At 73.1% G+C, this 57,671-nt stretch carries 43 protein-coding genes and 1 other RNA gene (1 of these 44 running past the window's edge); 27 read left to right on the top strand and 17 right to left on the bottom strand.

The features are described 5' to 3' along the window. The 5 genes from mtrB to ACWDNY_RS15610 all read left to right on the top strand — a co-directional run. On the top strand, positions 1-230 hold the final stretch of the coding sequence (mtrB, locus tag ACWDNY_RS15630; RefSeq protein WP_451646285.1) for an MtrAB system histidine kinase MtrB. It extends 1,867 nt beyond the left edge of the window; only the last 230 of its 2,097 coding nucleotides appear in the window; its start codon lies beyond the left edge, outside the window; its stop codon occupies positions 228-230. Beyond that, a complete protein-coding gene (locus tag ACWDNY_RS15625; RefSeq protein ID WP_451646284.1) occupies positions 220-2,085 on the top strand; it encodes an LpqB family beta-propeller domain-containing protein in 1,866 nt (621 codons plus the stop codon). The genes mtrB and ACWDNY_RS15625 overlap by 11 nt, the downstream gene beginning before the upstream one ends. 214 nt (positions 2,086-2,299) lie before the next feature. After that, positions 2,300-3,154, top strand: coding sequence for a ComF family protein (locus ACWDNY_RS15620; RefSeq protein WP_451646283.1), 855 nt, complete (start codon positions 2,300-2,302; stop codon positions 3,152-3,154). Positions 3,155-3,472: 318 nt separating this feature from the next. Then, positions 3,473-4,168, top strand: coding sequence for a ribosome hibernation-promoting factor, HPF/YfiA family (gene hpf, locus ACWDNY_RS15615; protein ID WP_451646292.1), 696 nt, complete (start codon positions 3,473-3,475; stop codon positions 4,166-4,168). A 207-nt stretch (positions 4,169-4,375) separates the two neighbouring features. Next, positions 4,376-5,122 carry a response regulator transcription factor gene (locus ACWDNY_RS15610; protein ID WP_361511427.1) on the top strand — a complete coding sequence of 249 codons (747 nt, stop codon included), beginning with the start codon at positions 4,376-4,378 and terminating at the stop codon, positions 5,120-5,122. Positions 5,123-5,246: 124 nt separating this feature from the next. Here ACWDNY_RS15610 and ACWDNY_RS15605 read toward each other — a convergent pair whose 3' ends face one another. Then, positions 5,247-6,422 (bottom strand): winged helix-turn-helix domain-containing protein, encoded by a 1,176-nt coding sequence (locus ACWDNY_RS15605; RefSeq protein ID WP_451646282.1) that lies wholly within the window; start codon positions 6,420-6,422, stop codon positions 5,247-5,249. Positions 6,423-6,574: 152 nt separating this feature from the next. Beyond that, positions 6,575-7,144 (bottom strand): GNAT family N-acetyltransferase, encoded by a 570-nt coding sequence (locus ACWDNY_RS15600; protein ID WP_451646281.1) that lies wholly within the window; start codon positions 7,142-7,144, stop codon positions 6,575-6,577. Between the two features lie 270 nt (positions 7,145-7,414). On the opposite strand from ACWDNY_RS15600, the gene secA reads away from it, so the two are divergent. Then, the gene (secA, locus tag ACWDNY_RS15595; protein WP_451646280.1) at positions 7,415-10,231 is read left to right on the top strand and encodes a preprotein translocase subunit SecA; all 2,817 of its coding nucleotides are present in this window, start codon (positions 7,415-7,417) and stop codon (positions 10,229-10,231) included. 512 nt (positions 10,232-10,743) lie between these two features. Here the strand turns inward: secA and ACWDNY_RS15590 are convergent. Then, positions 10,744-11,430, bottom strand: coding sequence for an Rv3235 family protein (locus ACWDNY_RS15590; RefSeq protein ID WP_451646279.1), 687 nt, complete (start codon positions 11,428-11,430; stop codon positions 10,744-10,746). Between the two features lie 330 nt (positions 11,431-11,760). Here ACWDNY_RS15590 and ACWDNY_RS15585 point away from each other — a divergent pair, with 330 nt between their 5' ends. The 4 genes from ACWDNY_RS15585 (at position 11,761) to ACWDNY_RS15570 (ending at position 20,537) form a co-directional block, all read left to right on the top strand. Continuing rightward, positions 11,761-12,276 (top strand): DUF6912 family protein, encoded by a 516-nt coding sequence (locus ACWDNY_RS15585; RefSeq protein WP_451646278.1) that lies wholly within the window; start codon positions 11,761-11,763, stop codon positions 12,274-12,276. A 91-nt stretch (positions 12,277-12,367) separates the two neighbouring features. After that, positions 12,368-13,036, top strand: a complete 669-nt coding sequence (locus tag ACWDNY_RS15580; RefSeq protein WP_451646277.1) for an HAD family hydrolase — start codon at positions 12,368-12,370, stop codon at positions 13,034-13,036. A 689-nt stretch (positions 13,037-13,725) separates the two neighbouring features. Continuing rightward, positions 13,726-18,660: an NAD-glutamate dehydrogenase gene (locus tag ACWDNY_RS15575; RefSeq protein WP_451646276.1), complete on the top strand. Its 4,935-nt coding sequence runs from the start codon at positions 13,726-13,728 to the stop codon at positions 18,658-18,660. A gap of 362 nt (positions 18,661-19,022) precedes the next feature. Beyond that, positions 19,023-20,537 carry a hypothetical protein gene (locus ACWDNY_RS15570; protein WP_451646275.1) on the top strand — a complete coding sequence of 505 codons (1,515 nt, stop codon included), beginning with the start codon at positions 19,023-19,025 and terminating at the stop codon, positions 20,535-20,537. A 130-nt stretch (positions 20,538-20,667) separates the two neighbouring features. Here ACWDNY_RS15570 and ACWDNY_RS15565 read toward each other — a convergent pair whose 3' ends face one another. Continuing rightward, positions 20,668-21,486: an ABC transporter ATP-binding protein gene (locus ACWDNY_RS15565; protein WP_451646274.1), complete on the bottom strand. Its 819-nt coding sequence runs from the start codon at positions 21,484-21,486 to the stop codon at positions 20,668-20,670. Beyond that, positions 21,479-22,390, bottom strand: a complete 912-nt coding sequence (locus ACWDNY_RS15560) for an ABC transporter permease (RefSeq protein ID WP_451646273.1) — start codon at positions 22,388-22,390, stop codon at positions 21,479-21,481. Before ACWDNY_RS15560 ends, ACWDNY_RS15565 begins: the two co-directional genes overlap by 8 nt. A gap of 182 nt (positions 22,391-22,572) precedes the next feature. Here ACWDNY_RS15560 and ACWDNY_RS15555 point away from each other — a divergent pair, with 182 nt between their 5' ends. After that, complete coding sequence (locus tag ACWDNY_RS15555) at positions 22,573-23,199, top strand: TetR/AcrR family transcriptional regulator (RefSeq protein WP_451646272.1); 627 nt, start codon at positions 22,573-22,575, stop codon at positions 23,197-23,199. A 195-nt stretch (positions 23,200-23,394) separates the two neighbouring features. Here the strand turns inward: ACWDNY_RS15555 and galE are convergent, their stop codons facing one another. The 3 genes from galE to ACWDNY_RS15540 all read right to left on the bottom strand — a co-directional run bounded on the left by galE (position 23,395) and on the right by ACWDNY_RS15540 (position 26,798). Further along, positions 23,395-24,375 (bottom strand): UDP-glucose 4-epimerase GalE, encoded by a 981-nt coding sequence (gene galE, locus ACWDNY_RS15550; protein WP_451646271.1) that lies wholly within the window; start codon positions 24,373-24,375, stop codon positions 23,395-23,397. Positions 24,376-24,483: 108 nt separating this feature from the next. Next, positions 24,484-26,082: a glycosyltransferase family 2 protein gene (locus ACWDNY_RS15545; RefSeq protein WP_451646291.1), complete on the bottom strand. Its 1,599-nt coding sequence runs from the start codon at positions 26,080-26,082 to the stop codon at positions 24,484-24,486. 200 nt (positions 26,083-26,282) lie between these two features. Beyond that, positions 26,283-26,798: a MarR family winged helix-turn-helix transcriptional regulator gene (locus tag ACWDNY_RS15540; RefSeq protein ID WP_451646270.1), complete on the bottom strand. Its 516-nt coding sequence runs from the start codon at positions 26,796-26,798 to the stop codon at positions 26,283-26,285. Positions 26,799-26,936: 138 nt separating this feature from the next. Here ACWDNY_RS15540 and ACWDNY_RS15535 point away from each other — a divergent pair, with 138 nt between their 5' ends. Continuing rightward, positions 26,937-27,350: an organic hydroperoxide resistance protein gene (locus tag ACWDNY_RS15535; protein ID WP_451646269.1), complete on the top strand. Its 414-nt coding sequence runs from the start codon at positions 26,937-26,939 to the stop codon at positions 27,348-27,350. A 293-nt stretch (positions 27,351-27,643) separates the two neighbouring features. Here the strand turns inward: ACWDNY_RS15535 and ACWDNY_RS15530 are convergent, their stop codons facing one another. The 6 genes from ACWDNY_RS15530 to ACWDNY_RS15505 all read right to left on the bottom strand — a co-directional run bounded on the left by ACWDNY_RS15530 (position 27,644) and on the right by ACWDNY_RS15505 (position 40,948). Beyond that, on the bottom strand, positions 27,644-29,992 hold the full coding sequence (locus tag ACWDNY_RS15530; protein WP_451646268.1) for a bifunctional glycosyltransferase/CDP-glycerol:glycerophosphate glycerophosphotransferase: 2,349 nt from the start codon (positions 29,990-29,992) through the stop codon (positions 27,644-27,646). A 7-nt stretch (positions 29,993-29,999) separates the two neighbouring features. Beyond that, positions 30,000-32,276 carry a bifunctional glycosyltransferase/CDP-glycerol:glycerophosphate glycerophosphotransferase gene (locus ACWDNY_RS15525; RefSeq protein ID WP_451646267.1) on the bottom strand — a complete coding sequence of 759 codons (2,277 nt, stop codon included), beginning with the start codon at positions 32,274-32,276 and terminating at the stop codon, positions 30,000-30,002. Between the two features lie 699 nt (positions 32,277-32,975). Next, positions 32,976-33,884, bottom strand: a complete 909-nt coding sequence (locus ACWDNY_RS15520) for a carbohydrate ABC transporter permease (protein ID WP_451646266.1) — start codon at positions 33,882-33,884, stop codon at positions 32,976-32,978. After that, positions 33,881-35,233: a carbohydrate ABC transporter permease gene (locus tag ACWDNY_RS15515; RefSeq protein ID WP_451646265.1), complete on the bottom strand. Its 1,353-nt coding sequence runs from the start codon at positions 35,231-35,233 to the stop codon at positions 33,881-33,883. Before ACWDNY_RS15515 ends, ACWDNY_RS15520 begins: the two co-directional genes overlap by 4 nt. A gap of 42 nt (positions 35,234-35,275) precedes the next feature. Beyond that, on the bottom strand, positions 35,276-36,658 hold the full coding sequence (locus ACWDNY_RS15510) for an ABC transporter substrate-binding protein (RefSeq protein WP_451646264.1): 1,383 nt from the start codon (positions 36,656-36,658) through the stop codon (positions 35,276-35,278). A 147-nt stretch (positions 36,659-36,805) separates the two neighbouring features. Continuing rightward, entirely contained in the window at positions 36,806-40,948 is a 4,143-nt protein-coding gene (locus tag ACWDNY_RS15505) for an FtsK/SpoIIIE domain-containing protein (protein ID WP_451646263.1), read from the bottom strand. A gap of 523 nt (positions 40,949-41,471) precedes the next feature. Here ACWDNY_RS15505 and ACWDNY_RS15500 point away from each other — a divergent pair. From ACWDNY_RS15500 to ACWDNY_RS15485, 4 genes are all read left to right on the top strand, one after another. Beyond that, positions 41,472-43,193: a serine/threonine-protein kinase gene (locus tag ACWDNY_RS15500; protein WP_451646262.1), complete on the top strand. Its 1,722-nt coding sequence runs from the start codon at positions 41,472-41,474 to the stop codon at positions 43,191-43,193. A gap of 364 nt (positions 43,194-43,557) precedes the next feature. After that, entirely contained in the window at positions 43,558-44,787 is a 1,230-nt protein-coding gene (locus tag ACWDNY_RS15495; RefSeq protein WP_451646261.1) for a serine/threonine-protein kinase, read from the top strand. A 353-nt stretch (positions 44,788-45,140) separates the two neighbouring features. After that, positions 45,141-46,256, top strand: a complete 1,116-nt coding sequence (gene prfB / locus ACWDNY_RS15490) for a peptide chain release factor 2 (RefSeq protein ID WP_451646260.1) — start codon at positions 45,141-45,143, stop codon at positions 46,254-46,256. Positions 46,257-46,546: 290 nt separating this feature from the next. Continuing rightward, on the top strand, positions 46,547-47,179 hold the full coding sequence (locus ACWDNY_RS15485) for a hypothetical protein (RefSeq protein WP_451646259.1): 633 nt from the start codon (positions 46,547-46,549) through the stop codon (positions 47,177-47,179). Between the two features lie 107 nt (positions 47,180-47,286). Here the strand turns inward: ACWDNY_RS15485 and ACWDNY_RS15480 are convergent, their stop codons facing one another. Then, positions 47,287-47,478, bottom strand: a complete 192-nt coding sequence (locus ACWDNY_RS15480) for a hypothetical protein (protein ID WP_451646258.1) — start codon at positions 47,476-47,478, stop codon at positions 47,287-47,289. A gap of 240 nt (positions 47,479-47,718) precedes the next feature. On the opposite strand from ACWDNY_RS15480, the gene ftsE reads away from it, so the two are divergent. From ftsE to ACWDNY_RS15440, 8 genes are all read left to right on the top strand, one after another. Further along, positions 47,719-48,408, top strand: a complete 690-nt coding sequence (ftsE, locus tag ACWDNY_RS15475; RefSeq protein ID WP_451646257.1) for a cell division ATP-binding protein FtsE — start codon at positions 47,719-47,721, stop codon at positions 48,406-48,408. A gap of 32 nt (positions 48,409-48,440) precedes the next feature. After that, positions 48,441-49,358: a permease-like cell division protein FtsX gene (gene ftsX, locus ACWDNY_RS15470; RefSeq protein ID WP_451646256.1), complete on the top strand. Its 918-nt coding sequence runs from the start codon at positions 48,441-48,443 to the stop codon at positions 49,356-49,358. Between the two features lie 68 nt (positions 49,359-49,426). After that, entirely contained in the window at positions 49,427-50,593 is a 1,167-nt protein-coding gene (locus ACWDNY_RS15465) for a S41 family peptidase (RefSeq protein WP_451646255.1), read from the top strand. Between the two features lie 206 nt (positions 50,594-50,799). Continuing rightward, positions 50,800-51,132, top strand: coding sequence for a putative quinol monooxygenase (locus ACWDNY_RS15460; RefSeq protein WP_451646254.1), 333 nt, complete (start codon positions 50,800-50,802; stop codon positions 51,130-51,132). Between the two features lie 76 nt (positions 51,133-51,208). Then, entirely contained in the window at positions 51,209-51,688 is a 480-nt protein-coding gene (gene smpB, locus ACWDNY_RS15455) for an SsrA-binding protein SmpB (RefSeq protein ID WP_451646253.1), read from the top strand. Positions 51,689-51,919: 231 nt separating this feature from the next. Then, positions 51,920-52,314, top strand: a transfer-messenger RNA (tmRNA) gene (gene ssrA / locus ACWDNY_RS15450). A gap of 220 nt (positions 52,315-52,534) precedes the next feature. Then, positions 52,535-52,843 carry a hypothetical protein gene (locus ACWDNY_RS15445; protein WP_451646252.1) on the top strand — a complete coding sequence of 103 codons (309 nt, stop codon included), beginning with the start codon at positions 52,535-52,537 and terminating at the stop codon, positions 52,841-52,843. Between the two features lie 166 nt (positions 52,844-53,009). Further along, positions 53,010-53,993 (top strand): extracellular catalytic domain type 1 short-chain-length polyhydroxyalkanoate depolymerase, encoded by a 984-nt coding sequence (locus ACWDNY_RS15440; protein WP_451646251.1) that lies wholly within the window; start codon positions 53,010-53,012, stop codon positions 53,991-53,993. A 22-nt stretch (positions 53,994-54,015) separates the two neighbouring features. Here ACWDNY_RS15440 and ACWDNY_RS15435 read toward each other — a convergent pair whose 3' ends face one another. Then, positions 54,016-54,465, bottom strand: a complete 450-nt coding sequence (locus ACWDNY_RS15435; RefSeq protein WP_451646250.1) for an ATP-binding protein — start codon at positions 54,463-54,465, stop codon at positions 54,016-54,018. 139 nt (positions 54,466-54,604) lie between these two features. Here ACWDNY_RS15435 and ACWDNY_RS15430 point away from each other — a divergent pair, with 139 nt between their 5' ends. Together ACWDNY_RS15430 and ACWDNY_RS15425 are read left to right on the top strand one after the other, a co-directional pair. Beyond that, complete coding sequence (locus ACWDNY_RS15430) at positions 54,605-55,423, top strand: helix-turn-helix domain-containing protein (RefSeq protein ID WP_451646249.1); 819 nt, start codon at positions 54,605-54,607, stop codon at positions 55,421-55,423. After that, positions 55,420-55,668 carry a DUF397 domain-containing protein gene (locus tag ACWDNY_RS15425; RefSeq protein WP_451646248.1) on the top strand — a complete coding sequence of 83 codons (249 nt, stop codon included), beginning with the start codon at positions 55,420-55,422 and terminating at the stop codon, positions 55,666-55,668. Before ACWDNY_RS15430 ends, ACWDNY_RS15425 begins: the two co-directional genes overlap by 4 nt. Positions 55,669-55,946: 278 nt before the next feature. Here the strand turns inward: ACWDNY_RS15425 and ACWDNY_RS15420 are convergent, their stop codons facing one another. After that, on the bottom strand, positions 55,947-56,345 hold the full coding sequence (locus ACWDNY_RS15420; protein WP_451646247.1) for a VOC family protein: 399 nt from the start codon (positions 56,343-56,345) through the stop codon (positions 55,947-55,949). Between the two features lie 348 nt (positions 56,346-56,693). Here ACWDNY_RS15420 and ACWDNY_RS15415 point away from each other — a divergent pair, with 348 nt between their 5' ends. After that, entirely contained in the window at positions 56,694-57,353 is a 660-nt protein-coding gene (locus tag ACWDNY_RS15415; RefSeq protein ID WP_451646246.1) for a TetR/AcrR family transcriptional regulator, read from the top strand. The last annotated feature ends 318 nt before the right edge of the window (positions 57,354-57,671 follow it).

Genomic DNA, 57,671 nt, shown 5'->3' with positions numbered 1-57,671 from the left:
TGGCGCCGCGGCCCGCCACGGCGGCGGTGACCCCGGTGGCCGACCCGACGGCGCTGCCCGGCAACGGCGCGCGCGTGGTCCCCCGGCCCGCCTCGGGCAGGCGGCAGCAGGACGGCGCGCTCGCCGCGCGGCCGGCGGACGCGGGAGACGGCAGCGCGGACCGTACGGACCCGGGGGGAGCCGGGGCACGGGAGGCGACGGAACAAGGGGAGGCATTTCGTGGGCGCTGACCGCGAGGGGGGCGCGCGGCGGCGACCGGTTCGCGTGCTGGCGTACGCCGTCTGCGGGACCGTCCTGCTGTCGGGATGCGCCTCGATGCCCGACAGCGGGGACCTGCGGGACGTGGAGTCCACGCCGCGCCAGGACACCGAGGTGCGCGTGTTCGCCATCCCGCCCCGGGAGGACGCCCCGCCGGCGGAGATCGTGCAGGGCTTCCTCGAGGCGCTGACCAGCGACGATCCCACCTATGCGACGGCGCGCCAGTACCTGACCGCCCCGGCCGCGCGCAAGTGGCGGCCGGAGCTGTCGACGACCGTCCTCGCCAACGGCCCGGCCATCCAGGTCGAACGCACGGGCGGCCGCGACACCACCGACGACTTCACGTTCGCGCTGACCGGCAGCAGGGTCGCCACGGTGGACGCCCAGCAGGCGTACGCGCCGGGCGACGGACGCTACAGCCAGCCGGTGCACCTGTCGCGGGACCCCAAGAGCGGGCAGTGGCGCATCGACGGGCTGCCCCAGGGCGTCGTGATGGGCGAGTCGGACTTTGAACGCAACTACATGTCGGTCGACAAGTACTACTTCGCCTCGAACGCCTCGAACGCCTCGAACGCCTCGGACGCCGCGGCCCCGGCGGCGACGCGGCCGGCGGCCGTCGCCGACCCCGTCTTCGTGCGCCGGCGCGTCGACGCGATGACGCAGGTGGTCCGCTCCCTGCTGAACGGGCCGACGAACTGGCTCGCGCCCGCGGTGAGGACCAGCTTCCCGCCTGGTGCGCAGCTGCGGAAGGACGTCGTCTCGCTGACGCCCGACGACCAGAACAAGCTGACCGTGCCGCTGAACGAGAAGGCGAGCCGGGTCGGGTCCGGGACGTGCTCCGAGATGGCGACGCAGCTGCTGTTCACGCTGCGGAACCTGACGCCCACCGTGGACAGCGTCACGCTGCGGGGCGCCGACGGGTCGTCCCTGTGCTCGCTGGCCGAACGGCGGGCGGAGGCGGTGGCCTCGCGCGGCTCGGTGAAGCGGTCCGAGTACCTCTACTTCGTCGACGACAAGCAGCGGCTCGTACGGATCGCCGGCGGCAGCGCGGGGACCAGCGCCGATCCGGTGCCGGGCGTGCTGGGCGAAGGCGGTCGGCAGCTCCGGTCGGCGGCGGTGTCGTGGGACGAGCACACCGCGGCGGGGGTCAGCGGCGACGGGAGATCGTTGTACGTCGCGTCCCTGGTGCCGGGCGGTTCGCTGGGCACGCCCGTGCTCGTCAGCCGGGGCGGCACGGAGGACGACCGGCTGACGGCGCCGAGCTGGGACGCCGGCGGTGACCTGTGGGTGGCCGACCGGAACCCGGCCGCGGCGCGGCTGCTGGTGCTCCAGAAGGGCGCGGGCCGGCCGGTCCCGGTGAGCATCCCCGGGCTCGACGGGCGCGTCGACGCGGTGCGGGTGGCCGCGGACGGGGTGCGGATCGCACTCGTAGTGGAGAAGGACGGCAGGCGGTCGCTGCTGATCGGCCGGATCGGGCGGAAGTCCGCCGGGACCGGGCAGCCGCCCGTCGTGTCGGTGCTCGAGCTGCGTGGCGCCGCGCCGGAGCTGGAGGACGTCACCGCCATGTCCTGGGCCGGCGACAGCCGGCTGGTGGTGGCCGGGCGTGAGCAGGAGGGCGTGCAGACGATGCGGTACGTCCAGGTCGACGGCTCCACGCCGGAGGGTCCGGCGCCCGCCGCGCTCACGGGGGTGAAGTCGATCGCCGCGTCGGAGGACGACCGGCTGCCGCTGGTGGCGTACTCGGAGGACGGGATCGTCCGGCTGCCGTCCGGCGCGCAGTGGCAGAAGGTCGTCAAGTACGGGTCGGCTCCGGTCTATCCGGGGTGAGTCGCGCGGGCCCCTCCGGGGAGGAGGGGGCGCGTCGGGTTCGTCCCTCCCGCCGGGGGCGCCGGCGGGTGCGCACCGCGGGCGCTGATCGATGTCCGTCCCGAACGTCCGTTCACTCGTGTGAGGGAGCGCTGTCGGCACGTGGGCACGGTCGTCCACAGGGACTTGTCCACAGGGGTGGCCGGGGCGGTGCGCCGTCGGCACAGTGGACGGCATGCGTGGGTGGTGGCGGGACCTGACCGACCTGGTGCTGCCGGGTGAGTGCGGAGGCTGCGGCAGGCCGCGGACGGTGCTGTGCGAGGAGTGCCGTGCGTCCCTGGGCGGGGCTGTACCGCGCCGGGTGCGGCCGGTGCCGGAGCCGCGGGGACTGCCGGCCGTGCACGCCGCCGCGCCGTACGCCGACGAGGTGAGGGCGGTGCTCCTCGGCCACAAGGAGCGCGGGGCGCTGGCCCTCGCCGGTCCGCTCGGCTCGGCCCTGGCCGGCGCGGTGCGGGCGGGGCTGGCGGAGGCCGCCGCCCGGACGGACCCGGTCGCCGGTCGGACGCACCGGAGACCGCTCCCGGCCGGCCCGGTGCTGCTGGTCCCGGTGCCGTCCGCGCGGCGGACGGTGCGGGCGCGGGGCCATGACCCGGCGCGGCGGATCGCGCTCGCGGCGGCGGGTGCGCTGCGGCGTTCCGGTACGCCGGCCCGGGTGCCGGCGGTGCTGCGGCAGCGGCGCGCGGTGGCCGACCAGGCGGGTCTCGACCCCGGGCGACGACTGGCCAATCTGGCCGGTGCGCTCCACGTCGCCGCCGGGGCTGCTCCACTCCTGCGCGACGGGCCGGTGGTGCTCGTCGACGACCTGGTGACGACGGGCGCCTCCCTGGCCGAAGCGGCCCGTGCCGTGAGAACGGCCGTGTACACGGCGGGGACCTGGGAAGGCCTAAGGGAACGGAAAGCCGGATCACGGTCCGAGGAGGCGAACTCGGTGTATCGCGCACCGGATATGGCGGGACAGTCTGACGCCGTCGAGCCGGTCTGCGCGGCCGTGGTGGCGGCCTCGCCGGAATCCTGGAATAGCCGGAACTGACCGCGAACTCGCGTCGTTTCCGGTAGTGAGAAGAAGGTCAATTCACTTGAACGGAGGTACGCCGCAGTAGAGGGTGACGCCGTCCGTCCGGGCGAGATATGTTCGGTGGTGAGGGAAAGGCGCAGGCCATCCCCGTCATTTCCGAATCGCGCGCTGCGGTTTTCTCGTAATCACCCGCAGCGGCGGGGTGGAGATCTCGCCCACGGGGGAGGAGGAGGTGGACGTCACCGAGTCCGAGGTTCCGGGGCTCACCGGAACCGGGTGCAAAAGGGAGACGCTCCGCCCTGGATGCGGAGCGATCCGGGAACGGAGTTCTGCGTGGACATCGTCGTCAAGGGCCGCAAGACCGAGGTGCCCGAGCGGTTCCGCAAGCACGTGGCCGAGAAGCTGAAGCTGGACAAGATCCAGAAGCTCGATGGCAAGGTGATCAGCCTCGACGTCGAGGTGTCCAGGGAGCCCAACCGTCGACAGGCCGACCACTGTGACCGAGTGGAGATCACGCTCCGCTCCCGCGGCCCGGTGATCCGGGCGGAGGCAGCCGCCAGCGACCCGTACGCGGCACTCGACCTGGCGGCGGAGAAGCTGGAAGCCCGGCTGCGCAAGCAGCACGACAAGCGTTTCTCCCGGCGCGGCGCACGCCGGATCCCGGCCGCCGAGGTCCCCGCCCACGTCCCGGACGCGGCCACGCTCAACGGGAGCGGTGTTCCCGTCGGGGCGGAATCGGAAGAGGGCCAGGTGCCCACCAAGCGGGTCGGCTCGCTGGAGGTGCAGGGGGACGGCCCCATCGTCGTCCGCGAGAAGACACACGCCGCTTCTCCCATGAGCCTGGACCAGGCCCTGTACGAGATGGAGCTGGTCGGGCACGACTTCTATCTGTTCGTCGACGCCGAGACCAAGGAACCGAGCGTCGTCTACCGACGGCACGCCTACGACTACGGCGTGATCCACCTGGGGACGGACACGATGGTCACTCAGGCACTCCCTCCGGACACGGGCGGCACGCTGGGCGGCTGACCCACCCGGCCCGTAGCTGACCAGGTGCCCCTGGGCGCGCGCGTGCGCCCCCGGGGGCACCGGTGTGCGACCCCTCGGCCCGCCGCTTGGGCACCGCACGGTCGGCAGAGCATGGAATCATGGCCGCAACGGCTCAACCGATGGGCCGTTGCCTTGGGTTGGCGATGGCACCGGACCACCAGGCCACAGCCTTCAGGGGGAGGAACGATGGCGCACAGCTTCGGACCGATGCGGGACGAGGACGCCGGCGACGGCGTCGTCGGCATGGGCCCGGACGCGGGCACTCCACGCAAGGAGCCGATCAGAGTCCTTGTCGTGGACGACCATGCGCTCTTCCGCCGCGGACTGGAGATCGTGCTCGCCGCCGAGGAGGACATCCAGGTCGTCGGCGAGGCGGGCGACGGCGCGGAGGCCGTCGACAAGGCCGCCGACCTGCTGCCGGACATCGTGCTGATGGATGTGCGGATGCCGAAGCGGGGCGGGATCGAGGCCTGTACGTCGATCAAGGAAGTCGCCCCCAGCGCAAAGATCATCATGCTGACGATCAGCGACGAGGAGGCCGACCTCTACGACGCCATCAAGGCGGGCGCCACGGGCTACCTCCTCAAGGAGATCTCCACGGACGAGGTGGCCACCGCCATTCGGGCGGTGGCCGACGGCCAGTCGCAGATCAGCCCTTCCATGGCGTCGAAGCTGCTCACCGAGTTCAAGTCGATGATCCAGCGCACCGACGAGCGCCGTCTCGTCCCCGCGCCTCGGCTGACGGACCGTGAGCTGGAGGTGCTCAAGCTCGTCGCCACCGGAATGAACAACCGGGATATCGCCAAGGAGCTGTTCATCTCGGAGAACACCGTGAAGAACCACGTCCGCAACATCCTGGAGAAGCTTCAGCTGCACTCCAGGATGGAGGCGGTGGTCTACGCGATGCGAGAGAAGATCCTCGAGATCCGCTAGCGAATGCCCGGGCCCGACCCGGGCGCGGGCGCCGGTCCCGGGGTCGGGGCGGCCCGGTGACCGCGAGAGTGGGAGATCGTGGGAGCGGGAGACCGTGAGGCCGGGCGGTTCGCGGGTCCGGCGGTCAGGCCAGGGCGCGGGCCAGCTCCCGGACGAGGGGCTCGCGCAGTTCCGGCGCGTCCACGCGTTCGACGCGTACGTCCGTGCAGTCCACCCAGCCCGCCGCCTCCACCAGCGCCTGCGCGACGCCCGGCACGGCCCTCGCACCGTCCAGCGTGACCTGCCGGGCCACCAGCGTGCGGCCCTCGCGCGCGGGATCCACCCGGCCGACGAGGCGGCCGCCGGCGAGCACCGGCATCGCGAAGTAGCCGTGCACCCGTTTCGGCTTGGGCACGTACGCCTCCAGGCGGTGGGTGAACCCGAAGATCCGCTCCGTGCGCGCCCGCTCCCACACCAGCGAGTCGAAGGGCGACAGCAGCGTCGTGCGGTGGCGGCCACGCGGGGGCGACGCCAGCGCCGCCGGGTCCGCCCAGGCCGGCTTGGACCAGCCTTCCACCGTCACCGGGACCAGGCCCGAGTCCGCGATCACCGCGTCGACCTGCTCCCCCTTCAGGCGGTGGTAGTCGGCGATGTCCGCGCGGGTGCCGACCCCCAGGGACTGCCCCGCGAGGCGGACCAGACGGCGCAGGCACTCGGTGTCGTCCAGCTCGTCGTGCAGCAGCGGCTCGGGCACGGCGCGCTCGGCGAGGTCGTACACCCGCTTCCAGCCGCGCCGTTCGACGCAGACGACCTCCCCGTACATCAGTGCGCGTTCGACGGCGACCTTGGAGCCCGACCAGTCCCACCACTCGCTGGTCCTCTTGGCGCCGCCCAGCTCCGTGGCCGTGAGCGGGCCCTCGGAGCGCAGCTGCTTGATCACCTGCTCGTAGGCGCCGTCGGGGAGCTCGTGGTGCCACTGCGGGCGGCTGCGGTAGGCGCGGCGGCGGAAGGCGAAGTGCGGCCACTCCTCGATGGGCAGGATGCACGCCGCGTGGGACCAGTACTCGAAGGCGTGCGCCTGCGTCCAGTACGCCTTCTCCACCGCCGTACGGCCGACCGCGCCCAGCCGGGCGTAGGGGACGAGCTCGTGGGAGCGGGCGAGGACCGAGATCGTGTCGAGCTGGATCGCGCCGAGGTGGCGCAGGACACCGCGGACGCCGGACCTGCGGTCGGGGGCGCCGAGGAGGCCCTGGGCCCGCAGCGCGATGCGGCGGGCCTCGTCCGCGGTGAGGTCGAGGGCGGGGCGCGGGGCGGTTGTCATGAGGCGCACGATAGGGGGCGGGACTGACAGTGGGGAGTGGCCTGCGGATCCTGGAACGGGACCGGGACAGCCGCTCGCCGGAGGACGTGTCCCGGACCGGGCGGGTGCGGCGCGGGCGCCGCACCGCACGGGTCGCGCGGCGCGGGCGGCTCTCAGCCCGGAGCCGGCAGGTACGGCGCCGCCGAGGGCAGGCCGAGGTCGCACGGCAGCAGCGAGCCGACCCAGCAGTCCCGCCGGACGCCCTTGTTGTTGAGCGCGGAACGCAGGGTGCCCTCCATCGTGAAACCCGCGCGTTCGGCCACCGCCCGGGAGGCGTGGTTGCCCACCTCGGCGCGCCATTCGATGCGGTCCAGCGGCACCTCGGTGAAGGCCCAGCGCGCGGCGGCGAGGACCGCCTCGGTGACGTGTCCGCGGCCACGGTGCTCCCTGGCGGCCCAGAATCCGATCTCGCCCTCGCCGAGGGAGCGCATCGTGATGCCGAGCATGCCCGCCAGCTCTCCCGCGGGCAGGAAGACGCCGAAGGTGAACACCGAACCGCTCGCCCAGCCCTCGGGGACCGTCCGCTCCGTGAAGCCGCGGGCGTGCTCCGGCCGGTAGGGGGAGGGGATGGTGGTCCAGCGCTGGATGTCCGGGTCCTGTGCGGCGGCGTGCACCGCGTCGGCGTCGCGCGGGCCGACGGTGCGCAGCAGGAGGCGGTCGGTGGTGAGCGTGGCGGGTTCCATCGGGCGATTCTGCTTCGGGGACTCCGCGAGGTCCATCGATGCGCCGTCGGTGAGTCCACGGTCACAATCCGCGCAATTCGTCGCGAGTGCGCGGCACCATCCGCGCCCCTGGTCCGTTGTCCTCCTTGAAGGCGACGCGCGGCACGAGAAAGACCGCCGTCGTGGCAGGCACTCCCGGCCCGACGGGGTCCTCGCATACGATGGCCGTTGCTCAGTACGTCAAATGGAAACCGACCGTCCCAGGCCCGACCGGCAAGGAGACCAACCCCCGTGTCCGTCCTCTCGAAGATCATGCGTGCAGGCGAAGGCAAGATCCTGCGCAAGCTGCACCGCATCGCGGACCAGGTCAACTCCATCGAAGAGGACTTCGTCGACCTCTCCGACGCCGAGCTGCGGGCCCTCACCGACGAGTACCGGCAGCGGTACGCCGACGGCGAGAGCCTGGACGACCTGCTGCCCGAGGCCTTCGCCACGGTCCGTGAGGCCGCCAAGCGCGTCCTCGGACAGCGGCACTACGACGTCCAGATGATGGGCGGCGCCGCCCTCCACATGGGCTACGTGGCCGAGATGAAGACCGGTGAGGGCAAGACGCTGGTCGGCACCCTGCCCGCGTACCTGAACGCCATCTCCGGCGACGGCGTCCACATCGTCACGGTCAACGACTACCTGGCCGAGCGCGACTCCGAGATGATGGGCCGCGTCCACAAGTTCCTCGGCCTGTCCGTGGGCTGCATCCTGGCGAACATGACGCCGGCCCAGCGCCGCGAGCAGTACGCCTGCGACATCACGTACGGCACGAACAACGAGTTCGGCTTCGACTACCTGCGCGACAACATGGCCTGGGCGAAGGACGAGCTCGTCCAGCGCGGGCACAACTTCGCCATCGTCGACGAGGTCGACTCCATCCTTGTCGACGAGGCCCGTACGCCGCTGATCATCTCCGGTCCGGCCGACCAGGCCACCAAGTGGTACGGCGACTTCGCCAAGCTCGTGACGCGCCTCAAGCGCGGCGAGGCGGGCAACCCGCTGAAGGGCGTCGAGGAGACCGGCGACTACGACGTCGACGAGAAGAAGCGCACGGTCGCCATCCACGAGGCCGGTGTCACCAAGGTCGAGGACTGGCTGGGCATCGACAACCTCTACGAGTCGGTGAACACCCCGCTGGTGGGCTACCTCAACAACGCCATCAAGGCCAAGGAGCTCTTCAAGCGCGACAAGGACTACGTCGTCATCGACGGCGAGGTCATGATCGTCGACGAGCACACCGGCCGCATCCTCGCCGGCCGCCGCTACAACGAGGGCATGCACCAGGCGATCGAGGCGAAGGAAGGGGTGGACATCAAGGACGAGAACCAGACGCTCGCCACGATCACCCTGCAGAACTTCTTCCGCCTCTACAACAAGCTCTCCGGCATGACCGGTACGGCGATGACCGAGGCCGCCGAGTTCCACCAGATCTACAAGCTCGGCGTGGTCCCGATCCCGACCAACCGGCCGATGGTCCGCAATGACCAGTCGGACCTGATCTACCGCACCGAGGTCGCGAAGTTCGAGGCGGTCGTCGACGACATCGCCGAGAAGCACGAGAAGGGCCAGCCGATCCTGGTCGGCACCACCTCGGTCGAGAAGTCCGAGTACCTCTCGCAGCAGCTCAGCAAGCGCGGCATCCAGCACGAGGTGCTCAACGCCAAGCAGCACGAGCGCGAGGCGAGCATCGTCGCCCAGGCGGGCCGCAAGGGCGCCGTGACGGTCGCGACGAACATGGCGGGCCGTGGCACGGACATCAAGCTCGGCGGCAACCCCGAGGACCTCGCCGAGGCGGAGCTGCGCCAGCGCGGCCTCGACCCGGAGGAGCACATCGAGGAGTGGGCGCACGCCCTGCCCGAGGCGCTCAAGCGGGCCGAGGAAGCCGTGAAGGCGGAGAAGGACGAGGTCGAGAAGCTCGGCGGCCTCTACGTGCTGGGCACCGAGCGGCACGAGTCGCGCCGGATCGACAACCAGCTGCGCGGTCGTTCCGGCCGCCAGGGCGACCCGGGCGAGTCCCGCTTCTACCTGTCGCTCGGAGACGACCTGATGCGGCTGTTCAAGGCCCAGATGGTCGAGCGCGTGATGTCGATGGCGAACGTCCCGGACGACGTGCCGATCGAGAACAAGATGGTCACGCGGGCGATCGCCTCCGCCCAGTCGCAGGTCGAGCAGCAGAACTTCGAGACCCGTAAGAACGTCCTGAAGTACGACGAGGTGCTCAACCGGCAGCGCGAGGTCATCTACGGCGAGCGCCGCCGTGTCCTCGAGGGCGAGGACCTGCACGAGCAGGTCCAGCACTTCATGGACGACACGATCGACGCCTACGTCCAGGCCGAGACCGCCGAGGGGTTCCCGGAGGACTGGGACCTCGACCGGCTGTGGGGCGCCTTCAGGCAGCTCTACCCGGTGAAGGTCACCATCGAGGAGCTGGAGGAGGCGGCCGGTGACCGGGCCGGTCTGACGGCCGAGTTCATCGGCGACTCCATCAAGGACGACATCCACGAGCAGTACGAGGCCCGCGAGGCACAGCTCGGCTCCGAGATCATGCGCGAGCTGGAGCGCCGGGTCGTGCTGTCGGTCCTCGACCGCAAGTGGCGCGAGCACCTCTACGAGATGGACTACCTCCAGGAGGGCATCGGCCTGCGTGCCATGGCGCAGAAGGACCCTCTGGTCGAGTACCAGCGCGAGGGCTTCGACATGTTCCAGGCCATGATGGAGGGCATCAAGGAGGAGTCCGTCGGCTACCTGTTCAACCTGGAGGTCCAGGTCGAGCAGCAGGTCGAGGAGGTCCCGGTCGAGGAGGCCCAGCCGGTGGCGCGGGGCGTCCAGGACGCCGTGCCGGCGCAGGCGGGCGCGCGCCCGGAGATCCGCGCGAAGGGGCTCGACGTCCCGCAGCGGCGCGAGCTGCACTTCTCCGCGCCCACCGTGGACGGCGAGGGCGGTGTCGTCGAGGGCGAGTTCGCCGCTGACGGCGAGCCGGTCCGCTCGGAGGCGGACGGCCTCACGCGGGCGGAGCGCCGCAAGCAGGCCAAGGCCGCGGGCCGACGCCGCAAGAAGTGACGACGGCTCCGCGAGGAGCGACAGGCCGTGCAGGGCCGGGCACCCCCAGGGGTGCCCGGCCCTGCCGCTTGTCCGGCGCGGATCGACGTCGGCGCCACCACCGACGCCGAGCGGGCCTGCGGGCCCGGGTTTCCGCGGTGCTGGTCTCCGGGCTCGCCCTCTGCACCGGCGTGCGTGCCCGCCTGCGGGCCGGCCTCTGCACCCCCGACTCCGGTCCCAGGCCTCGACCCCGGGGCATCCCGGCTCGCCCTCCGTCGTGGCTGCGGGGTTGGGGCGGCGCCCGTCACTCCTGGATGACGGCGCGCGCCCTGCCTGGGCCCAGCCTGGCGGCAGGTCGGGGCCCTGCCGCCGTCCGGGCCCGCCTGGGCGAGGCCTGCGGCCCCGGGGCGCGCCACCAGCCTCGCGGCCGCCGCCTGCCCGGACGGGAGGAGCGGGGTCCGGGCGGATCCGGACGGGAGGCGGCTGCCACAGCCCCTGGCAGGAAGTGGCCGGCCCCGCTGCCGCCCGCGGCACTAGTCGTCGGTGTGGGGCATGCGGGGGCCGTCGAGTTCGACGGCCGTGCAGCGCCAGCGCAGGTCGCGGCCCTGTTCCAGGCGGAACGCCATGGCGCGCAGGCGGTCGCCGGCGCCGATGCGCGCGAAGGCCTCCAGGGCGCCGGGACGGGCCTCGTAGTAGCCGATGTCGCGGACGACGGCACGGGCGCCGCGGATACGCAGGGGGCCGCGCTCGGCGAGCCAGGCCAGCTCGTCGTAGGCGCGGCCGGCGGTGTGCCGCAGCATCCAGTGCACGGGCCGCTGTCCGCTGAGGACGGCGAGGAGGCGCTCCGCGAAGAGGTCGGTGGTGACCCGGTGCGGAAGGGGCCGGGGGGCGGACTGAGCGGCGACCACGCGGGCGGCGGCGGCCGTGCCGTCGGGCCGGGCCAGGGACTCCGGCCGCGGGGGCCGAGCCGGGTGCCGGGTGGGCGTGCCGGTGACTTCCGGACCGGGCCTGCCGGGCCTGGCCCGGCCGGAGGCGTCCGCGCCGCTGCGTGGGGTGACTGTCGGGTGGCCCGGGGCCGCCGGTGGGCGGCCGCCGGCCGGTGCGCGGAAGAGGGTGCCGCCGGGCGGGCGGGGCGGGGTGCCGCCCGGACGGCGGGCGTCCTGGCGGCCCGGCGGACGCGTGCCCGGGCGGTGCTGGGCCCTGGTCATGACCTTGTGCATGTGATCCCCGTTCGGAGCCACCCGGTGAGTACCGGGCGGTAACTTCGTGGTCGGGGATCTTGTACGGGGCCCGGCCCCACGGCGGCAAACGGGAAGCGGGCCGCGCCGGAGGCCGGACGGGTTCACCTATCCGGGTGGTGACGGGGGTCGCAAACCCCGACAGAGCAGGGGCGCACCGGGTGACGCGGGAGGCGCGGGGTGGACGCTTCCCGGGGTGCGGCGGGAAGCCCGAAAGGGGACCTCCCACACGTATCCTGAAGGCCGTCCGGGCGGCGTGGCAGCGCCGGTCCCGGGTCCTGCGGAGCCCACCGACCACGAAAGCGGCCAGCCATGCGCGTGTACGTCCCCCTGACGCTCTCCGGTCTCGCCGAGGCCCGCACGACGGGTGAGCTGGGGGCCGGGCCGTTCGTCGCGTACGCGGTCACGCCCGCCCTGCGCGAGTGGTACCTCTCCGACGACATCGAGGAGCTGGAGTACGCCGCGCTGAGCCGGGCCGCGCTCGCCTCGCTGCGCCTGCTGGCGGCGGACGCCGGGGCGCCCCGGCGGCGTGTCGTGGTCGCCGTCGACGTGTCGGACGGCGCGGCGGCGGTGGACCCCGACCGCGGTCTCGACCCGGCGGCGCTGGGCGAGGTCCGGGTGGCCGGCTCTGTGCCGCTCGCGAAGGCGGCCGCGGTGCACGTGGACGCCGAGGACGCGGAGGCGGACGTGGCGGCGGCGGCCCGGGCGCTGGAAGCGGCGGACGCGGGCGACGACGACGCGCAGTTCGTCGTGGACGGGGCCGAGGACCACGAACTGCTGTGGTTCGCCACGCAGGAGATCCCGAACCTGGTGGGACCCGGCGACTGACGCGGCGCAGCGGGGCCCGCGGCGGCCCGGCGGCCGCACCGCGACCTGCGTCCCTCCCCGATGTCAGTGGCAGCGGGTAACGTTTTTCGGCATGGGAACGCAGTCAGGGGCGCACATCGTCTGGGACTGGAACGGGACACTGTTCCACGACAACGACGCGGTGATCGGGGCGACGAACGCGGCGTTCGGCGAGCTCGGCCTGGAGCCGATCACGCTGGAGCAGTACCGCGCGCTGTACTGCGTGCCCGTGCCGAAGTTCTACGAGCGGCTGCTCGGGCGCCTGCCCACCGGCGCCGAGTGGGAGCTCATGGACGCCGTCTTCCACCGCTACTACGCCGAGCACCGGGTGCGCTGCGGGCTGACCGAGGGCGCGGCGGATCTGCTCGCGGGGTGGCGGTCCGCGGGGCACAGCCAGTCGATCCTCAGCATGTACGGGCACGAGGACCTGGTCCCGCTGGTACGCGGGTTCGGGATCGAGGCCCACTTCATACGCGTCGACGGGCGGACCGGGCCGTCCGGCGGCAGCAAGGCCGAGCACATGGCGCGGCATCTCGGTGCGCTGGCCGGTGCCGTGCACCCCGAGCGCACGGTCGTGATCGGGGACGCTGCGGACGACGCGCTGGCGGCGCTGCACGTGGGTGCCCAGGCGGTGCTGTACACCGGCGGTTCGCACAGCCGGGCCAGCCTCGAGAAGGCGGGGGTGCCGGTGGTGGACACACTCGCGGAGGCCGTGGCGGAGGCGGGACGACTGGCGGCGTGACCGTCCGGCGGACCGGCGTGCGGTCGGCCCGTCCGGCTCCCCGCACCGGGGACGCGGCTCGGGAGCGGCCGGCGGCAGGGCGGGTCGGCCCCGCCGGCGGACCCGCCCGCCCGGCTCTCTCCCCCACCGGGGAGACCCGGCTCCGGGCGGACGCGTGATCCGGCCACCCGCCCGCACGCCACGCCGGCCGCGGCGCCTCTTCCGGCACAGCCGCCGCAGCCGTCACACCGGCCCCCGATACGACGCCGGAGCGTGCGCCGTCCCTGTGCAGAACGTCAAAGTTCCGCCCCCTGTTTTGTACACATACGGCTCATGACGGGAGCCCCGCTGCGGGCGATAGCCTTGTGGCGTGATCAGCGCGATAGCTCGCGGAGGCACCGTCGCCTTCGCCCCGCGCCCGGTGAGCACGGACGACGTCCGTGGCCGGGCGGCGATAGCTGATCCTCGCGGGCGGAAGGTGGCCCCGACGGTGGCCGGGACGCCGAACGGATCCCGGGCACCGGCACCGGCGAGAGCAGCGTCACACCCCCCGGGCGTGTCGACATCGGCCGATATCCCCCCGCTCATCTCCCCTTGCGGCATAGCGTCGGAACAGACCGGAGACCCCGTGTCGTGGCGTGACGCCGACAGGCAAGAGACCGAACTTCCTTCTACGTCACGCAACGGCGCGCGACAGGAGCCAGAGGACAATGCAGACCAAGCTGGACGAAGCCAAGGCCGAGTTGCTCGAAAGGGCCGCCCGGGTAGCTGAGAACAGCCCGGTCGGGGGGTACCTACCGACCGGGTCGACGAGTGAGGGCGTGCCGGACCGGGACACCCTGCTCAGGTTCCTCCGGCGTTACTACCTGCACACGGCTCCCGAGGACCTCGCCGACCGCGACCCGGTCGATGTCTTCGGTGCCGCCTTCTCCCACTACCGCCTGGCGGAGAGCCGCCCCCAGGGCACGGCGAACGTGCGGGTCCACACCCCGACCGTCGAGGAGAACGGCTGGACGTGCAGCCACTCCGTGGTCGAGGTCGTCACCGACGACATGCCCTTCCTGGTGGACTCCGTCACCAACGAGCTGACGCGGCAGGGGCGCGGCATCCACGTCGTCGTCCATCCGCAGTTCGTGGTCCGGCGCGACCTCACCGGAAAGCTCCTGGAGATGCTGCCGAAGCCGCCCGCCGGCGAGCAGCTGCCGCACGACGCGCACGTCGAGTCCTGGATCCACGTCGAGATCGACCGGGAGACCGACCGCGGCGACCTCAAGCAGATCACGGCCGATCTGCTGCGCGTCCTGTCCGACGTCCGCGAGGCCGTCGAGGACTGGGAGAAGATGCGCGAGGCGGCGGTCCGCCTGGCCGAGGGGCTGCCCGGGGAGCCGATGCCGGGCGACCTGCGCCCGCAGGAGGCGGAGGAGGCCCGCGAGCTGCTGCGCTGGCTGGCCGACGACCACTTCACGTTCCTCGGCTACCGCGAGTACCAGCTGCGCGGGGACGACGTGCTGGCCGCCGTGCCGGGCACCGGCCTCGGCATACTGCGTGCGGACCCGCACCACGCCGGTGAGGACAGCCACCCGGTCAGCCCGTCCTTCGAGCGGCTGCCCGCCGACGCCCGCGCCAAGGCCCGCGAGCACCGGCTGCTCGTCCTGACCAAGGCCAACAGCCGGGCCACCGTGCACCGGCCGTCGTACCTGGACTACATCGGCGTCAAGAAGTTCGACGAGAAGGGCGAGGTCGTCGGCGAGCGCCGCTTCCTCGGCCTGTTCTCCTCCGCCGCGTACACCGAGTCCGTGCGGCGCGTCCCGGTGATCCGCCGCAAGGTCGACGAGGTGCTCGGCCTTGCGGGCTTCTCGCCCAACAGCCACGACGGCCGCGACCTGCTGCAGATCCTCGAGACCTACCCGCGCGACGAGCTGTTCCAGACGCCGGCCGACGAACTCCAGTCCATCGCCACCTCCGTGCTGTACCTGCAGGAGCGCCGGCGGCTGCGCCTGTACCTGCGCCAGGACGAGTACGGGCGCTACTACTCCGCCCTGGTCTACCTGCCCCGCGACCGCTACACCACGGGCGTACGGCTGCGGATCATCGACATCCTCAAGGAGGAGCTCGGCGGCATCAGTGTCGACTTCACGGCCTGGAACACCGAGTCGATCCTGTCCCGGCTGCACTTCGTCGTCCGCGTCCCGCAGGGCACCGAGCTGCCGCAGCTGTCCGACGCCGACCGGGAGCGCATCGAGGCCCGCCTGGTCGAGGCCGCCCGCTCCTGGGCCGACGGCTTCGCCGAGGCGCTCAACGCGGAACTGGGCGAGGAGCGCGCCGCCGAGCTGCTGCGCCGCTACAACCACGCCTTCCCCGAGGGCTACAAGGCCGACCACTCGCCGCGCGCCGCGGTCGCGGACCTGGTCCACCTCGAACGGCTTGGCGAGGACCAGACGTTCGCGCTGAGCCTGTACGAGCCGGTGGGCGCCGCTCCGGAGGAGCGCCGCTTCAAGATCTACCAGAAGGGCGGCTCGGTCTCGCTGTCCGCCGTCCTGCCGGTGCTCAGCCGGCTCGGCGTGGAGGTCACCGACGAGCGGCCGTACGAGCTGCGCTGCGCCGACCGGACGACGGCGTGGATCTACGACTTCGGTCTGCGTATGCCGAAGCCGACGTCCGGCGGTGTCGACTACCGGGGCGACGACGCCCGCGAGCGGTTCCAGGAGGCCTTCGCCGCCACCTGGACCGGCAAGGCGGAGAACGACGGCTTCAACGCCCTCGTGCTCGGCGCCGGGCTGACCTGGCGGCAGGCGATGGTGCTGCGCGCCTACGCCAAGTACCTGCGTCAGGCGGGCTCCACCTTCAGCCAGGACTACATGGAGGACACCCTCCGCACCAACGTCCACACCACCCGTCTGCTCGTCTCCCTGTTCGAGGCGCGGATGTCGCCGGACCGGCAGCGCGCCGGGCACGAGCTGGTGGACGCCCTGCTGGAGGAGGTCGACGCGGCCCTCGACCAGGTGGCCTCCCTCGACGAGGACCGGATCCTGCGGTCCTTCCTGACGGTCATCAGGGCGACCCTGCGCACGAACTTCTTCCAGGAGGCCGCGGACGGCGGCGCGCACGACTACGTGTCCATGAAGTTCGACCCGCAGGCCATCCCGGACCTGCCGGCGCCGCGCCCGGCCTTCGAGATCTGGGTGTACTCGCCGCGTGTGGAGGGCGTGCATCTGCGCTTCGGCAAGGTCGCCCGCGGCGGCCTGCGCTGGTCCGACCGTCGCGAGGACTTCCGCACGGAGATCCTCGGCCTGGTCAAGGCGCAGATGGTGAAGAACACCGTGATCGTGCCGGTCGGGGCCAAGGGCGGCTTCGTCGCCAAGCAGCTGCCCGACCCGAGCGTGGACCGGGACGCGTGGCTGGCGGAGGGCATCGCGAGCTACAAGACGTTCATCTCGGCGCTGCTCGACATCACCGACAACCTGGTCGCCGGCGAGGTCGTGCCGCCGCGGGACGTCGTCCGGCACGACGGCGACGACACCTACCTCGTCGTCGCCGCGGACAAGGGCACGGCGACGTTCTCGGACATCGCCAACGAGGTCGCGCAGTCGTACGACTTCTGGCTCGGCGACGCCTTCGCCTCCGGCGGCTCGGCGGGCTACGACCACAAGGGCATGGGCATCACCGCCCGCGGTGCCTGGGAGTCCGTCAAGCGGCACTTCCGCGAGCTGGGCGTCGACACCCAGACGGAGGACTTCACGGTCGTCGGCATCGGCGACATGTCCGGTGACGTCTTCGGCAACGGCATGCTGCTGTCCGAGAACATCCGCCTGGTCGCCGCCTTCGACCACCGGCACATCTTCATCGACCCGGACCCCGAGGCGGCCACCTCCTACGCCGAGCGCCGGCGCCTGTTCGAGCTGCCGCGCTCGTCGTGGGAGGACTACGACACCGGGCTGCTGTCGCCCGGCGGCGGGGTGTTCCCGCGGACCGCGAAGGCGATCCCGGTCAACGCGCACATCCGCAAGGCGCTCGGCATCGAGTCGGGCGTCACCAAGCTGACCCCGGCCGACCTGATGCGGGCGATCCTCCAGGCCCCGGTGGACCTGCTGTGGAACGGCGGCATCGGCACCTACGTCAAGGCCAGCACCGAGTCCCACGCCGACGTGGGCGACAAGGCCAACGACGCCATCCGCGTCGACGGCGCGGACCTGCGCGTCAGGGTCGTCGGCGAGGGCGGCAACCTGGGGCTGACCCAACTCGGCCGGATCGAGTTCGCGCAGGCCGGCGGCAAGGTCAACACCGATGCCATCGACAACAGCGCGGGCGTGGACACCTCCGACCACGAGGTGAACATCAAGATCCTGCTCAACCGCCTGGTCACCGAGGGCGACATGACCGTCAAGCAGCGCAACAAGCTGCTCGCCGAGATGACGGACGAGGTCGGCCATCTGGTCCTGCGCAACAACTACGCGCAGAACACGGCGATCGCCAACGCGCTCGCCCAGTCCAAGGACATGCTCCACGCGCAGCAGCGCTTCGTCCGCCACCTGGTCCGCGAGGGGCACCTGGACCGGGCGCTGGAGTTCCTGCCCACCGACCGCCAGATCCGCGAGCGGCTCACCGCCGGTCAGGGCCTGACCGGTCCGGAGACGGCCGTCCTGCTGGCGTACACGAAGATCACGGTCGCCGAGGAGCTGCTGGCGACCTCGCTGCCGGACGACCCGTACCTGCGCGGTCTGCTGCACACGTACTTCCCGGCGGCGCTGCGCGAGCAGTTCGCCGAGCAGATCGACGGTCACCCGCTGCGCCGGGAGATCACCACGACAGTGCTGGTCAACGACACGGTGAACACGGGCGGTACGACCTACCTGCACCGCCTGCGGGAGGAGACCGGGGCCTCGCTGGAGGAGATCGTCCGGGCGCAGACCGCGGCTCGCGCGATCTTCCGCTCGGCGCCGGTGTGGGACGCCGTCGAGGCGCTGGACAACAGGGTCGACGCGGGCGTCCAGACCCGGATCCGGCTGCACTCGCGCCGGCTGGTCGAGCGCGGCACGCGCTGGCTGCTCAACAACCGGCCGCAGCCGCTGGAGCTGGGCGAGACGGTCGCGTTCTTCGCCGAGCGCGTGGAGCAGGTCTGGTCCGAGCTGCCGAAGCTGCTGCGGGGCGCGGACCTGGAGTGGTACGAGCAGGTGTACGCCGAGCTGTCCGCGGCCGGGGTGCCGGACGAGGTGGCCACGCGGGTGGCCGGGTTCTCCTCCGCCTTCCCGACGCTCGACATCGTCTCGGTGGCCGACCGCATGGGCAGGGAACCGCTGGACGTCGCCGAGGTGTACTACGACCTCGCCGACCGTCTCAGCATCACCCAGCTGATGGACCGCATCATCGAGCTGCCGCGCGCCGACCGCTGGCAGTCCATGGCGCGGGCGGCGATCCGCGAGGACCTGTACGCGGCCCACGCGGCCCTGACGGCGGACATCCTCGCCGCCGGCAACGGCAGCTCCACTCCGGAGCAGCGCTTCAAGGTGTGGGAGCAGAAGAACGCGGCGCTGCTGTCCCGGGCGCGTACCACGCTGGAGGAGATCCGCGGTTCGGACGAGTTCGACCTCGCCAACCTGTCGGTGGCGATGCGGACGATGCGCACGCTGCTGCGGACGCACTCGTAGCGCGCCGGTCCCTCACGGGGACCGCACAGCACCGGGGGCGTCCCGGGCCGGCCTGGCCCGGGGCGCCCCCTTGGCGTGTCCGGGGCGTGGCGAGGCCCGGGGACGGCGCGGAGACCGGCGTGGGGAACGGCGTGGGGAACGGCCGGCGGACCGGCGGACCTCTCGGACGGGGATCGATCCGGGTACCGCCGAACGGCACAGCTTCAGTTCCTGGCAAATAGGACAATATATATAAAGTTGCCGCGTGACTGTGAACCTCATCGAGAGCCGTCCGGCCGCGGTGGCGGCGGCGCGCGCCCTCGTCCCCGCACACCTCCCCGCACCCGCCCGGCCGGTCACACGGATCCTGATCCTTCGGTGCGATGCTCGCCCCGCCGCCTGAGGCACCCCCTCAGGGGCGGGCCGTCCCCCGTCCCGCGGACGCCTCCGCGCGCGTCGCTCTCGTCCGGGCGGCGGCCGCATCCGTGCTCGTCCTGCTGCTGCCGGTGATCGGAGTGCTGCCCTGGGCCGGCGACCTCGGCATACACGCGGCGACCATCGAACGCCTGCGCCACAACCTGCTGCACCCCGGCAACCCGCTCGTCGACGCCGACACGCCGAGCCCGTACTACTCGCCGTGGATGCTGCTGCTCGGCTGCGTCGCACGCGGCACCGGTGTGTCGGTCTTCCTCGTGTTGCGGTTCGCCGCGCTGGCCGGGCTGGGCCTGCTGGCCACGGGTGTGTGGCGGTACGTCCGGACCCTGAGCACCCACCGGGCCGCGCCCGCGGCGGCCGGCCTGTGCCTGGTGCTGCTGTGGGGGACGGCCCCCCTCAACTGGAGCGGCTTCCTCGGCCTGAACTCCCTCGCGCTGACGGTGTCGTACCCGAGCGTGTTCGCCCTCGGCCTCACCTTCCACCTCTGGGCGTGGCTGACCCGGGCGCTCACCCTGCCGGCCGGATGGGCGGGCTGGCTGGGGCTCGGCGGCCTGTGGGCGGTGACCCTGCTGTGCCACCAGTTCACCGGGGTCGTCGCCACGCTGGGGGCGGTCGCCGCGGTGCTGGCGGCGTGGCCCGCGCGGGTGGTGTGGCCCCGGCTCGGTGCCGGCGTGCTCCTGGGGTCGCTGACGCTCTGGCTCTGGCCGTACTACGACTTCTTCGCCCTGTTCACGGCCGGTACGGACCTGGAGGCCGTGCACCGGGCGCTCTACACGGACGTCGCCGGCCGCTACTGGCTGGCGCTGCTGGGGGTGGTGGCCCTGGTGCTGCGGTGGCGGCGCGACCGGTGGGACGTGCTGGTGCTGTTCTTCCTGCTCGGCACGCTGGTGTGCGCGGCGGGCTGGGCGGCCGGCCACTACTCCTGGGGGCGCGCCGCGCCCGCCGTGCTGATCCCGGCCCAGCTCGCCGCCGCGCTGGAGGCCGTCGAGGGCGGCCGGCGGGCGGCGCGGGCGCGCTGGGCCTGGCTGCTGGCCGGCGCGCTGGCCGTCGGGGCGTGGGCCCAGGCGGGGGTGCTCGGGTACGTGGTGGGGCGGTCGGCCCTGCCGGAGCCGCTGGCGGTCAACTACACGCCGCCGTGGACGGGGTACGGCTGGATCACACCGTTCGTGAGGTACGGGGACGTGGTCATGGCCCGCACGTCCGCCTCCCGGCAGATCCCGGCGTACGGCGCCTGCACCGTGGCGCCCGGTTACCCCGACTTCTTCCTGCCGGACGAGAGGCAGCGGCAGGCGGCCGTACGGGACTACTTCGCGCCGGGGACACCGGGCGGTGAACGGCGGGACATCCTGCGCCGGTACGGCGTGCGCTGGGTGGTCGACCGGGGGAGCACCGCGCCCGGCGCGGGTCTGCGGGAGGTGGCCCGCGGGCCGGACGGCCAGGTGCTGTACGCCGTGGCGGACTGACCACGGCGATGCGCCGCGGTGGCCCCGACCCGCATGAGCCCGGCGGCGCGGACCGGCCCGCCGACCCGGCGGCTCCGGGCCGGCGCGGCGGGACCGGCGGAAATTCCGGTCCCGCCGCCGGCCGGTGTCCCTACTTGCCCGTGAAGGCCTCGTACGCGTCCATGACCTCGTCGGTCGGCCCGTCCATGCGCAGCTCGCCGCGCTCCAGCCACAGCACCCGCTCGCAGGTGTCGCGGATCGTCCTGCCGCTGTGGCTGACCAGGAAGACGGTGCCCGCCTGCTTGCGCAGTTCGCGGATCCGCTTCTCGGAGCGCTTCTGGAAGGAGCGGTCGCCGGTCGCCAGCGCCTCGTCGATCAGGAGCACGTCGTGGTCCTTGGCGGCTGCGATGGAGAACCGCAGGCGGGCGCCCATGCCGGAGGAGTACGTCCGCATCGGCAGGCTGATGAAGTCGCCCTTCTCGTTGATGCCGGAGAAGTCGACGATCTCCTGGTAGCGCGCCTTGATCTGCTCGCGGGACATGCCCATGGCCAGGCCGCCGAGGTAGACGTTGCGCTCGCCGGTCAGGTCGCCCATCAGGGCCGCGTTCACGCCGAGGAGGGAGGGCTGGCCGTTGGTGTAGATGTGGCCGCTCTCCACCGGGAGCAGTCCGGCGACCGCCTTGAGGAGCGTCGACTTGCCGGAGCCGTTGGTGCCGATCAGGCCGATCGCCTCGCCCCGGTAGGCGACGAAGGAGACGTCCTTCACCGCGTGCACCTTGCGCACGCCCGCGGCCTTCTCGGCCTGCTTGCGGCGCAGGATGCGGTTGAGGGCGGCGGTCGCGGAGCCGCGGCCGCCGCCGGTGCCGTTGACCCGGTAGACGATGTCGACGTGGTCGGCGACGACGGTGGGGATCTTCTCGGCGGCCGCGGGGGCGGCCCCGGCGGTGCGCGGGGTGGTCGTTTCAGCCACGGCCGTACGTCTCCTCAGCCTTCCAGAAGTAGATGAAGCCGCCGGCGCCGGCCAGCAGCGCCCAGCCGACCGCGTACGCCCACACGTGGTGCGGGAGCTGACTCGCGTGGAAGCTGTCGATCAGCGCGAAACGCATGAGGTCGATGTAGACGGCGGCGGGGTTGGCCTCCAGCAGCGCCTTCACCGTGTGCGGCAGGTTGGTGCGGTCGAGCATCGTGTCGATGCTCCACATGACGCCCGAGACGTACATCCAGGTGCGCAGCACGAACGGCATCAGCTGGGCGATGTCCGGGGTCTTGGCGCCGATCCGGGCCAGGACCATCGACACGCCCGCGTTGAACACGAACTGCAGCACCAGCACCGGCAGGGTCAGCAGCCAGGAGACGCCGACCGGCACGCCGAAGACCAGCAGGATCACCACGAGGGCGGCCATCGAGAACAGCAGCTGCTGGAGCTGCTGCAGCGCGAAGGAGATGGGCAGCGCGGCCCGCGGGAAGTGCAGCGCGCGCACCAGGCCGAGGTTGCCGGAGATGGCCCGGGTGCCCGCCATGATCGAACTCTGCGTGAAGGTCCACACGAACACGCCCGTGACCAGGAACGGCACGAAGTCCGGGACGCCGTGCTTGGTGCCGAGCAGGACGCCGAAGATGAAGTAGTACACGGCGGCGTTCAGCAGGGGGGTCATCACCTGCCAGATCTGCCCGAGCTTCGCCTGGCTGTACTGGGCGGTGAGCTTGGCGGTGGCGAAGGCGCTGATGAAGTGCCTGCGGGCCCACAGCCGGCGGACGTACTCGGGCAGGGAGGGACGGGCGCCGCTGACGGACAGGCCGTGGCGCGCGGCGAGCGCCGCGAGGTCGTCCTCGGCCTCGGCCGGGGAGGGCGGTGTGTGGAGGACCTGGCTCACATCCGCTGCTTTCGTTCGGGGGGTGGGGATGCGGGCGACCGGTGCCGGGCCCGTCGTGCGCTCGCTCGCGCGATTCTTCACGTTCTCACGTCGGGACGGCATCGTATCGACGCAACGTGAGAGTAGGGCGAAGCGACGTCGGAACGCAACCGTTTCGTCGTGACGCCCCTATGCTGGATCGCATGACGACGAACGCCGAGGAGCCCCGGGCGCGTCCGCGCCGCCGGGCCCCCGCCGGGGCGGCCGTGCTCCGGGAGGACGTGACGGAGGCCATCCGGGCGGCCGTCTTCGAGGAACTCGCGGCCGTGGGCTACGCGCGGATGTCCATCGAGGGCATCGCGCGGCGGGCGGGCGTCGGCAAGACCGCGGTGTACCGGCGCTGGCGCTCGAAGCTGCACCTGGTGCTCGACATCGTCTCGGCGCTCGCCGTGCAGGGCCTGCCCGTCCCCGACAGCGGCTCCCTCCAGGGGGACCTGCGCCTGCTGTACGGGCTGACGTCGCGGGCCCTGCGCCACCCGGTGGCCTCGCAGATCATCCCCGATCTCCAGGCGGAGGCCGCCCGCAACCCCGACATCGCCGACGCCATGCAGAAGGCGCTGCGGGACGGGCAGGAGAGCGTCGCCAGCAGCATTGTGGCGGCGGCCGAGCGGCGCGGCGAGATCCGCGCCGGTCTCGACGAGGACCTCGTCCTGGACCTGATCTCGGGCCCCCTGTACTGGCGCGCGGTGGTCATCCGCAGTGCCAAGCTGCCCAAGGGCTATCTGGACTCCCTCGCCCGCGCGACGGCGGAGGCCATCAAGGCCCTGTGACCGGGCCCGCGGCCCGGCACGCGCTCGCCGGGGCAACGGCGACGCCGGAGCACGGGCCCCTGGACCCGGCACGAGGCACCCGGCGTCCGGGCCCGGGCGCCGGTTCCGGCAGCACTCCGAAGCCGGCCCCGGGCGCCGGTTCCGGCAGCACTCCGAAGCCGGCCCCGGGCGCCGGGTCGGCACTCCGGGGCCCGGTCAGCTCCGGGCCGCGTCCGGGTGGTGGTGGATCCAGCCCTCCCAGGCGGACGTGATCATGTCCTGGACGTCACGCGTCGCCTTCCAGCCGAGTTCGGTGGCGATGCGGTCGGCGGAGGCGACGACGCGGGCGGGGTCGCCCGGGCGGCGCGGGGTCACCGCCGGGGGACGGTCGTAGCCGGTGACGGCGTTGATCGTGTCGATCATCTCGCGCACCGACACGCCCTCGCCGCGGCCGATGTTCAGCGTCAGGTGCAGGCCGGGGGAGGGGCCCAGGGCGCGGGCCGTGGCCACGTGCGCCTCCGCCAGGTCCACCACGTGGATGTAGTCGCGGATGCAGGTGCCGTCGGGCGTCGGGTAGTCGTCGCCGAAGATGCGCGGGGAGGCGTTCCGCGTGAGGCGGTCGAAGACCATGGGGACGAGGTTGTGGACGCCCGGGTCCGCCAGATCGGGGGCCGCCGCGCCCGCCACGTTGAAGTAGCGCAGCGCCGCCGTGGACAGTCCCGCCGCCCGGCCCGTGGCGCGGACCAGCCACTCGCCGGCCAGCTTGGTCTCGCCGTAGGGCGACAGGGGCGCGCAGGGCGTCTCCTCCGTGACCAGCTCCACGCCCGGCATGCCGTACACGGCGGCCGAGGAGGAGAACACGAACGAGGTGACCCCGGCCGCCGTGACCGCATCGAGCAGGACGCGCAGGCCCTCGATGTTCTCCCGGTAGTAGTGCAGCGGACGCTCCACCGACTCGCCCACCTGCTTCTTCGCCGCCAGGTGGACGACACCGGTGACGTCGTGCCCGGCCAGGGCGCGCGCCACCCGCTCGCCGTCGAGGGTGGAGCCCACCACCAGCGGGACGCCCTCCGGGACGCGGTCGGCCCGGCCGGTGGACAGGTCGTCGTACACCACCGCCCGCTCGCCCGCCGCGGTCATGGCGCGTACGACGTGCGCCCCGATGTAGCCGGCGCCGCCGGTGATCAGCCAGGTCATGTGCGGCCCTCCTCGTCCGTTGGCCCGTGGTGACGCGTTCGCCCCCGTGTGCGGGGACACCGGGGCGGCGGAAACCGGCATACCGGGTGTGCCGCCCGGGGCCGGCTCTCAGTGAAGCAGGCGCCGGAGCCTGCCGCGGACGACCGACGCGACGCCGCTCGGGCCGGTCGCCATCCGCAGGGCGAGGGCGCCGGAGTGCGTGGCGTACGGCTGTACGAGCAGCACTCCGTACAGCAGGCTCGGCACCGCGCGGCGCCGCAGCAGGCCGGTGCCCCGCCGGGCGTGCGCCGTGGTCTGCCGTGCCGTGCCGTCGGCGAGGCGCAGCGTGAGGCGCAGGTCCCAGGTGCCGGCGCCGAGCGCCGCGAGGTCGACGGCCGTCTCGGCCGGCCAGGTGCCGTCCGGGGCGGGCCTCAGCTCGACGGTGGCGCGCTGGGCGGTGCGCCCCGTCTCCCGGTGCCGCCACTCCACCTCCAGCACCCGGGGGCCGGCCTGCGCGACCCTGCCGTACAGGTCGTGCAGGCGCAGCCGCAGGCTGGAGCCGCGGGACCGGGGGCGCAGCTCCGCGTCCACGGCGAGGGGCAGCAGGTGCACCGGACGGGTCAGGAACGGCTCCAGGGTGACCTGGGGCAGGTCGTCCGACCAGATGGGCGTGCCGTCCGCGGCGCGCGCGTACGGCGGGCACAGCCGCGCCGGGCGGGCGGCGAACTCCCTCAGACGGGGCAGGTCGCGGGGCTCGGGCGACGCGAGCACGACACGGGCGATCAGGCGTCCGGGCGCGGCCGGTTCGCAGGCCCAGTCGGCCGCGTCGTACTCCGCGAGGTACTCCCGGGTGTGCGCCCACCACGCGCGCCGGTACTCCGCGTCGCGCAGCCCGAGCTCGCGCGCGTACATCCGCAGTTCGTGGCCGAGGAACTTGGCGCGTGCCGCCCGCGCGAGCTCCTTCTGTCCGGCGTCCAGCAGGATGTCGTGCGCCAGCCGGCCGGCCCGGGTGCGGGCCCGCCAGTTGTCGATGCCGCCGCGGTCCAGGGAGATCGACAGCTGCTCGGCGGACCGGCGTACGTGCCAGGTGTAGACGCGGTCGGGGACGAGGACCATGCGCGGGGCGGCGGCCAGTACGCGGGCGGTGAACACGAAGTCCTCGTAGGGGAAGCGCCCTTCGGGGAACCGGATGCCGTGCTCGCGCAGGAAGCCGGTGCGGTACAGCTTGTTGACGCACAGCGTGTCGCGCACCAGGCGCGGCCGCCGCGCGGGCTGCTCCAGCACGGACCTGCGCGCGTACAGGCGCTGCTGCCAGGGCACTTCGCGTCCCGAGGGCAGTTCGCGGCGCACGCACAGCCCGGCCGCGACCTGCGCGTCCTCCTCGGTGGCCGCCGTCAGCAGCGCGGCCGCCGCACCGGGCGGCAGGACGTCGTCGCTGTCGAGGAACATCACGTAGGGGGACGTCACCGCGTCGAGGCCGGTGTTGCGGGGACTGCCGCATCCGCCGCTGTTGGTGTCGCGCCGGACCACCCGCAGTCTGGGCTCGGTCGCCGCGAGGCGCGCGAGCAGCCCGGGGCTGCCGTCCGTGGAGCAGTCGTCGACGGCGACGACCTCGCCGACGGGCTCCTGCGCCAGCGCGGAGCGCACCGCGTCGGCGAGGTGGGCGGAGTCGTTGTAGCCGATGACGACCACGCTGACGTGTGGTGCCTGCTGGGATTGCGGGTGCATGGAGTCCACGGGCCGGAATCGTAGGTGCGGTCGTTAATCTCCCGTTAAGAGAGCCTTGGCTCCCTGTAGGTAAGACGGTGAGAATACGGGACGGGTTCCCCCGTACGGGGCAGCCGCAGGCGGACCGGCCGAGCGCCACGGACGGGTGAGAGAGGGCCACGGCCGTCGCCGGGAGCGTCACGCCCGACGGCCGCCGCCGTTCAGGCCCGCTCCTCCCCCGGCGCCGCAGCGTCGAGTACCGCGGCGTCGAGTGCCGCCCCGTCGAGCGCCGCGGTCAGCTCGTCGAGGCGGGCGCGCAGGGCGCGGATCTCCTCCGGGGTGAATCCGGTCGCCGACACGATGCGGCCGGGTACGGACTTCGCGCGCTCGCGCAGCGCGGCGCCCTCGCCGGTCAGCCGCACCTCCACCGACCGCTCGTCGCGCGCGCTGCGCTCCCGGCGCACCAGACCGGCCGCCTCCAGGCGCTTGAGCAGCGGGGACAGCGTGCCGGAGTCCAGGCGCAGGTGCTCGCCGAGCCTCTTCACCGGCGTCTCGCCGTGCTCCCACAGCACCAGCATCACGAGGTACTGGGGGTAGGTGAGCCCGAGCTCCTTGAGGAGTACGCGGTAGACGCCGTTGAAGGCGCGGGTCGCCGCGTGCAGGGAGAAGCAGATCTGGTGGTCGAGGCGCAGCCACTCGCCCTCGTCCGGTGCGGTCCGCGGAACCTGGTCTGTCATGCCTCCAGGGTAGCTCCGGACAGGCGATTAAATTGTGCACAACTTAATTGTGTGCTCTACTCGTGGTCGTGGGGCGGACCGGACGCACGAGCAGGGACCGGCCGCCCGGGCACCACTCTTCGAGAGGGATGGTTTTCCATGGACGCGCTCTACACCGCCGTCGCCACCGCCACCCATGGCCGCGAGGGCCGCGCCGTCACCCCCGACGGCAGGCTCGACCTCCAGCTCGCCGTCCCGGTGGAGATGGGCGGCAACGGTCAGGGCACCAACCCCGAGCAGCTGTTCGCCGCCGGCTACGCCGCGTGCTTCGCCAGTGCCCTCGGCCTGGTGGGCCGCCGGGCGCAGGTGGACCTCGGCCAGGCCGCGGTCACCGGGGAGGTCGGCATCGGCAAGCAGGGTGAGGGCTTCGCGCTCTCGGTCACCCTCCGCATCGAGCTTCCCGACTCCGTCGACGAGGCCACCGGACGCAAGCTGGTCGAGCAGGCCCACCAGGTCTGCCCGTACTCCAACGCCACCCGCGGCAACATCCCGGTCGAGCTCGTCGTCGAGTAGCCGGACGCGCGGCGGACCCGCCGCACCACACCGGCGGCCGGGGGTCGCCGGGGCGGCAGGCCGCCCCCTGGATCACCCCATCGAGTGACGCGGTCAGGGTTCTGGCGTGTCACCGGACCGGGTGACGCGGCTTTCCGGCGCATAGTGGCGGAGAGGCCGTGGCCGCTCCCTGTCGCGCAGGGAGCGGCCACGGCCGGGGGCGGCCGGCCGCCGCCGTTCGTCCCGTGCGCGACGCCCGCCACCCGCGTCGCCCGGGCCGCGCGACGGCCGGCCGCCCCGGTCCCGCTCCCGCCTCACGGCCGGGGGACGAGTGCGTCCGTGTCCTGCCCGGACGACTGGGCCGGCAGCTGCGCGGTGGTCCGGACGCCCGCCGGGGTGGGGACCGCGGCCGGCGCGGTGCGGGCCGTCTCCTCCGGCGTCCAGTCCTCCTGGCCGAGCAGCAGCGTCCGCACCACCCGCTCGGCCGCCCACCCGTCGTCGAACTCGCAGAACCGTGCCCGGAAGGCGGTCCGCAGCCGCGCCGACTCCGCGTCCCGCCAGCGGCCGGTCGTGAACAGCTCCGCCAGCTCCGGGTACGAGCGCGACACGTGCCCCGGTGGCTCGGCGGTGACGTCGAAGTAGACGCCCCGGCTGGCCGCGTAGGCGCCCCAGTCGTCGGCGTGGACGACGATGGGCCGGTCCAGGTTGGCGTAGTCGAACATCAGTGCCGAGTAGTCCGTGACCAGCACGTCCGAGGCCAGCATGAGGTCCTCGACGTGCGGCTCGTCGGTCGCGTCGACGACCAGCCCGCGCCGGTGCAGCTCCGCCAGGCCCAGCCCGCGCGCCGGGCCGGCCGCGAGCGCGGGGTGCAGCCGCACGACCAGGGTGTGGCCGCCGCCGAGGTCCGCCGCGAACCGGGCCAGGTCGATCCGCTCGGCGTGGCCGCCGCGCCGGTAGTCGCGGCGGGTCGGCGCGTACAGCACGACCGTGTGGTCCGCCGGGATGCCGAGCCGGGCCCGGACCGCGTCGCCGTCGCCCGGCCGTGCGCCGGCCAGGACGTCGTTGCGCGGGCTGCCACTGCGCACGGAGGTGAAGTCGCAGGGGTAGGCCCGCTCCCACACCAGTTCGGAGTGCCGGTTGGCGACCAGGCTGTAGTCCCAGCGGTCGGCCCGGCGCAGCATCTGCGGGACGTCGACGCCGAGCCGGGCGCCCGGCTTGCCGAGCAGATCGGCCGCCATGTACTTCAGCGGGGTGCCCTGGTGGGTGTGGATGTGGACGCTGCCCGGCCGCTTGGCCAGGGCGCCGGGCCAGTTGACGTTGTTGACGAAGTACATGGCCCGCGCGGTCACCTGCCGGTAGCGCAGGGAGCCCAGCCGGACGTACTCGACGTCCGGCGGCACCAGCCCCGCCCGGGCCGCCGCCTGCTCCGCCTCGACCGCCTCCCGAAGGTCGCGGACCACCCACACGCCGCGCAGGTGCGGGGCGATCTCGCGGGCCTTGCGGTGGACGGCGCCGGGGTCCCCGAGCATCCCGCGGTGGTGGAACGCCGAGTAGACGACGAGGTCGGGGTCCAGCGCCCGGCGCGCGTGCAGCGCGGCCCAGCCGTCCTTCATCCGCCCCGCGGCGGCTCGCCGGACCTGAAGCGTCCGGCGCCCGAGCTCCCGGCCGGCCCGTCCGGACTGCCGCCTGACCTGGTACGCCGCCCAGCCGCCCGCCAGCAGCCGCAGCTCGCCGTCCAGAGGGGCGCCGGCGGGCCGGTGCCTGCGGACCATCTCCGCCGTGCGGCGGTGGAACTCCGGCTTGTCCGACGGGGGCAGCCGGTCCGGTTTGGCGAGGATGTCCAGGCAGTGCGCGCCCATCTTGCGGTGCAGGTAGGGCCGCCACGTGTCGAGATCGGGACGGGAGTCCAGAAACGCGAAGACCCGCTCGTACTGGTCGTGGATGTCGAAGTGCCTGCGGCTGGTGGTGGACAGGATGTTGCCCTGGCGCCGCTGGCGGTAGTACAGGCAGATCCGGTCGAGGGTGGCGATCCGCTCGGCGCTGAGCATGACCGGGAAGGTCCAGGGCGTGTCCTCGTAGTAGCCCGGCGGGAAGGCGAAACCGTGCTTCTCCACGAAGTCCCGCCGGTAGACCTTGTTCCACACCACCATCAGCAGGTCGAGGATCTCGGGCCGCTCGGCGGCGGTGAAGGTGCCGTCGTCCTCCTCCGGCTCCCCGGCTCCGCCCGGACGGGGGGAGCGGCCGGCGGAGAGGACGTGGGCGAGCGCGTTGCGCCGGGTCCCGCCCCACCAGTAGGTGCGGGCGTAGTCGAAGACCAGCACGTCCGGGTCGGCGGTCTCCTCCAGGCGGTCGGCCATCGCGCGCAGCGCCCCCGGGGTGAGGGTGTCGTCGCTGTCGAGGAAGAACAGGTAGTCGCCGGTGGCGTGCGGCATGCCCGCGTTGCGCGCGCGGCCCAGGCCCACGTTCTCCGGCAGGTGCAGCGCGGTGACGCGCGGGTCGCGGGCCGCGTACGCGTCGAGGATCGCGCCGCAGCCGTCCGGGGAGCAGTCGTCCACGGCGATCACCTCGATGTCCCGGAACGACTGCTGCAGGACCGAGTCGAGGCATTCGCGCAGGAAGCCCTGCACCTTGAAGACGGGGACGACGATGCTGAAGCGGGGCACTCTTCGGTCAGCTCCTAACGAGGGTGGCGGGGGCGGGTGCCGGGACGCGCTCGGTGAGCGGGACCACGGGTGGGAGCGTCCGCGGTGGCCGGCCGAGGAACACCCGGCGCACGACGCGTTCCGCGGCCCGTCCGTCGTCGAACTGGCAGAACCGCTCCCGGAACCGGGCCCGCAGCGCGGCCGCCCCCGGCCCCGCGTACGTGCCGTCGCGAAAGACACGCGCCAGCTCCCCGGGCGTGCGCGCCACCGGGCCGGGCGGCGTCCGCATCAGGTCGAAGTAGACGCCGCGCGTCTCGCGGTAGACCTCCCAGTCGTCGGCGTACACGACGATCGGCCGGTCGAGGTGGGCGTAGTCGAACATGATCGACGAGTAGTCGGTGACCAGCGCGTCGGCGGCCAGGCAGACGTCCTCGGAGGAGGGGTGGGCGGTGACGTCGATGACGCGGCCGCTGCTCCGTCTGCCGCCCCGGTCGTAGAAGTAGTGCGCGCGCAGCAGGACGACGACGTCCTCGCCGGCCGCCTCGCAGAACGCCTCCAGGTCCAGGTCCGTCTCGAACCCGGTGCGGTAGTCCCGGTGCGTGGGCGCGTACAGGACCGCGGTCGCGCCCTCCGGGACGCCCAGTTCCCGGCGGACGCGGGCGACGTCGCCGGCGTCGGCCGTGTAGTAGACGTCGTTGCGGGGATAGCCGTACTCCAGGGCCTGGTAGGCGCCGGGGAAGGCCCGCTCCCACATCTGGGTGGAGTGCCGGTTGGAGGAGAGGTTGTAGTCCCAGCGGTCCACCCGGCGCAGCAGTCTGGTGAAGCTGCCGGTCGCGGCGGCGACCACCGGGTACGGCGACTGGTCGACGCCCATGGTCTTCAGCGGGGTGCCGTGCTGGGTCTGCAGGTGCACGCTGCCGGGACGCTTGACCACGGCGTCCGCGAAGTTGGCATTGTTCACCAGGTACTTGGCGCGGGCCAGCACCTTCCAGTACCGGCGGGTGCCGATCACCGCGTGGTCCACGCCCTCGGGCAGGGTGTGCGCGCGGCCCGGCTCGACCAGGAACACCGCGCGCAGGTGCGGGGCGAGTTCGCGGGCCGCGGCGTGCAGGGCGGCCGGGTTGCAGGCGTAGCCGCGGCCCCAGTAGGCGCAGTACACGACGAGGTGCTCGTCGAGCGGGCGATGCAGGTGCCACCGGTACAGCAGGCGCATACGCACCCCGTGCGTCCGCGGCAGGGCTCCGGCGGCCCGCGTGGCCGCCCGGTCGACGCCGCGCAGCGCGTGGAACAGCGTGTACGCCCCCGCCGCCAGCAGCCGCTGCCGGGCTCCCGCGCCGCCGCGGGGCATCCGGTGACCGGCCGGACGGTGGCGGCGGTGGAGGCGGCCCGCCCGGCGGAAGAAGGCCCGGCGCCGCCGCGCGGGCAGCAGTTCGGGGTGGGAGACGGTGGTCAGCACGGCGGCGAAGAGGTGGTCGAAGAGGGGTGCCAGCCGGTCGGTGGGCAGCCCCTGCTCCGCGGCCCGGGCGAGCACCCGCTCCGTCTGGTCGAGGAGGTCGAACTGGTGCTCGCCCGGGAGCCGGAGCCGACTGCCCTGCCGGCGCAGCAGGTGCCGTACGACGACCCGGCGCAGCACCGCGACGCGTTCGGCGGCGAGGGTGACCAGGCCGCCCCAGCCCAGGTCGGTGTGGTGTCCCTCGGGGAAGGCGAGGCCGTGGCCGGTGACGAACGAGCGCCGGTAGGCCGCGCTCCACGCCGGGAGGCGGACGCCCGTGAGGTCCGGGGCCTCGGCGGGGGAGAAGGCGCGCGTGGGCGCCCCCGCGAGCAGCGGTCGGGCCGGGTTGACCGGCTCGCCCTCCCACCAGGGCGTCCGCTCGTGCTCGAAGTACAGGACGTCGATCTCTGCGCCGTCGCTTCCGGTCCCGGTTCCGCGGTCGCCGTCGCTTCCGGTCCCGCGCTCGCCGTCGCCCTCGCGGCCGAGCTCGTCGAGGCGGGCGGCCAGCGCTGTCAGGGACCCCGGTGCCAGGGTGTCGTCACCGTCGAGGAACAGCAGGTACGCGCCGGTGGCCGCCCGCATCCCGGCGTTGCGTGCGGCGCCGAGCCCCGCGGACGGCGGTGAGTACACCGGGGCCACCCGGGAGTCCCGCGCGGCGTATCCGGTGGCGACGTCCGCTGCCGGGGCGCCGGGCGCGTCGCAGACCGGGATCAGCTCGAAGTCGCCGTAGGACTGCGCGAGGACGGAGTCCAGCGCCTGGGACAGCCGGCCCGCGACCCCATGGGACGGGACGACGATGCTGAAGCGGGGCATTCTGCTCTTTCCGTTGTGGTCCGGGGCCGGCTCCGGGCGCGGTGGGCGGCGGCCGTCCCGCGACCGCCGTGCGGCCGCCCTGGGGGCGCCGGTGGTCGGCCGCAGGGGGTGGGTCGCGGCCTGCTGGGGTGCGGACGGACCTCCGGAAGAGCAAACGGCGTTCGGTGGCATTGGGTGACGGTCTGGTGACGGAGAGGTTGCGACGCGGTGAGTGAGCGGTGCGTCTTCGCGTTCCGGGGGCACGGGAACGCCACCGTGCGCCGGGCCCTTCCCGCCGGACGCCCGGACCGCCCGCCGACCGCCCGCTGACCGTCCGCCGACCGCCCGGGCCGCCCGTCACCGGGCCCGGGCCGACCGCTGACCGCCCGGACCGCCCGCGCCGCCCGTCACCGCGCCCGGACCGCCCACCGACCGCGGCCGGCGTCCGCCCCACCGGCGGAGGAGCGAAGCGCGGCAGGCGCCGATGCCGGGCCCACGCGCGGGCACGGGCGGGTGCGCCGGGGCGAGGACACGGACCGCGGGCGGCACGCCCGGGCCGGTGCGGCACGCGCCCCGTACCGGCCCGGGCGCGCCGCCCGCGAGCGACGGTGGGACGAACGGTGTGTGCGCCGTCGTCGGTGCACCCGCGGCAGCCGGGGAAACGGCGGAGGGGCGGACCGCTGCCGGTCCGCCCCTCCGCCAACTCGCCCCGACGGGGGTCTACTTCACCGCACCCGCCATCACGCCGGACACGAACTGCCGCTGGAAGGCGAAGAACACCGCCAGCGGGATCACCATGGAGATGAACGCGCCCGGTGCCAGGACGTCGATGTTGTTGCCGAACTGGCGTACCTGGGTCTGCAGGGCCACCGTGATGGGCTGCGTGCCGGACTTGGTGAACACCAGCGCCACCAGCATGTCGTTCCACACCCACAGGAACTGGAAGATGCCCAGGCTGGCGATCGCGGGCCCGCCGAGCGGCATCACGACCCGGGCGAACAGGCGCAGTTCACCGGCGCCGTCCAGCCGGGCCGCCTCCAGCAGCTCCCGGGGGATCTCCGCGAAGAAGTTGCGCAGCAGGAACACCGCGAAGGGCAGGCCGAAGCCCGTGTGGAACAGCACCACCCCGAGCACGGTCCCGAACAGACCGACGGAGCCGAACAGTTCCGCGATCGGGATCAGCGCCACCTGCACCGGGACCACCAGCAGGCCGACCACGGCCAGGAACCACCAGTCGCGGCCCGGGAACTCCATCCACGCGAAGGCGTACCCGGCGAGCGAGCCGACCACGACCACCAGGACCGTCGTCGGGACGGTGATCAGGACGGTGTTCACCAGGGAGCCGGTGATGTCGCCGTTCTCCAGCAGTTTCTGGTAGCTGTCGAAGGTCAGCTGCGAGGGCTTGGTGAAGACCTGCCACCAGCCGCCCGAGCTCATGTCCTGGGGTGAGCGCAGCGACGCCAGCAGCAGGCCGATCGTCGGGACGAGCCAGAACAGGCCCACGAGGACGAGGAAGACCCGCGCCAGGCCGCCGCTGACGGCCCCCGCCAGCTTCGAGCCCAGCGACTCGCGCGCCTCCACGGCCCGGACGGGCGCCGTCTTCGTGGAACCGGCCGCCTGCACCGTCATCGCCGCACCTCCCGCCTGAGCCTGCGCATGTTGAACAGCATCACCGGGATCACCAGCAGCAGCAGGAACACCGCGATGGCGCTGGCGACGCCCGGCCGGCCCTCCGAGAAGCCCTTGCGGTACAGCTCCAGCGCCAGCACGTTGGCGTCGTCCTGGGAGGAGCCGGGGGCGATGATGAAGACCAGGTCGAAGATCTTGAGCACGTTGATCATCAGGGTGACGGCGACGACCGCGAGGACGGGTGCCAGCAGCGGCACCGTGACCCGCCGGAACACCTGCCACTCGTTGGCGCCGTCGACCCGGGCGGCCTCCAGCAGCTCCCGTGGCACTCCGGCGAGCCCCGCCGCGATCAGCACCATCGCGAAGCCGGCCCACATCCACACGTAGGCGCCGATGATGGCCGGGGTGACCAGCGACGGCCCCAGCCAGTCCACGCCGTTGTACGGCTCCTCGAAGTTGCTCGCCGGGAGCCGGAGCCGGGCGCCGTCGGCCTTCGCGGGCAGCGTGAACGTGCCGTCGGCGGCGGCCTTGACCGATGCCACGACCCGGCCGTCCCTGACCGCCTCGATCCGCATCCCGGCGTAGCCCAGCTCGGCCGGGTCGACCTCGCCGAGCCGGCCGACGCCCTTGCCGCGTGTGAAGTCCTGCCAGGTGGTGCCGGTGATCCTCCCCGGCTTCGGCTCGGGCGCGGCGGCCTTCCTGGCGCTGCCGGGCATCTTGTCGGGGGCGACACCGACGAGGGGCAGCGCGACCGACTGGCCCGTGTGCACGGTGCCGGTGGTGACGAAGCCGCCTCGGTCGGCCCGGAGGGGCGACCGGCGGCCCGGGTGCGCCTTGGGGAAGGCCGAGGACTCGGCGAAGGTGTCGTGCACCCCGACCCACACCGCGTTGGCGACGCCCTTGTCCGGGTCCTGGTCGTACACCAGGCGAAAGATGATGCCGGCCGCGAGCATCGAGATCGCCATCGGCATGAAGACCACCAGTTTGAACGCCGTGCCCCAGCGCACCCGTTCGGTGAGCACGGCGAAGATCAGGCCGAGCGCCGTGGCGACCGCCGGCGCGAACACCACCCAGATGATGTTGTTCTTCAGCGCGGTGCGGATGCCGTCATCGGTGAACAGGGCCCGGTAGTTGTCGAACCCGGCGAAGCCGTCACCGGAGTTGTCGTAGAAGCTGCGGACGATCGAGTACCCGATCGGGTAGACCACGAGCGCGCCGAGCAGGACCAGGGCGGGCAGCAGGAAGAGCGCCGCCACGGTCCTGCGGGTGCCGGTCACGCTCTTGCGCCGGCGGGGACCGGAGGGCGTCGCCGGGGTCTTGCCGACGCCCTCCGCGGTGGCCGACGTCATCGCCGGCTCCCCCGTTGTCCGTGGTGTCCGGTCATCGTGGCATCAGCCTCCGTACGCCGCGGCGGCGTCCTTCTCCAGCCGTGCCTGCGTGCCCGCGACGTCCGCCGGGTTCTTCAGGAAGTCCTGCAGTGCCTTCCACTCGCCCTTGCCGGGCGTACCGCCGAACGCCTGCGGGGCCTGGTCGGACATGTCGAAGCGGAAGTCGTCCCCCGACGCGATCAGGGCCTTGGCGATCCTGCGCTGCACGTCGTTGGGGTAGGCCGACTCCGGCACGTTCTTGTTCGGGGAGAGGTAACCGCCGAGCTTCGCCTGGATCGTGGCCGCGTCCGGCGAGGCCAGGAAGGTGACGAGGGCCTGCGCCGCCTTGGAGTCCTTCAGGACCACGGCCGCGTCGCCGCCGGAGACGACCGGCGCGGCGGAGCCGACGGCCGGGAACGGGAACACCTTCGCGTCCGTGCCCACCTTCGCCTTGGTCTCGCCGATGTTGACCTGCGCGAAGTCGCCCTCGTAGACCATGCCGGCCTTCGGCTGGTCACCGCCGGTGAAGGTCTGGGTGACGGAGACCGGGAACTCGGTCTGCAGCGCGCCGTTCGGCCCGCCGGCGAGGTAGTCCTTCTTGCCCCAGATCTGCGCCAGCGTGGTCAGCGCGTCCTTCACGGACGGATCGGTCCACTTGATCTTGTGCTGGGCCAGCTGGTCGTACTTCTCCGGGCCCGCTTGGGAGAGGTAGACGTTCTCGAACCAGTCGGTGAGGGTCCAGCCGTCGGCCCCGCCCACCGAGACCGGGGTGACCCCCGAGTCGTAGATCGTCTGCGCGGTGGACACCAGGTCCTTCCAGGTCTTGGGCTCACTCGCGCCGGCGTTCTCGAAGACCTGGGCGTTGTACCAGATCAGCGACTTGTTGGCGGCCTTGTAGTAGACGCCGTACGGCTTGCCGTCGACCTTGCCGATGTCCTGCCAGCCCTGGGAGTAGTTCTTCGCGAGCTGCGCCTGCGCCTCGGCGCCGAGGGGCTTGGCCCAGTTCTTCTCGACCGCCTGCCTGATGGCGCCCGGCTGCGGGAGCAGCGCCACGTCCGGCGGCTGACCGCCCGCGATCTTCGAGCCGAGGAAGTTGATGATCGGGTCCTGCGCGGGGACGAAGGTCACCTTGGCGCCGGTGCGCTTCTCGAACTCCGCGAGGACCTTCTTGAAGTTGGCCTGCTCGCCGCCGGTCCACACGGCGGCGACCTCCAGGCTCTGGCCGTTCAGCTTCGGCAGGGTGAGGGCGCTGCCGGAGTCCGTGCTCCCGCTGCTCTTCCCGCCGTTCGGCGTGTCGTCGTCGCTTCCGCCGCACGCGGTCAGAGAGAGCGCCAGCGCGCCCGCGGCGACCGCCGCGGCGGTCCGTGCGGCTCTGCGTGTGCGGATGGTGCTGCTCGTGCTGCGCATCACTGCCCCGTTCTTCGTTCCTCGTCGAACGACCGAGCGCCTTCCCGTGTGGATCTGGTCTACGCCCGGCTTCCGGACATCGGCAAGAGCGCCCACCGTGTCAAGTGGACGATCGTGACCACCTCGTGACGGTCTGTGGGACGCCCGTCAGAGCAAGGACGGGACCTTCGCCGCCGACACCTCGCGCGCGGCCCGCTCCAGCGCACTGGCCAGCAGGGCCAGATCCGTCGGCCCGTTGCCCAGCTCCCGCACGGAACGCCGGGCCGGCGGGTCTCCCATGCGGTGCCACTCCAGCGGGACGACCGTGGGACGCAGGGTCGCCGTCCGGGGGATGCGGCCCGTGACGCGGCCGCCCTGGAAGGGGGTCACCCGCCCGTCCGGGCCGGCGAGCCGGCCGCGGCCGGGCGCCGGCTCCCCGCCGCTGTCCCCGCCCCGCTCGAACGGGGAGGCGCCTCCGCGGACGCCGGCCGGAGCGTCCAGCGTGACGCGGAGCGTCGCCCGGCGCGCCGGTTCCGACTCCGCCGTGCGCCCTCCGGGACCGGTGGCCGCCACCAGGTGGACGCCGAGCCGCTCGCCCTCCCGGGCCACCGCCTCCAGCGCGCGTATCACGGACCCGGCCGCCGGCCGGCCCGGCGAGCCGAGCGCGGGGGAGACCAGGGCGTCCAGGTCGTCGACGACCACGACCAGCCGGGCCAGCGGAGGGGCCTCCTCGGTCCGCCGCGCAGCGGACGGATGCCGCAGCCGCAGCGTGGCGGTGGGCGGGCTCTCCAGGTCGCCCGCCGCGGAGCCGCCCGGGCTCCGGCCCGCGGGTGTGCGCTGGGCGACGATCCGGCCGGACACCTCCCGCCGCGTGTGCCACTCGGTGAAGTCCGTCCGCCCGAGCAGCTCGGCCCGCCGTTTCAGCTCGGCGCTCAGCGACTGGGCGAACTCCCGCATCCGGACCGGGTCGTTGGCGGTGAGGTGGGTATTCACGTGCGGCACGTCCGTGCAGACGCGCAGGCCGTCGCCGTGGGCTCCGCCCGTGCCCGCGTCGTCACGGCCGTCGATGAGGACGATGCCGAGGCGGTCGGGGCGTTCGGCGGCGGCCAGCGAGGCGACCACGGACCGCAGCAGCTCGGTACGACCGCTGCCCGCCGGGCCCTCGACCAGCAGGTGCGGGCCGTCGGCCACGAGGTCCGCGCAGACCGGGCCGCGTGGCCCGGCGCCCAGCACGGCCGTGGCCCGCCCGCCGAGCGCCGTCGTGTCGTCGGCCGCGTCCGCCCAGCGCGCCAGCAGGGACGCCGGGGTGGCGCGGGCCAGGCCCAGCTCGTCCAGCAGCCGGGCCGACTGCGGCAGCGGCGCCGACACCCGGGCCTGCCGGTTCCCGCCGGCCGTGTCCGTCCGCAGCGGCGCCATGGCCCGTGCGAACCGCTCGGCCCACGGCAGGGAGACGGCGTCGACGACGGCCACGGTGCCGGGGGCTATGGGGGAGGCGTGCCCGGGTCCGCTCGCGGGGGCGGCGGCGTGCGCCCGCGCGGCGGCAAGGCGGGGCGTGGCCCCTTCGGCCGCGGACGGCGCGTGGGCGGCCGCCGGGTGGCCCGGGCTCTCGTGGCGCGTGGCCCCGGAAGCCGGCGCGGAGGGGAGCCGGGCCCCGGGGGAGGCGGAGGCCGGGTGCTCCCCGGCGCGCGGGTCCGCCCCGGTGGAGGGGGCGTCCGGGCGCCGGGCGGTGCCGGGGTCGGGGCGGAGGCCGGCCGGCGGCCGCGCCGACGCGCCCTGCGGCGCGCGCGCGCCGGGCGCGGTGCCGGGACGCCGCGCCTCCGTCCCCGCGTGCGCGACCCGCATCAGCCGCAGCGCCGTGGCGACGTCGCCGCTGAGCAGGGCGACGGCACCGCAGGCGCGGAACACCGGCGAGGACGCGCACGCCGCCTCGTACGTCTCCGTCACCGGTGAGGCGGGGGAGGCCGGTGCCGTCTCGGTGAGGCACACGACGTGAATGCCGGCCCGGGGCCCCTCCTGGGCCAGCCGCACCACCGCGTCCCGCACGGCGGCGCCCCCGGGGTCGCCGTCCACGACGACCACGGTGTACGGCCCGGCGAAGCCCTGAGGGTCCGCGTCCGCGCCGGTGTCCCGCGCCCAGGAGGGCCGCCGGGACGGCTGTGCCGCCCCGCGGGCGGCGGGCGGCGCCCCGTACGGCGGCACGGCTCGACCCCCGGCCGGGGCGGCCTGGGCGGGGTGCGTCGGGCCGTGTCCGCTGTCCGCCGCTGGCGCCCCGGCCGACCCCGCGGCTGTCCCGGCGCCGGGCGCCGCCGGGTCCGGGTGGACCCCGGCCTGGGTGCCGTGCGCCGGGCCGTGTCCGCTCGCTGCCGTCGTCACGGTCGTCCCCGCGGCTGTCCCGGCGCCGGGCGCCGCCGGGTCCGGGAGGCCGTCCGGGGCGGCCGGCGCCGCCGGGCCCCGGGTGTCCGTCAGGTGGTCGTCCAGGCGCCGCAGGAGCTCGTCCGTGCGGGCCGCGGCCTGTTCGCCGTCGTAGGCGAGGAGGAGCCGGCAGTCCTGGCCGTGTCCGGGGCGCACATGGGGGAGCCAGCCGAGCCAGGACCAGTCGGTGGTGCGCTCCTGGAGGGAACGCGTGCGGTCCGAGGCGATCAGGACGATCTCGACGGTGTCGGGGGAGTGCAGCGCGGCCAGCTGGGCCACCACCGCGCGCGCCAGCCCGGACAGCCGGGCGCGCGGTCCGGCCAGACCGAGCGCGCCCACCTCCCGCAGACCGGCCGTCACCGGGACCGCGGGCAGCAGTCCGGAGCCGTCGAGGGCCGGCCGGTCGGCCGTGCCGAGCCGGACGGTGAGCGCCTCCGCGTGCCCGGGCCCGCGCTCCCACAGGCGCGGGCCGGGGCCCAGCGCCGTCAGCAGCAGCGCCGCCGGGTCCGGCCAGGTCTCCGGCAGGCGCGTCCCGGTGTACCGCGGGGAGACGGTGGGCGCGGGGGCGCCGTCCGCCGTCCCCTCGTAGGACTCCCGGGGGGCCGCCGCCTGCTCGTCACGGCCGCCGGCCAGCCGCCGCGCCCACGCGCCGAGCCCGCCGCGCCGGCGCAGGGACTGCGGTACGTCGGTGCCCCGCAGGGGCGTGCCCTTGCGGCCGCCCGAGTCCGCCCCGCTGCCCGCGTCCGCCCCGCCGTCCGTGCCCGCCGCGCCGCCCCGGCCCAGGGCCTCGTCGGCCGGGTGGGACCGCACGCCACCGGTGTCCCCGGCGGCGAAGGTCCCCGCGCCGTCCCAGGTCCCCGTGGTCCGGGTGGTGGGCCCGCCGGCTCCGCCCGCCCCCGGTGGGCGTCCGCCGTGGGTGTCCGCGCCGGCGTCCGGCGCGTACGTCCCCCCGCCGGCCGCCGCGTCGCGCGAACCGTGGCCGTCCTGGTGCCCGGCGCCGGGTGACCGGCCCTGCGCGGGCAGCACGGCGGGGCCGCCGGGCCGCTGTCCGGACGCGTCCGGTGCGCCCGCCGGGGGCATCCAGGCCGCCGGGCCGTGGCCGAACGTGGTGCGCTCCGCACCCGTGCCCGGGTCGGGAGCGGACGGTGCCGAGCCGGCCGCCGGCACGCCGCCGCCCGTCCCGCTGCCGGCCGCGCCCGGTCCGCGCTCGGCCGGCGAGGGGACCCGTACCTGGCCCTCCCCGTCCGGTGCCGTCGCCACCCGCGCCCCCGCACCGCCGGCCGGAGCCAGGCGCAGCGCCGACTCGCCGACGCGCAGCAGCGCGCCCGGGGCGAGGTGGACGGGGCGGGAGCCCACGCGCACGCCGTCCAGCTCGGTGCCGTTCGTGGAGTGGAGGTCGGCGACGGAGACGCGCCCGTCGGGAGCGACCGTGACCGCGCAGTGCACCCGGGAGACGTCCGGGTCGTCGAGCGGGACGTCGGCGTCGGCGGAGCGGCCGACGGTGATCTGCCCGCCGTGCAGCAGGTGGACGCCGCCCGCGTCAGGTCCGGCGACCACGTGCAGCTGGGTGGGGGCGTCGTCGAGCTCCGGGTGCGGCTCGGGCTCCGCGGGGGCGCCCAGGGACAGCACCGCGCCGTCGAGCAGCGGGGGCTCGCCGAGCGTGCAGCGCTGGGCGTCGAGCCGCTCCGCGCCCGCGTACAGGACCACCGGTCCCGCACCGGCCTCACGGCCGCGCTCGGCGCCACCCGCCTCACCGGAGACCGAGGCGGCGAGCGCCGAGGCCACCGCGGCCAGGGCCGTGCCCGCGGGTGCCGTCACCAGCACGTCGCAGGTCGCGGCGCGGCCCTGGGCCTCGGGGGGCGGGCCCAGCGGGTCTACGACGGTCAGCCGGATCTGCATCGCCGTCAGCGGTCCCTTCTGCGCGGGCGCCCGCGTACGGGGACGAAGCCGTCCCGCGGTCCCCCCACCGCGCACTTCCCCCACCGCCGCACGGGCACGTCGGCCAGTACTGGGGGGCATCCTCGCACCTGCCACCGACAGCGCGCCCGCCGCCCACCGGCAAGTGATCTTGATTGGTCGGCTCTGCCCGTAAAAATGGCTGACCAGTGCCCCCCGTGTGACTGCTTGAGATCGGTCACGTCCTCCTGTGGGCAACCGATCGACCCGAGCCGAGCGTCTTTCCGTCGAACATGTACGGCATCCCGTGCGTACGTCGCACCGGAGGGGACAGCGGTCGCCTCGAAGGCCCCGGCGCAGCGCGCGGCAGGACCGCCGGGTACGCACCGACGACAGCCCGGCACCGGGCACGGCGGCACTACAGTGGGTCGGAAACACGCCCGCCCCCGGCCTCGGCCCGGCGGGGAGGCCCACCCCGCCGGGCCCGGCGCGGGACCAGGCAAGCAAGCAGCAGGGAGCGCATGACGTGCGGCCGGTAGGGAGCAAGTACCTGCTCGAGGAGCCCCTCGGACGCGGCGCCACGGGCACCGTCTGGCGAGCCCGCATGGGGACGCCCCCCGGCGCGGAGCCCGCCGGAGCGCCTTGGGGCGGGGACACCGCGGGCGCCGCCGCCCCCGGCAGGGCCGGCGAGACCGTCGCCATCAAGGTCCTCAAGGAGGAGCTGGCGAACGACCCGGACGTCGTGATGCGGTTCCTGCGCGAGCGCTCCGTGCTGCTGCGGCTGACCCACCCGAACATCGTCCGGGTGCGCGACCTGGTGGTCGAGGGCGATCTGCTCGCCCTGGTCATGGACCTGGTCGACGGCCCCGACCTGCACCGCTACCTGCGCGAGAACGGCCCCGTCACGCCCGTCGCGGCCGCGCTGCTCACCGCCCAGATCGCCGACGCGCTCGCCGCGAGCCACGCCGACGGGGTGGTCCACCGCGACCTGAAGCCGGCCAACGTGCTGCTGCGGCAGAGCGGCGGGCAGATGCACCCGATGCTCACCGACTTCGGCATCGCCCGCCTCGCCGACTCGCCCGGACTCACCCGCACCCAGGAGTTCGTCGGCACCCCCGCCTACGTCGCGCCCGAGTCGGCCGAGGGCCGCCCGCAGACGTCCGCCGTCGACGTCTACGGCGCCGGCATCCTGCTGTACGAGCTGGTCACCGGCCGTCCGCCGTTCTCCGGGGGCTCGACCCTGGAGGTCCTGCACCAGCACCTGAGCGCCGAACCGCGCCGCCCCTCCACCGTCCCGGAGCCGCTGTGGACGGTCATGGAGCGCTGCCTGCGCAAGAACCCCGGGGAACGGCCCAGCGCCGAGAACCTCGCGCGCGGCCTGCGCGTCGTCGCCGAGGGCGTCGGCGTGCACGCGAACGCCGCGCAGATCGCCGCCGCCGAGGGCGTCGGCGCCCTGCTGGCACCCGACCCGGCCCCCGCGCCGGTGCCGGGCGCCTTCGCGCCGGACGCGCCCGGGGCCGCCGACCCGACGCAGGTGCTGCCGCAGGGCGCGGGGGCCTACGACCCGAACGCCGCGACCAGCGTCCTGCCGCACACCGGCGGCGTGCCGGGCGCCGCCGACCCGACGCGCATGATGCCGCCGGTGCAGCAGAACCAGCAGGACGGCGGGCCGCAGGGGCAGCAGCCGGAGCAGCCGCACCCGTGGCAGACCCAGCTGCGTGCCGCCCGCGACCGCAACGAGCAGACGCAGATCCAGTACCTCGACCCGAGCGAGGACCCGCTGCGCCGCCGCCCCCAGCGGCAGGTCTCCCGGCCGCAGCAGCAGCCTCCCCGCTCCGGGTACGGCCACCCGCAGCAGCAGCAGTACGCCCCGCAGCACCAGCGGCCGCCGCGGTACGCCACCCCCCAGCCACAGCCCACGCAGGCCCCGCAGCCCCAGCGGTACGCCCCGCCCGCCCCCGCCGAGCCGCGGCGCCCGGCACGCGAGCCGCGGCCGCCGCGTCAGCGCGGCGCCAACCCGATGAAGATCCCGGGCCTGGGCTGTCTGAAGGGGTGCCTGTTCACGATCGTCGTCCTGTTCGTCGCCGGCTGGCTGATCTGGGAGCTGAGCCCGCTGCAGGACTGGATCGGGACCGGCCGGACCTTCTGGGGACAGCTGAGCGACTGGTTCGGCCAGGTGACCGACTGGATCGGGAACCTGAGCGGCGGCTCGGGCGGCGGGTCCACCGGCGGCTCGACCGGCAGCTGAGGCGCGCGGCCGGCAGTGACCCGCGCGGTCGGCGACTGACGCCCGCGCGGCTGCCGACCGCACCTGAGGGCGAACCGTGCCCGCACCGGGTGCGCCGGGGCGCGGGACCGCGCCCTGAGGCCCCGTCTCCGGCCTGCCCCAGCGGCTGCCGCCCTACGCGGCGGCCCCGCCGCACCCGGGCGGGGCCTCCCGACGTGCGGGGCGCGTTTCCCGCCCGAGGAGTCCCGTTCCGCCGACCGCAGGCCGCGGACCCTCGCAGGTTCAGCGACATGTCGACATCTGAGGGGTGATTTCCGTTCCCGTGGTCAAGGTTGACTCGCCGGACGCGTAGTTTTGTCGGCAACACGCGTCTGTAGGAGCAGCCTTGGCACGGAAGATCGGCAGCCGGTACACCGCCCATCAGATCCTGGGGCGGGGCAGCGCCGGCACGGTGTGGCTGGGTGAGGGTCCGGACGGGCCCGTCGCCATCAAGCTGCTGCGCGAGGACCTCTCGTCCGACCAGGAGCTGGTGGGCCGCTTCGTGCAGGAGCGGACCGCCCTGCTCGGTCTGGAGCACCCGAACGTCGTCTCTGTGCGCGACCTGGTGGTCGACGGCAACGACCTGGCGCTCGTCATGGACCTGGTGCGCGGCACGGACCTGCGCACACGCCTGGAGCGGGAGCGGCGGCTCGCGCCCGAGGCGGCGGTGGCCGTCGTCGCGGACGTCGCGGACGGCCTGGCGGCGGCACACGCCGCGGGGGTCGTGCACCGGGACGTGAAGCCGGAGAACGTGCTGCTGGACATGCAGGGCCCGCTGGGCCCCGGCGGCGCCCACCCGGCCCTGCTGACGGACTTCGGCGTGGCCAAGCTCATCGACACACCGAAGCGGACCCGCGCCACGAAGATCATCGGCACACCGGACTACCTGGCGCCGGAGATCGTGGAGGGGCTGCCGCCGCGGGCGGCCGTCGACATCTACGCCCTGGCCACGGTGCTGTACGAGCTGCTGGCGGGCTTCACGCCGTTCGGCGGCGGACACCCCGGCGCGGTGCTCCGCCGGCACGTCACGGAGACGGTGGTGCCGCTGCCCGGCATCCCGGAGGAGCTGTGGCAGCTGCTCGTGCAGTGCCTGGCGAAGGCGCCGGCGTCGCGACTGCGGGCGTCGGAGCTGGCGGCCCGGCTCAGGGAACTGCTGCCGATGCTCGCCGGCATCCCGCCGCTGGACGTCGACGAGCCGGACGCGGACCTGGAGCCGCAGGAGGAGACGCCCGCCGCGGCACCGGCCGGGGAGCGGGCGCTGCGGCGGGGCGCGGTGCCGCTGGTTCCGGGAGCGAAGCCCGACTCCAACCGGGACACCCACACGTCGATGCGGGTGCCGGGCCCGGACGAGCTGGCGGGCGGCGCGCACGGCACGGCGCGCGCCCCGCGTGCGGCGGGTGCGGCCCGGCCCGGCTCGGCCCGCCACCGGGCGGCGGCCCGGCGGCGCCGGATCACGCTGGCCGTGGCGGGCGCGGTGGTGGCGGCGGCCGTCGGCGTGGGCGCGTGGCTGGCGACGTCGGACGACGGCCCGGGGGGCACGCCGGACACCGAGCGCTCGGCGCCCGCGTCGCCGTGACCCGCCCCACCGACCCACCCGCTCCGCGCGGCTGAGACACGCCCGGCCGGGCTCCTCCCCAGCGCCGCCCGGCCCCCGGCCGTACCCGCCCGGCCGAGATCCGCCGTGGTGGCGGCCGAGGTGCGCGGTGACGGCGGGTGGGGTCCGCGGCGGCGGAGGGCGAGATGCGCGGCGGTGGGGACCGAGGTGCGCGGTGACAGTGGGACAGGTATGCGGTCACTGCGGGCAACGCGCACGGTGACTGCGGGCGACCGCCCGGTCACCTTCCGAGTCGCCGTGCTGGTGGGGGCCGTCTCGGGGGTGGGAGCCGTCGCCCGGCGCTGAGCGCTTGGCGGAGCCGTTACGCTGGATGCGTGGCAGTCGTCGATGTATCCGAAGAGCTCAAGTCCCTCTCCTCGACCATGGAGTCGATCGAGGCCGTTCTGGACCTCGACAAGCTGAGGGCAGACATCGCCGTGCTCGAGGAGCAGGCGGCCGCGCCGTCCCTGTGGGACAACCCGGACGAGGCGCAGAAGATCACCAGCCGGCTCTCCCACCTCCAGGCGGAGGTCAGGAAGGCCGAGTCCCTGCGCGGCAGGATCGACGACCTCGAGGTGCTCTTCGAGCTCGCCGAGGCCGAGGACGACCCGGACGCCCGCGCGGAGGCCGAGTCCGAGCTCACCGCCGTGCGCAAGGCGCTCGACGAGATGGAGGTGCGCACCCTCCTCTCCGGCGAGTACGACGCCCGCGAGGCACTGGTGAACATCCGCGCCGAGGCCGGTGGCGTCGACGCCGCCGACTTCGCCGAGCGGCTCCAGCGCATGTACCTGCGGTGGGCCGAGCAGCACGGCTACAAGACCGAGATCTACGAGACCTCCTACGCGGAGGAGGCCGGCATCAAGTCGACCACCTTCGCCGTGCAGGTCCCGTACGCCTACGGCACCCTCTCCGTCGAGCAGGGCACCCACCGGCTCGTGCGCATCTCCCCCTTCGACAACCAGGGGCGGCGCCAGACGTCCTTCGCCGGCGTCGAGGTCCTGCCGGTCGTCGAGCAGTCCGACCACGTCGAGATCGACGAGTCCGACCTGCGCATCGACGTCTACCGGTCCTCCGGTCCCGGTGGCCAGGGCGTCAACACGACCGACTCGGCGGTGCGCATCACGCACCTGCCGACCGGCATCGTCGTCTCCTGCCAGAACGAGCGCTCGCAGATCCAGAACAAGGCGACCGCCATGAACGTGCTCCAGGCGAAGCTGCTGGAGCGGCGCCGCCAGGAGGAGCAGGCGAAGATGAACGCGCTCAAGGGCGACGGCGGCAACTCGTGGGGCAACCAGATGCGTTCCTACGTCCTGCACCCGTACCAGATGGTCAAGGACCTGCGGACGGAGTGCGAGGTGGGCAACCCCGAGGCCGTGTTCAACGGCGAGATCGACGGCTTCCTCGAAGCCGGCATTCGCTGGCGCAAGCAGCAGGAGCAGCAGGCCAAGTAAGTTTGTCGACATGGCAACTGCCGCCGTTGAGGCGGCAGTTGCCATTTTCGTGGCCGGATGTCCGGGATTTGCATCACACTCACACCGCTCTCCCTCCGGCAAAGATCACTTACCGGGACATCACGTGCGCAACGCCCTTGACGCTGCTTTGAAAAATGGGAAAGGTGAGCCGCGGCATGCGTAACGCAGGGGCGCATGTGAACCGGGGGGCTCCATCGTTCAGTTACCCCCGTTGATCACGGCCCCGGGCGCGGCCTCATCGACGATCAGCTACTGGGGGTAGCACACACATGACGAAGAAGACGCGGATCCGCGTCGCGCGCATAGCCGCGGGCGCCGTGATCGCCGCGGGCGCCTCACTGACCGCTGCGGGCGCCGCCTCCGCACTGGAGATCAACCTGACGGCCGGCGTCGGCGTCGCCACGGGCGGTGACCCCGACCCCTGCGACATCTCGGTCGACCCCGATTGCGAGCCGACCACTCCGACCCCGCCGAGCACCCCGCCGAGCACTCCGAGTCAGCCCAGCACCCCGCCGAGCACTCCGAGTCAGCCCAGCACCCCGCCGAGCACTCCGACTCAGCCCAGCACCCCGCCGAGCACTCCCGGTCAGCCCAGCACCCCGGGCCAGCCCAGCACCCCGGGCAACCACGGCGGCGGCAACGGCGGTGGCTCCAACGGCGGCGGCACCGACGTGAACGGCGGCAACGACAACTCCGCCCAGGAGGCCGGCACCTCGGCCCTCACCGACACCGGCGCGGACACGTCCAACCCCTCGGCTCAGGGCAACGGCGAGGAGCTCGCCGAGACCGGTGCCGGTCAGACCGCGTTCCTGCTGGTCGGCGCCGCCACGATGATCGCCGGCGGTATCGGCTTCCGCGTCCTGCCCCGCATGATGGGCGGCCGCGGCGGCGCCGCCGCCTGACGGTAGTGGCAGGCTCCACGGAGCGTGCGCACGCCTGACACGTGAAGGGCCCGGAGCATCGTGCTCCGGGCCCTTCACGCTGCCGTCGGACGTCCGCGTCGTGCGTGCTAGACCGTCTGGTGCGCCAGCAGCGCCACCGCCGCGATCAGCACCACCAGCAGCGCGATCAGCGTCATCGGGTTCAGGCTTCCGAAGAAGTTCTCCTGCTGCAGCCGCTCGCGGTTCGCACGGCACACGGGGCACCGGCCTTCGCTCACGGGCGCCGCGCAGCTCGCGCACACCAGCCGGTCGTACGTCATGCGCTCGCCCTCCTTGCACCGGTTCCACCTACACAACGCTCGGGGACGCGCGAACGTTCCCTTCTCCACTCTGCCAGGTTCCCGGGAATTCAGCGCGGGGTCCCGGGGGACGGACTGTGTTACCCGCGTCGCCCGGTACAAAAACGCACAACCACCGCGCAAACCCACCGGCGCCTGCGCTCGCACACCGGGTTCGCGTATGGTCACGCTCATCTACCCCCGGCGACCCGTGGTGCATCCGTGATCCGATTCGACAACGTCTCCAAGGTCTACCCCAAGCAGACCCGCCCCGCGCTCAGGGATGTCTCCCTGGAGGTGGAGAAGGGCGAGTTCGTGTTCCTCGTGGGGTCCTCCGGCTCCGGAAAGTCCACCTTCCTGCGGCTGGTCCTCCGCGAGGAGCGGTGCAGCCACGGCCAGGTGCACGTCCTGGGCAAGGACCTCGCACGCCTCTCCAACTGGAAGGTGCCGCAGATGCGCCGCCAGTTGGGGACGGTCTTCCAGGACTTCCGTCTCCTGCCGAACAAGACGGTCGGCGAGAACGTCGCCTTCGCCCAGGAGGTCATCGGCAAGTCGCGCGGCGAGATCCGCAAGTCCGTGCCGCAGGTGCTCGACCTGGTCGGGCTGGGCGGCAAGGAGGACCGGAGGCCGGGCGAGCTGTCCGGCGGTGAGCAGCAGCGCGTGGCCATCGCGCGGGCCTTCGTCAACCGGCCCAAGCTGCTCATCGCCGACGAGCCCACCGGCAACCTCGACCCGCAGACCTCCGTCGGCATCATGAAGCTGCTCGACCGCATCAACCGGACGGGCACCACCGTGGTGATGGCGACCCACGACCAGAACATCGTGGACCAGATGCGCAAGCGCGTCATCGAGCTGGAGAAGGGCCGCCTCGTCCGCGACCAGGCGCGCGGCGTCTACGGCTACCAGCACTGACAGTTCACGTCGGAAAGGCTTGACCAGACGCCATGCGCGCCCAGTTCGTCCTGTCGGAGATCGGTGTCGGTCTCCGCCGCAACCTGACGATGACGTTCGCCGTCGTCGTCTCCGTCGCCCTGTCCCTGGCCCTGTTCGGCGGTTCGCTCCTCATGAGCGACCAGGTCAACACGATGAAGGGCTACTGGTACGACAAGGTCAACGTCTCGATCTACCTCTGCAACAAGAGCGACGCCGAGAACGACCCCAACTGCGCCAAGGGCGCGGTCACCGAGGACCAGAAGAAGGTGATCCTCGCCGACCTGAAGAAGATGCCGGTCGTCGACAAGGTCGCCCACGAGTCGCAGGACGAGGCGTACAAGCACTACAAGGAGCAGTTCGGCGACTCCCCGCTGGCCAGCTCCATCACGCCGGACCAGATGCAGGAGTCCTACCGGATCAAGCTGAAGAAGCCGGAGCAGTACCAGGTCATCGCGAGCGCCTTCAACGGGCGCGACGGCGTGCAGAAGGTGCAGGACCAGAAGGGCATCCTGGACAACCTCTTCGGGCTGCTCAACGGCATGAACTGGGCCGCGCGCGCGATCATGGCGCTGATGCTCGTGGTGGCGCTGATGCTGATCGTCAACACGGTGCGCGTCTCGGCGTTCAGCCGTCGGCGGGAGACCGGGATCATGCGCCTGGTGGGCGCCTCGGGCTTCTACATCCAGGCCCCGTTCATCATGGAGGCCGCGGTCGCCGGACTCATCGGCGGCACGGTGGCGTGCGGCTTCCTGGTGGTCGCGCGGTACTTCATCATCGACCACGGCCTGGCCCTGTCGCAGAAGCTCAACCTCATCAACTTCATCGGCTGGGACGCCGTGCTGGCGAAGCTGCCGCTCATCCTCGCGACGAGCCTGGTGATGCCCGCGTTGGCCGCGTTCTTCGCGCTGCGCAAGTATCTGAAGGTGTGACGAATGCCGCGAGGGCCGGACGGTGAACGAGCCGTTCGGCCCTCGCGCGTTGTCCTACACTCACCGGCATGTCAGGTCGTGACCTGTTCTGCCAGCCCCGCCGCTTCGGCCGCGGGGCCGCCCTGACATTGGTGTTCGCGAGCGTGCTCGTGGCCGGTGCGGCGACGGGCTCCCTGCCCGGCTCGGACCGCAAGTCCGCGGCGCAGTCGGCCGGTTCGCCCGCCGGCGACCGGCACGCCGAAGTGGCCCGGGCGGCCGCCGAGGCGATGGCCGACGGCAAGTCCCCCATGGAGGCCGCCGAACGGGCCGTCAGCCGCAGCGGGGACCGCTGGGGCGCCGTCTACTCCCCGGGCGAGTACGAGGAGTTCGAGGAGGCGCTCGACGGCCGGTACACCGGCGTCGGACTGTGGGCGCGGCGCGAGCGGGACGGCCGGATCGAGGTGACCCGGGTGCGGACCGGTTCCCCGGCGGCCGCCGCCGGGGTCCGCGAGGGGGACCGGCTGCTGCGCGTCGACGGCCGGAAGGTGGACGGGCTGCCCGTCACCGAGGTCGTCTCCTTGCTGCGCGGCGACGCCGACGACGCGCCCGCCGGCACGGCCGTCACCCTCGGACTGCGGCGCGGGGCCCACCAGTGGAGCCGGACGCTGCGCCGGGCCAGCCTCTCCACCGAGTCGGTCACCGTGCGGCGGCTCGCCGACGGCGTCACGGTGATACGGATCGCCGCCTTCACCAAGGGCGCCGGCGGCAAGGTGAGCGCCGCCCTGCGCGGGACGCCCACCGGCGCCGGGGTCATCCTCGACCTGCGCGGCAACTCCGGCGGCCTGGTCACCGAGGCCGTCACCGCCGCCTCCGCGTTCCTCGACGGGGGCCTCGTCGCCACCTACGACGTCGACGGTGAGCAGCGCGCCCTGCACGCCGCCCCCGGCGGCGACACCCGCCGGCCCCTGGTCGCCCTTGTCGACGGGGGCACGATGAGCGCGGCCGAACTGCTCACCGGCGCCCTCCAGGACCGGGGCCGCGCGGTCGTCGTGGGCTCGCGCACCTTCGGCAAGGGCTCGGTGCAGATGCCGACCCGGCTCCCCGACGGCTCCGTCGCCGAACTGACCGTCGGGCACTACCGCACCCCGTGCGGCCGCGCCGTCGACGGCCGGGGCATCACCCCCGACCTGGACGCCGGTCAGGACGCGGTGGGGCGGGCGGAGACCGTCCTGAGCGGTCTGGGCGATCCGTCCTGAGCCGTCCGTCCCGTCCGTCCCGTCCGTCCCGTCCGTGCGAGACGTACGGGACCGCCCGCCCCGCCGTCGCGCCGGGGCGTCCGCCGAGGTGAAGCAGGTCCCACGTGGCGATCACCGCCGCGTGAGCGGGTAGAAAGAGGAGCGCCCGGCCCTCCGGGTCACCCGGACCGCCGGCAGCGACCGGCACAAGACATGCGAGGAATCCGATGATCTTCATTACCGCGAAGTTCCGTGTGCGGCCCGAGCACGCGGACGCCTGGCCCGAGATCACCCGGGAGTTCACCCAGGCGACCCGCAGTGAGCCGGGGTGCCTGTGGTTCGAGTGGGCCCGCAGTGTCGAGGACCCGACCGAGTACCTGCTGACCGAGGCGTTCCGCGACGACGAGGCCGGCGCGGCGCACGTCCGGTCCGAGCACTTCAGGACCGCCTGCCAGACCCTCCCGCGCTACCTGGCTGAGACCCCCCGCATCGTGAACGTCACCGTCCCCCAGGACGACTGGTCCCGCCTCGGGGAGATGGAAGTACCGCAGGAGGGGTGACGCCGGGCGGCGCGCCCGGCGATCCATCAATCGACTGGCCCGCAACCCCCTCCGTAGTGCGAAAATGGGCGGCACTATGGCTAAGGAAAAAGGGCGCAAGCTGATCGCGCAGAACAAGAAGGCGCGGCACGACTACCACATCCTCGACACCTATGAGGCCGGCATGGTCCTCACCGGCACCGAGGTGAAGTCGCTGCGCCAGGGCCGTGCGTCGCTGGTCGACGGCTTCGTCCAGCTCGACGGCCACGAGGCGTGGCTGTACAACGTGCACGTGCCCGAGTACAGCCAGGGCACGTGGACCAACCACAGCGCCCGCCGCAAGCGGAAGCTCCTGCTGCACCGCGAGGAGATCGAGAAGCTGGAGTCCAAGTCCCAGGAGACGGGTCACACGATCGTGCCCCTCGCCCTGTACTTCAAGGACGGCCGGGCCAAGGTCGAGATCGCGCTGGCCAGGGGCAAGAAGGAGTACGACAAGCGGCAGACGCTGCGCGAGAAGCAGGACCGGCGCGAGGCCGACCGCGCGGTGTCGGCGGTCCGGCGCCGGCAGCGGGCCTGAGGCCCGGCTCCGGGACTTCCCCCCGGCGGGTCCGCGGCCGGGCGGGAATGTCCCGGCGCCCGGCCCCGTTGTACGAGGTGCCACGGTCCGCGGCCCCTCGGGGGACGGCGGCCGGGGCGCCCGCCGGAATACGCTGGCACCGACATGTGTTGGTCACGTACGATGGCATCGCACCGCACAGCCGGTGCGGCAGTCCCTCCTTGCGAGGGGCGCGGTTTGAAAAATCAACATGGGGATGATCGGTTTCGACAGCGGTTGTCGAAGCAGGGGAAGCGTGTCGAGGAAGCGGCCATGATCTCGTAAACCACAGGCCGAAAAAAATAATCGCCAACACCAAGCGCGATTCCTCCCAGGCCTTCGCCCTCGCTGCCTGATCTCAGGTAGCAGAGCGAGCCTCCTAATGGGAGTGTCAGCCCGGGGCTGTTCCCGACCCGGATCCTGGCATCAGCTAGGGAACTAAACCTTGATCCCGGTCACGGGGTGAAGAGGGAAACCAAACAGTGACTGAGCCCGTCGGAGACTTGTCCGCGTGATCTCCGGGGCCGAGAAAAGCGAAGCGGACTGCACACGGAGAAGCCCTGGTTCCGCACCGTTGGACGCGGGTTCGATTCCCGCCATCTCCACGATCGGGAGGCCGCCGAGCCTCCCACCCATGTGGGCGAAGGCCCCGCCGCTCCCGAGCGGCGGGGCCTTCGTCGTGCGCCTGGGAGTGCCCCAGCCGCGGTCCGGCGACCGGGGGCGCCTGAGGGCGGTACCGTGAGGACGGACATGGCGCCCTGCATGCCTTCGTGCCGCCTCGGAGGATCGATGACGACAGCTGCCTCACACACACCAGGGGTCCCGCCCATGCCGGACCGGAATCCCAAGGCCCTGCGGGCGGCCATCGCGCAGCACGCCCCTCAACTGCTGCCCGACTTCGACGCGCACTGGAAGCGGTACGTGGCGGATGCTTACGACGTCACCACCGTGCCCGCCTTCATGGCTCGCTGGTGGGGTGAGTACGCCATCGCCCGCGATCCGGAACTCGACGCGCACGTCACCGATCTCGAACACCGAGCCGCTTACGAGTGCGCCGATGCTGCCGAGGCCAGAGCCCTACTGGAGGAAGCCTCCAACATCCGGCACCTCGCGGCCCGCACGGAGCCGGGCCAGTGACAGACGACGGGCTCATGGGTCCGCGGAGCGGGTGCAGGCCGGCCGTGCGGTGATCCGCCGGTTGGTCCGGTGGGTGTCTCGGGGGCCTGGGCACAGGAGGAGGGCCTCCACTTGTGGGGCCCCACCCCATATCGGCGGGACGTTGAGGCTTCTACCTTCCGCGGACATGACACACACCAGAGCCGCACGTCACCTCACCGTCCTGGCGACCCTGCTGGTCGCCCTGCTCGCCGCCCTGCTCGCGCCCGGCAGGGCCACGGCGGCCGTCTCCCTGCAGGAGGTCACCGGGTTCGGGACGAACCCCGGCGCCCTGCGCATGTTCCGGTACGTCCCACCCGGCCTGTCCGCCGGGCGGCCCGTCGTCGTCGCGCTGCACGGGTGCACGCAGGACGCCGCCGGCTACGGCAACAACAGCGGATGGACCCAGCTCGCCGACCGCTGGGGGTTCTCCGTCGTGCTGCCGCAGCAGCAGTCCGCCAACAACCTCTCCAACTGCTTCGACTGGTTCCAGGCCGGCGACATCGAGCGCGGCCAGGGCGAGGCCGCGTCCATCGCGCAGATGGTCGACCGGCAGCTCGCCGACGTCTCGGGCGACGCCCGGCGCGTGTACGTCACCGGACTGTCCGCGGGCGGCGCCATGACCTCCGTCATGATGGCGGCGTACCCGGAGAAGTTCGCCGCGGGCGGGATCGCGGCCGGGTTGCCGTACGGCTGCGCGCAGGCCGCCGGGTCGCCGTACGTCTGCATGTACGTCGGCGCCACCCAGACCGCGAAGCAGTGGGGCGACCGGGTGCGGGCCGCCCGGCCCGGCTACACCGGTCCCTGGCCGACGCTGACCGTCTTCCAGGGCACGGCCGACTACACCGTCAAGCCCGTCAACATGACCGACCTGATGAGGCAGTGGACCGACGTCCAGGGCGCCGACCAGACGGCCGACGTCAGCGACACGGTCGCCGGATACCCCCACCAGGTCTTCCGGGGCCCGGGCGGCAACGCCGTCGTCGAGACGTACAGCATCACCGGCATGGGACACGGGCAGCCCGTCGACCCCGGCACCGGGAGCGCGCAGTGCGGGACCGCCGCGTCCTACTTCCTCGACGTGAACCTGTGTGCCGCGTACCGGCTGGGCCAGGCCTGGGGCCTGGGATGACACCGGCCGCCTGACCGGCGGTTCACGGCGCGGGAGTGCTCAGCTCGAACCAGACGGTCTTGCCGATCCCGGCGGCCCGCGGCTCGGCACCCCACTCCCGCGCCAGCGCCGCCACCAGGGCCAGGCCCCGGCCGGACTCGTCGTCGGGTGCGGCCTCTCGGCGCGCGGGCAGCGTGTCGCCCGCGTCCGTCACCGAGACGCGGAGGCGGTTCGCCTCCAGGACGCAGCGGGCCCGGATCTCGCGGCCCGGGGGGACCTTGGCGTGGCGGTAGGCGTTCGTCATCAGCTCGCTCAGCAGGAGGACGGCGGTCTCCGTCACCTCGTCCGGGAGCTTCCAGGACGTGGCCTGCTCACGCAGGAGCGTGCGGGCCCGGCCGACGCTGCGGGCGTGACGCGGCAGGCGCCACTCGATGTCCTGGGGGAGGGCGGCGGGGGAGGGGCGGGAGTCGGGGCCCGGGGGCGGGGTCGGCATGCGCGGCTTGGTTCCCTTGCGTGTGATTCTCCGTCGTGTGCGGTGATCAGGCTGCTGTCCGCCGCCTAACCTCACGAGTGGCGGAACGGGTACGCGGCGTGCTTGTACACGGCGTGGCAGCGGGAGGCGGGTGGGGCGCGTGGCTTCGGGGGAGTCCCAGCAGGCCCAGCAGAACTGGCGGTACTGCGGCGGGCAGATCAAGCTGTGGCGCGAGGAGGCGGGCATCAGCCGGCAGGCCCTCGCCGACGAGGCGGGGTACGACTACGAGTACGTGAAGTCGATGGAGTGCGGAAGGCGCCGGCCGACACTGCGGCTGTTACAGGTCGCGGACCAGATGTGCGGGGCGCGAGGGAAACTGGCGGCGGCCCACGAGTTCCTCAAGCCGGAGCCGTTTCCGGCACGGTCACAGGAGTACATGGCGCTGGAGGCGGACGCAATCGCCGTGCACGACTACTCACTGACGCTGGTCCCCGGGCTGCTGCAGACGAGGGAATACGCGCACGCACTGATCGGCGAAAGCTGTCCGCCGCTGGACGACGAGACAGTTGAGGAGCGTGTCAGAGCGCGGCTGGTCAGGCAGGAGGCGCTGACCCGCCGTAGCAAGACCGTCTACGGCTTCGTCCTCCACGAAGCAGCGCTGCGCACGGAGGTAGGCGGACGGGAGGTCATGAGGCGGCAACTGCTTCACCTGTCGGAGAGAGGTGAGCTGCGGAACGTGGCCGTCCAAGTGCTGCCCTTCGGCAAGTGCAATGGCGTGGCGTTGAACGGCTCCTTCATCCTGCTTGAGAACGCGGAGCGCGAGCGCTTTGCTTACGTCGAAGGCCCCGAGACCAGTGTGCTGCATGCTGACGTCGCGCGGGTCAGCGATCTGGCACAGGTGCATGGCATGATCCGCATGCAGGCTCTTGGAGTTGAGGAATCGGCGGCGTTCATCAGGAAGGTGGCACAGTCGTTATGAGCGAAACGCTGGCGTGGTTCAAGTCCAGCTACAGCGACTCCCAAGGCGGCGCGTGCCTCGAAGTCGCCTACGCGTGGGGTGAGTCGTGCCGCAACGATTCCTCTGGCGGCGCGCACCCCGAAGCCGCCGCCACGCCCCGCGCCGTCCACGTCCGTGACTCGAAGCTCGGAACTCGCGGCCCCCGCTTCGCCGTGCCCGCGGGCGCCTGGGCCGCCTTCCTCGCGTACGCGGCCCCCGGAGCCTGAGCCCCGGGCTCCGAGCCGCGAGACCCGAGCGCCTTTTCCAAGGAACGGGCGGAAATACCCCACCCACCCTCCCGCCCTCCGGCGCCCCGAAGCCCCCGCACGTCAGCCCGTGTTGACTTTTCGTGATCGGCTTGCGACGCACCGTCGCGAACCTCTAGCGTTCGCGACAACAAACAACCCCGGCCGGGTGTTAGCAGCACCCGCCGGGGTCTCACTCGGCCGCGCCGGGCACCTGCGGCGCGTGCGCCGGCCCGGATGTGGCCTGACGCGGTGGGACCTCAGGCGTTCTCGGGGGCGGACGGGGTGACCCACTCGACGAACTGGACAATCACGCCGTTGGGGTCGGTGACCTGGAAAAGTCGCTCGCCCCAGGGCTCCTCGCGCAGCGGCATAGTGATCTCGACACCCTCGGCGCGCAGCCGCTTCTCCTCGATCTCGATGCCGGTGGTGGTGAAGGCGAGGATCAGGCCGGAGGCGTGCTGATCACGCTGGTCGGCCGGCAGCACTGCGGTGCCACGTGCGAGCAGGACGATGTCCATCGCGGCGTCGCCGCGCGACAGGGAGGCGAATCCTTCGGCAGCGGCCTGCTCGACGTAGCCGAGGTGGGCGGTCAAGAACCGCTGGGACGCGGCGACGTCGTCGACGGTGAGCGCGACGGTGGACGCAGTGATCTGCAAGGTGATTCTCCTCAGTGGTTTCCGGGAGGCGGAGGTACGGGTGTCGGGTGAGCGCAGTTCAGTAACCGGAGGGGCGCGGCAGACTGCGGGCCTTCGGGGGACCCGCCGAGCAAGTGCGGCAAGAGCGTGGGCGGGACGCTGAGTGCCACGGGGTGGAGCCCGGGCGCGGTGGTCCGCCCGGTCAGAGCCGGGCCGATCTTGACGGGTGCGATCCGAAGGGCGACAGGACGGCACTCGAGCACGGGCACATCCGTTCGTCGCCCCGTATGAAACTTACTACAGACATAACTTTAGGCTGGTCCCCTTGAGGGCGTCAACACAAAAATGCCACGAGGGTAAAATTGCTCCATGACTACTGATGTCAGCTCGTCCGCACCCCCTACCGGCCTGCGGGAATCCAAGAAGCAGGAGACCCGGCAGCTCATCTCCGACGTCGCCACCGGCTTGTTCCTCGCCCAGGGTTTCGAGCGGACCACCATTGCCGAGATCGCTGCCGCCGCGCGGGTGGCGAAGAAGACGGTGACCAACTACTTCCCGCGGAAGGAGGATCTGGCTCTGGACCACCAGGACGCCTTCATCGCCTCCCTGGCCGGTACGGTGACCGGCCGTCAGGCCGGCGAGTCGGCCCTGTCGGCCCTGCGTCGCGCCTTCGCCGACGCGGCCACGGACGCCGACCCGGTCGCCGGGTTCTCCGGCCCCGACTTCGCCCGCATGATCGCCGACAGCCCCACCCTCTCCGCTCGACTGCGCGACCTGCACGACCTGCGAGAGGCCGCCTTGGCCGACGCCTTGGCCGATGCCACCGGCACACCCCGCGGCGACATCATCCCCCGCACCGCCGCTGCCCTGCTCGGTGCCGTGCACCGCACCCTGTTCCAGCGCATCCAGGAACTCACCCTCGCCGGCCAGGACAACGCCAGGATCTCCGCCGCCGTCATCGCTGAGGCGGACAGCGCCTTCGGCCTGTTGGAGCCTTCACTCGCCGCCTACGCCGCAGCATGGGCGTGACCGTACGGCGCGCCCAGGGCTACACCCTGCGCGTCACTGCCGTATCCGCGATCCACCGTCAACTCCTCGACCGCTGCCAGCCTCTTGACGGCACCGCGGCGATCCCGGCCCAGCGCAAGGCCCGCCGCGAGTACGAGAACCGCGTCAACGTTCTCGGGGGGCTCACGCCGGGAGCTGAAAAGACCCACCAAGCTCAAGACCCGGCGGCTTCTGGGCTTACCTCGGCGCTACCCCACCTCGGGCAGGGCCTGCAGGAGGAAGGTCTTCAGCACGAGCGCGATGAGGACGGCCACGCCCACGAGGAGGGGGATCTCGCGG

It is taken from the genome of Streptomyces sp. NPDC003697 (assembly GCF_053587115.1).
The sequence above is the reverse complement of the archived record's forward strand: the minus strand, read 5'-3'. Positions and strand labels throughout refer to the sequence as shown.

Bases quoted from the DNA above. Each gene is read 5' to 3' on its own strand.
- ACWDNY_RS15620 (WP_451646283.1), top strand. From the start codon at position 2,300: ATGCGTGGGTGGTGGCGGGACCTGACCGACCTGGTGCTGCCGGGTGAG.
- ACWDNY_RS15610 (WP_361511427.1), top strand. From the start codon at position 4,376: ATGGCGCACAGCTTCGGACCGATGCGGGACGAGGACGCCGGCGACGGC.
- ACWDNY_RS15605 (WP_451646282.1), bottom strand. From the start codon at position 6,422: ATGACAACCGCCCCGCGCCCCGCCCTCGACCTCACCGCGGACGAGGCC.
- ACWDNY_RS15600 (WP_451646281.1), bottom strand. From the start codon at position 7,144: ATGGAACCCGCCACGCTCACCACCGACCGCCTCCTGCTGCGCACCGTC.
- ACWDNY_RS15590 (WP_451646279.1), bottom strand. From the start codon at position 11,430: ATGCACAAGGTCATGACCAGGGCCCAGCACCGCCCGGGCACGCGTCCG.
- ACWDNY_RS15585 (WP_451646278.1), top strand. From the start codon at position 11,761: ATGCGCGTGTACGTCCCCCTGACGCTCTCCGGTCTCGCCGAGGCCCGC.
- ACWDNY_RS15580 (WP_451646277.1), top strand. From the start codon at position 12,368: ATGGGAACGCAGTCAGGGGCGCACATCGTCTGGGACTGGAACGGGACA.
- ACWDNY_RS15575 (WP_451646276.1), top strand. From the start codon at position 13,726: ATGCAGACCAAGCTGGACGAAGCCAAGGCCGAGTTGCTCGAAAGGGCC.
- ACWDNY_RS15570 (WP_451646275.1), top strand. From the start codon at position 19,023: ATGCTCGCCCCGCCGCCTGAGGCACCCCCTCAGGGGCGGGCCGTCCCC.
- ACWDNY_RS15555 (WP_451646272.1), top strand. From the start codon at position 22,573: ATGACGACGAACGCCGAGGAGCCCCGGGCGCGTCCGCGCCGCCGGGCC.
- galE (WP_451646271.1), bottom strand. From the start codon at position 24,375: ATGACCTGGCTGATCACCGGCGGCGCCGGCTACATCGGGGCGCACGTC.
- ACWDNY_RS15545 (WP_451646291.1), bottom strand. From the start codon at position 26,082: ATGCACCCGCAATCCCAGCAGGCACCACACGTCAGCGTGGTCGTCATC.
- ACWDNY_RS15540 (WP_451646270.1), bottom strand. From the start codon at position 26,798: ATGACAGACCAGGTTCCGCGGACCGCACCGGACGAGGGCGAGTGGCTG.
- ACWDNY_RS15535 (WP_451646269.1), top strand. From the start codon at position 26,937: ATGGACGCGCTCTACACCGCCGTCGCCACCGCCACCCATGGCCGCGAG.
- ACWDNY_RS15525 (WP_451646267.1), bottom strand. From the start codon at position 32,276: ATGCCCCGCTTCAGCATCGTCGTCCCGTCCCATGGGGTCGCGGGCCGG.
- ACWDNY_RS15520 (WP_451646266.1), bottom strand. From the start codon at position 33,884: ATGACGGTGCAGGCGGCCGGTTCCACGAAGACGGCGCCCGTCCGGGCC.
- ACWDNY_RS15515 (WP_451646265.1), bottom strand. From the start codon at position 35,233: ATGACGTCGGCCACCGCGGAGGGCGTCGGCAAGACCCCGGCGACGCCC.
- ACWDNY_RS15510 (WP_451646264.1), bottom strand. From the start codon at position 36,658: ATGCGCAGCACGAGCAGCACCATCCGCACACGCAGAGCCGCACGGACC.
- ACWDNY_RS15505 (WP_451646263.1), bottom strand. From the start codon at position 40,948: ATGCAGATCCGGCTGACCGTCGTAGACCCGCTGGGCCCGCCCCCCGAG.
- ACWDNY_RS15485 (WP_451646259.1), top strand. From the start codon at position 46,547: ATGACGAAGAAGACGCGGATCCGCGTCGCGCGCATAGCCGCGGGCGCC.
- ACWDNY_RS15480 (WP_451646258.1), bottom strand. From the start codon at position 47,478: ATGACGTACGACCGGCTGGTGTGCGCGAGCTGCGCGGCGCCCGTGAGC.
- ftsX (WP_451646256.1), top strand. From the start codon at position 48,441: ATGCGCGCCCAGTTCGTCCTGTCGGAGATCGGTGTCGGTCTCCGCCGC.
- ACWDNY_RS15465 (WP_451646255.1), top strand. From the start codon at position 49,427: ATGTCAGGTCGTGACCTGTTCTGCCAGCCCCGCCGCTTCGGCCGCGGG.
- ACWDNY_RS15460 (WP_451646254.1), top strand. From the start codon at position 50,800: ATGATCTTCATTACCGCGAAGTTCCGTGTGCGGCCCGAGCACGCGGAC.
- smpB (WP_451646253.1), top strand. From the start codon at position 51,209: ATGGCTAAGGAAAAAGGGCGCAAGCTGATCGCGCAGAACAAGAAGGCG.
- ACWDNY_RS15445 (WP_451646252.1), top strand. From the start codon at position 52,535: ATGCCGGACCGGAATCCCAAGGCCCTGCGGGCGGCCATCGCGCAGCAC.
- ACWDNY_RS15440 (WP_451646251.1), top strand. From the start codon at position 53,010: ATGACACACACCAGAGCCGCACGTCACCTCACCGTCCTGGCGACCCTG.
- ACWDNY_RS15435 (WP_451646250.1), bottom strand. From the start codon at position 54,465: ATGCCGACCCCGCCCCCGGGCCCCGACTCCCGCCCCTCCCCCGCCGCC.
- ACWDNY_RS15425 (WP_451646248.1), top strand. From the start codon at position 55,420: ATGAGCGAAACGCTGGCGTGGTTCAAGTCCAGCTACAGCGACTCCCAA.
- ACWDNY_RS15415 (WP_451646246.1), top strand. From the start codon at position 56,694: ATGACTACTGATGTCAGCTCGTCCGCACCCCCTACCGGCCTGCGGGAA.